Origin of the sequence: Fructobacillus tropaeoli, from assembly GCF_001047135.2 — a bacterium.
Lineage (GTDB): Bacteria > Bacillota > Bacilli > Lactobacillales > Lactobacillaceae > Fructobacillus > Fructobacillus tropaeoli.
In genome coordinates this window covers 13,110-69,745 of the sequence record NZ_DF968081.1, presented here as the reverse complement: position 1 = coordinate 69,745, position 56,636 = coordinate 13,110, and the positions used below count along the sequence as shown (strand labels likewise).

Below are 56,636 nucleotides of genomic sequence, written 5' to 3'. Positions count from 1 at the left end.
CTCTTTTTTTTTGATAAAATGGAGGTATGATTATCGGAATCGGAAACGACATGGAGTCCATTAGCCGAATTGAAGGCGTATTGTCTAGACGACCAAACTTCTTGTCGACAATCTTAACGCCAGCTGAGCAGGCGGCGGTCCAAAAGCGGACGGGCAAGCATTACTTAGAGTTTGTTGCGGGCCGTTTTTCAGCCAAGGAAGCCTATGCCAAGGCATTGGGGACCGGGATTGGCCGCGATGTGTCTTGGCAGGATATTTCAATCCTTAATGCCAAATCAGGTCGACCAATTATGAAGGTTGTTGGACAAAAAAATCGAATTGAAGTTGCCATTACCCATAGTGGCGACTACGTTAGCACAGTTGTTACGATTGAAAGAGTTTTCTGGGTACAACGCCTCACGGCTCATTTTATTGGTAGAAAAGAGAAATAGACATGAATGATGATTCATTTTCTAGGCGAGGAGCGGCACTCTTCGTTTCAGCAGCAGCGCTGGTTCATAATGCCAAAACAATTATGGCCCACGCAAAAGCCAAGCGCCTAATTGCCGTTATTAAGGCCAATGCCTATGGTCATGGTGCCAAATGGGCTGCGACAGTTTTGGCGAGTCAAGCAGACGTTCACGACTTTGCTGTGGCAACGGTCGACGAAGGACTTTCAGTCCGTCAGGTTTTACCGAAAAAAAGTGACCAGATTGTCCTCCTTGGCGTACAAAACGTTGATTTGACACCAGTGATGGCGGAAAACTATCTTGCACCGGCTGTAGGCAACCTGGATTGGTTACTAGCTGCAAGAGACCTTTTACAAGCTAGCGAAAGGCCACTGCCACCTTTGCGAGTCCATCTGGCGATTGATACCGGCATGGGTCGAATGGGCGCCAAGACGAAGGCTGATTTGTCATCGATGTATCAGTTTGTCATGGGTGAGGATGCCTTTGAACTGGCGGGGGTTTTCACTCACTTTGCTACGGCAGATGATCAAAACCAGGCTTACTATGACCAGCAGAAGGCTGATTTCTTAGCACAGGTTACGTCCTTGGATATCGATTCCAAGTACTGGCATGTTGCGAACTCTGGTTCGGCACTCTTCCATTTTGATGAAATTCCAACCGAAACGATTCGCGTTGGTTCGGCCCTTTATGGTTATAACCCGGCCTATCCAGCCAAGAAAACTGACCTGCCATTGCAACCGGTGGCGACCTTTAAAGCAAAAATTTGGGGCGTTCATCAGTTGTTGGCTGGTGAGGCAGTTTCCTACGGCGCAACCTATGTAGCACAAGAAGACCAATGGGTTGGAACAGTGCCGATTGGCTATGCCGACGGTTATCATCGAACGCTTGCGGGTATGACCGTTTTGGTCAACGGTCATAAAGAACGAGTCCTTGGCCGGGTCACAATGGATCAAATTATTGTTTCATTGAGTAAGCCTGTTCCAATCAATACGGATGTGATTCTATTTGGTCAAGATGGCCAGGAAAAAATCAGTATTGAGGAACTGGCCGAATATGGCCAAAGTATTCCTCACGAAGTCTTAACTGGAATTGGGTCACGAATTCCACGCATTATTGAAGACTAACAGTCGTGACAAGTGGTACACTAAGTGACAAAATAGGGCAAATCGCCCATACATAAGAGGATAGACATGACAGCAGATTACGAAAACGTTCGCCGCGGCGATGTTTTTTATGCCGATTTAAAACAGGGAATTGGCTCCGAACAGTCCGGCTTGCGCCCAGTTTTAGTGGTGCAAAATGATATGGGCAACATGAACGCCCCAACCACGATTGTGGTGGCCATTACTTCCAAAATGGCTAAGCCCAAGTTGCCGACACATATTTCACTACCGGCGGCAATTAGTGGGATTAAACGGGATTCCATTATTTTAGCCGAACAAATCAGAACCATCGATAAGCACCGTTTGCGCGACCGCATTGCCCACATTGACCAGCAAGATGGCTTGATGAAGGCGGTGGCAAAGGCCTTGAAAATTAGTATTGGCTTGGCCTAAAATTTTTTAGATGATTGCCTTCCAGCAGGCGTCAACCACCGTTAGCAATGATTATCGCTTGTTAGCCTGATTAACGAGGGCATCAACGTCGCCACCATGGTAAAGGCCTTTTAATATGACCTTAATCTGTTGTTGCTAAAGTAATATTACTGATAAGACATTTTAACGGGCACTGACTGCCCCAAAGGAGAAGGACTATGGCCAAAGCGATTAAAATCTTGTTAATTGAAGATGATGTAAATCTGGCCGATAATATTGTCGGCTTTTTGGAAGACTTTGCCGATGTCACAGCGGTGACGGATGGCCAAGACGGTGAATATGAAGGAAAAGAAGTTCCTTACGATCTCATTATTTCTGATTTGATGTTGCCGGGTGAAAACGGCCTGGAAATCATTAAGAACCTACGGGATGACAAAGTGGATACGCCTGTTCTGATTTTAACGGCGAAGGCATCTTTGGACGATAAAATTGAAGGCTTCAACGTTGGGGCCGATGACTATTTGACCAAGCCTTTCCACCGGGAAGAATTATTGGTTCGAGTAAAGGCGCTCTTGCGTCGAACGGGTGTCTATTCCGAAGATAACACGATTACGGTCGGTGAACTAACGATTAACTTAGAAAATCGTGGTGTCCAGGTTCACGGGCAAAGTGTTAAATTAGTTGGGAAGGAATTCGATATTTTGACCTATTTGGGTCAAAACAAGAATATCATCGTGACCCGTGACCAAATTTTTGATCGCGTTTGGGGAATCGATTCTGATACCACGATTAACGTGGTCAATATTTATTTGAATAATCTGCGCCGAAAACTTGAGGCAGTTGGCCAGGTCGGGCTAATTAAGACGCTCCGTAACATTGGTTTTATTCTCGAGGTACCGGATGCCAAGACTGATTAATCGCAAACAACAAATTGATAATTTCTCAACGTTGGCCCTGGGTCTAATGGTCATTTTTGGCTTTTTGGCCGGGGTTATTTTTTGGGTTTATACCTTCACGATTTACGACAGCTCTGACAAGGTCATTAACCAGTATGTGGAGTACTATCAACGGAATAATTGGTTGGATGAAGGCGCCTCTGCTAAGCAAAAGATGCTGACGGCTGACTCCATGCGCCATATGCCAGAAGATTTTCGTGGAAACTTCTTGTACTATGATGACAAGGGGAAGGAAATTGAAAATCAGACAAATAATAATGGTTCCAAAAATGTCTTAACGAGGCGTTTTGGTCTGAAGTTTGATACCAGTGATTTGAACTTAGCACCTAGAACAGTTCACGTTAATAAGACTTACCTGCGAATTCAAGCCGTTAAATTCAAGCCGAACACGGTCTTAGTACCAGATGGCCAAGGTTTGAAATCAGCTACCTATGGTTACGTCTTTGTTGATGTCACGGATACTGTATTGAATTTGAAAAAATTCCAAGACGTGATGGTTTGGTCATTTGTTTCGGCCTTTATCTTTGCTTTGTTCTTTGCCTTCTTTATTGCACGACAAAGTATGAAGCCAATCTTAAAGGCCTGGGATCAGCAACAAGACTTCGTTAATAACGCTGCCCACGAATTGCGGACACCGATGTCGGTCATTCAAGGGAAGCTGGAAACGATGCTGACCAAGCCGGATAATACAATCCGTCAGCAGTCCGAAGCCATTATCCTGTCGCTATCGGAAGTCAGACGGTTGAATTCCTTGACCAATAACATGTTAACCTTGGCGAAAACCGGGTCAAACATGACCAAGATTGAAAAGGAAAAAACCGATGTCGGGCAGTTTTTGAAGCAAATTTTGTCACCCTACGTTGAAATGGGGGAAATCTCCGACAAAAAGGTGGTTATCCACAATGCTGTGCGTCAGGAAGTCGAAATTGATCAAAAACGGATTCACCAATTATTGGTACTGTTAATGGATAACGCACTCAAGTATTCGGACGACGGTGCTACCGTGACGGTTTCCGCTGCGATTGAGAAAAAACGCTTAGCACTTTCGGTTGCTGATACTGGCCGGGGCATTTCAGCTGATGCGAAAAAGCATATCTTTGACCGCTTTTACCGCGAGGATAAAACTGGAAACCGGGAAACTGGTGGTACTGGTTTGGGTCTTTCCATTGCAGAATGGATAGTTGCTGCCCATAATGGTAAGATAACCGTGAGCGATAATGAACCAAAGGGAACAATTTTTAAGGTGACCCTTCCACTTTAAGTGTGGTATAAAGATTAGAAAATATTGAAAGGAAAGTTGCCGGATGATTCGTAAAAGAGTACACGCTTTTACTACTATGATAGTGGCTGCCTTTGTAATCGGAGCATTGCTGGTTTGGTTTAGTTCCTCACCAGGATCTTGGTATCAAAGTCAGTTGGCACAAGCCACCCATACGAATGCTGCCGGGACGGCAACGGTGGCAAAAACTGCCTATACAAGCAATGATCAGGCAACTAGTGCGTACAACAAAGTTAAAGATGCCGTCGTGACGGTGCAGAATTTACAAAAATCAGCTTCGCTAAGCGATGGTGCATCAGCCTTTGATGACCAAACAAAGGATAAGCAGCAGACCGATTATGAGACAGCAGCCCAGGGATCAGGTGTTGTTGTTAAGATTGGAAAGGATACTGCTGATATCGTGACGAATAACCACGTGATTGAAGGTTCAGCAGCCATCCAGGTCGTTGATGCTAACGGTCAAAAGGCCGAAGCAACGGTTATTAAAACAGATACGGCCAAGGATTTAGCCTTGATTCGAGTGAAGTCAACTGCCTTTAAGCAGGTTGCTAAGCTGGCGGATAGCTCGTCTTTGAAGTCCGGTCAACAGGTGCTGGCCCTTGGATCGCCATTAGGAGCAGCCTACGCCTCAACGATGACGAAGGGGATTATTTCGTCACCAAACCGGATGCTAGCAATTTCACAGACCAATAATCAAAACGTCCAAGTTATCCAAACGGATGCGGCTATTAATCCTGGTAATTCAGGTGGGGCCTTGATTAATTTGGATGGGGAGGTCGTCGGCATTAGTTCAGCCAAGATTTCTGCTGGTGCTGCTGATACCAATATTGAAGGAATGGGCTTTGCCATTCCAGCTAATACGGTGGCCGCTTTTATTAAATAAAAACTGCTCCATACTAGTTAGTACCAAGCAGTTAAAAATGATTAAAAAGAAAACCAAGCCGAAAGGCTTGGTTTTTTGTTAGAATGAAGTTGACTTATTGAAGGGTTCCTTCATACCAGTCAGTTACTTGCTTTGGTGTTAGGCGTTCCCCGTGACCAATTTGGTCGACTTTTTTGCCATCAACAAAGAGGACAAAAGAAGGAATACCTCGTAAACCATAGCTTGTTGCTAGGTCCAAGTTGTCATCGCGGTCGGCGTCAATCCAACCAGCTGTCTTAGAAACTTCATCCTTGATTCCTTGAACGAAAGGTTTGATGACCTTGCAGTCACCACACCAGTCGGCAGATAAGAACATGAGCTGCCGGCTGGGTTGGTCGATAAAGGTTTGAATTTCTTCGTTTGTGTGTTTTTCAGGTTGGTACATGGGATTGACCTCCGTTATTTTTCATCTATTATAGCATGAAAATCAGGATTAAGAAAATTGGCCTAGTTGTAATCGTGTCGTTATTTGAAAGCAAAATAAGGAAAACAAATGCAGTCAGTAACTGATTTTTATCAAGACCATCGAGGACCGGTGATTTCACAGGAATTAACCATCAAAAATGGCTTGAAAAGTGCCTGTGCCCGCGATCAGGCACAATATTTTAGCCTGGCCAACCAAGGCCAAACGGATCACGATTGGCAGACCCTTTTGAAGACAGCAACGAAAGTTCAGCTGACAACGAAAAAACCGGTGATGGTTCACGTTCGGGCTAAAGATGTTCAGCCCGACCAAGTGGAATCAACTTTTCACCATCTGCAAGACCTTGGATTAAACAATTTTCTGCTGGTGACTGGGGATAAGCGGGCAGATAGCAATGGGTTTTCATCAGCTCAAGACTTGCTCGTGGCCACTGGCCAAACCGGGTTAGCGGAGCTATGCTTGGCGACAACCTTAGACGTCAACCAGGTTGCTAACCACGGTGTTGCCTGGGTTGTTAACCAGGCTTTGGCCAAGGAAAGGGCTGGGGCGAAAGTTTTGATTAGCCAAATCTTCTTTGATGTGGATAACTTTTTGGCGGTTCAAGAGGGGTTGAAGATGGCCGGATCGGATTTGATCTTAGTGGCAGGTGTCCTTCATTATCCCAGCCAAAATCAGCTTGACTGGGTTCAACGAGTCTTACGTCTGACTGTCCCTGATGATTGGCGAAAAAATCCTGATTTGGCCAGCGCCCGTTTAGTTGCGGATTTAACTGACGGCCAGGCAGCAGGAATCCACTATTTTGCTAATTTTTAAGTGCTGAGGATGGCTCTTTTGGACGCAGAAGGGTTGAATCTTGGAAAAAAAGATGATGAGTGGCTATTTTTCTTCTTCATTCCAAGGTACAATGGTTTGATTACAACGATTTGGAGACAACCATGTTTAGAAACGTGAAGCGGTTTGTAATTGGCAAACCGTTGAAAACATTAGAAGCGTCCGACCAGGCTTTGTCAAAGTCCAAGGCCTTGGCCCTTCTATCATCTGACGCCCTTTCATCCGTCGCTTATGGGACGGAATCGATTACGGCCGTCTTACTGGCCGGTGGTGCAGTAGCCCTTTGGTTACAATTGCCGATTGCGCTCTTAATTTTGCTACTCTTGGCAGCCATTGTTTTGTCTTACCGGCAAATTATCCATGCCTATTCGAACGGTGGTGGTGCTTATACGGTTGCTAGTAAGAATTGGGGCCCCAAAGTTGGCTTAGTAGCTGGTGGCTCACTGTTAGTTGATTATATGTTAACGGTTGCGGTGTCGGCATCGGCTGCTGCTGATGCGATGACAGCCGCTATCCCGAGTTTGCTGCCTTTTGCTGTTCCGCTTTCGTTGGTGATTATCCTGATTTTAACTGCTTTAAACCTTCGTGGCTTGCGTGAATCGGCTAACTTTTTGATGATTCCGGTCTACTTCTTTATCGTCATTATGGCGGCGACAGTTGGTTATGGTCTCTTTCAGGCCGCAACCGGGGCGATTGCCTACCATGCTGCCGCCAAAATCGGCACTGATTTCTCGGCTTTATCGCTCATCTTCTTTTTGCGTGCCTTCTCATCCGGTTCCTCTTCATTGACTGGGGTGGAAGCTATCTCAAATGCGGTGCCAAACTTTAAGGCACCCAAGGAAAAGCATGCTGCTGCAACCTTAACGATGATGGCCTTAATCTTAGCTAGTTTCTTTTTGGGCATTACCTTTTTGTCTTACTGGTATGGCATTGTGCCAAACAGCCATTCGACGGTTTTGTCGCAAATTGCCGCCATTACCTATGGCGGTCATGGTCTAGGCTTTTATTTGGTTCAATTAGCCACAACGCTGATTTTAGCAGTGGCGGCCAATACCGGTTTTTCGGCCTTCCCCGTCCTGGCTGTGAACTTAGCCAAGGATAAGTACCTGCCACACCTCTTTATGGATCAGGGTGACCGATTGGGTTACTCAAATGGGATTTTGTCACTGTCCTTTGGGGCCATGATTTTGACCGTGATTTTCCATGGCTCAACTGATGCTTTAATTCCTTTGTACGCTGTTGGAGTTTTTGTGCCCTTTACGCTGTCTCAGTCGGGGATGATTATCCATTGGTGGCGGTTGAAGCCAAAGTTTTGGTGGGGGAAGGCGGCTATTAATTTCCTTGGTGCCTTTATGTCGGCTGCCTTGGTCATCGTCTTATTTGCGACCCGATTAACCCATGTTTGGCCGTACTTGATTATCATGCCAGCGGTTTTGACCGTATTCTTTAAAATTAGGAAACACTACGATGCGGTTTCTAAGCAGTTGCGCTTACAGTACCTCGATCAAAAGGAACAAAAGCACCAAGAATATGCGGGTTCAACGGCGATTGTCCTCGTCTCGAACCTAACGCAGGTAACGGCTGAGGCCATCGACTATGCGCAATCCGTTGCGACCAAGGTAGTGGCGATGCACGTTTCCTTTGATATTAATCCTGCCAAGGAAGAAAAAATTGCTAAGCAGTTTGCGGCTAATTTCCCAGACGTCCGTTACGTTGACGTCCACTCTTCTTACCGGTCAATCGTCAAACCAGTGGTTGGCTTTGTGACCAAGGTTTCGCATCAGTCTGAAAAGATTAACCATTCGGTCACGGTCATTATTCCCCAGTTCGTACCGAAGAAACCCTGGCAAAATATTTTGCATAACCAGTCCTCACTACGACTGCGGTCTGCTTTATCGGCCATGGATAATATTTCGATTTCGACCTATTATTACCACCTCTCAGAATAAAAATCAGCCAGTCAATCATTGTTATGATTGGTTCAAAAAAAGCCTCCAAATTTTTGGAGGCTTTTGTGTTGCTGATTTTTAGAAAGTTTCGGCTGGAATTTGGTCCAATTTGGCTTGCCAATCAATATCTGGATATTTGCGAGACAAGGCGGTTGCTAAGACGCGTTTTGCCAGATTACCATTACGGGTAAAGATTGGGCCGTGGAAGTAAGAACCGTAAACGTTGTGATAAATCACGCCCTCGGTCTTGTCCATGCCATTATTGCCTTGGCCGGTGGTGACGGTTCCCAAGGCCTTTTCGCCCTTGCCTAAAAAGGTTCGACCTTGGTGGTTTTCAAAGCCGTGGTATTCTTCGCCAGTCTCGTTATTTTTGATGACGATGTCACCAGTTAGCCGGCTACCCTTGAGGGTTTTGACTTGGTCATCGGTCATATTAGTGGTGTAGTGGTCCATGACCCCGATACCATCAACTTTGGTGCCATCGGCCATTTCCATATAATGACCTAGCAGTTGGAAACCACCGCAGACGGCTAAAAGTGGACCATCGTTTTCGATGTATTCTTTTAGGCCATCGGCCTTGGCTTTCAAATCGTTAGCCACGATGGTTTCTTCGTAGTCCTGGCCTCCGCCAAAGAGGACAAAGTCGTAAGCTTTGGGATCGAAGTCATCATTGAGCGAAACGAGGCGGTCGTCAACGTCGACGCCAATTTGCTTGGCATAGTAACGCAGGGCAATGATGTTGCCATAATCGCCGTACGTGTTCATTAAATCACCGTAGAGGTGGGCTAGTTCAAGCGTGTAGTCAGCCATTAATATTCCTCCTGAATGTAACCATGGTTTTTTAAGACGGCTCGAATTTGGAGCATCGCCGTGTAAGTAGCGGTCAGATAAACCTTTTTGGTTGGTGCCTGGTCGATTGCTTTTAAGATATCCTCCGTCTTTTGGTAGGTACCGTCGAGCTTAAAGCCGGCCATCTTCAGGCGAACAGTGACGTCTTTGTAGCGCTCGCCACCGGTTGACAAGGAGACTAATTTTGAATCATGCAGGCGCTCAAATTCGGCGTCCCAAATCCAAGAAGTATCAATTCCATCGGCATAATTGGCATTGAGCAACGTAATTAAAGTGAAGGGATCTTTTTCCGTTTCCATCATATCGATAACGGAGTTCGTCCCAACGGGATTTTTGATGAGCAAAATCGTGACATCCTTGCCATCGACGTCAAGTGATTCCTGGCGGCCGAAGACCTGCTTGTCCTCTTCAAAGGCTTTCTTGATATCAGCAGGGCTGACATCAAAGGTCCGGCCAACAGCGTAGGCTGCCAATGCATTGTAGATGTTGTAGAGACCGCCAATAGCAATCTTGTACGATGTGCCATCGAGATCAAAGGCAGAAGACTTTGGTGTTAATTCGTTTAATGCCGTCACGGCGTAGTCAAGCTTAGGCCGCTTGAAACCATCGGTTGTTGAAAAATAGCGGCCGAGGTTGGCATAAGTGATGAAGTCATAGTGGAGGACGGAATTGTCCGTTGGGGAAAGGATACCATCCGTGTTTGTTGGCGCCTTTAAGTCTTTAAAATCAGCTTCCTTGACGTTGTCAAAGCCATAGTAAATCCGCTGATTTGAGTAAGAACCGCGAGCAAAGATGGGCGAATCAGCGTTGGTAATTACCGTTGCGTTTGGTGCCTGGTTAATGCCGGCGATAATCTTATCGTAAGTGGAATAAATTTCACCGTAGCGGTCGAGTTGGTCGCGGAAGAGGTTGGTCAAAACGAAGTATTTCGGTTCAATGGCCTTTGCCAAAGACAAAACATTGGCTTCATCAACTTCCAAGACGGCAACTGGCTTTTTTCCATTGGGTGATGGCTGCACCTTTGTCGTTAGAAGCGTACCAACAATTCCCTGGACCATGTTGGAACCAGATGGGTTGGTCACGACCGTGTAGCCACCAGCCCGCAAGACCCGGGTGATTAAGGCGGTTGTCAATGTTTTCCCATTTGTTCCCGTGACAATCACCAGGTCAAATTCTTTTTCAATGGTCTGTAAAACTTCTGGATCAATCTTAACGGCTAGCTTGCCGGGTAAAGAAGTACCGCCACGCTTTAAGATATTGCGGAGCAAAAAATGACTACTTTTGGCCGTAAATTTGGCTAACTGACTTTTTACTGACATAAAAAAGTCCCCCTTTTTCTAAACTCTTATTTTACCATGCGCCATGCGAATTTTCCCTAAAATGGTCTAGGCAGTCGAGTTATGATTAAAAAATTGCTATAATAGATTGATAGAATAGATGGAATAAGTGAGGCGAAAACGTGGCACAACTGTACTTTGAATATGGGGCGATGGGCTCTGGCAAATCAATTGAAATTTTGAAAGTTGCTCATAATTATGAATCTCAAGACAAAGAGGTCTTGTTGCTAACGCCCTTAGTGGATGACCGCGATGGGATTGGCGTGATTGCCTCACGAATTGGGTTAAAGCGACCAGCAACGGTTGTGGCCGAGGATGAAAATCTCTATAAAATGATTAAGGCCCGCAAGAACGATAAATTAGCGGCTGTTTTGGTTGATGAGGCGCAATTTTTAATGGCGAATCAGGTCGATCAATTGGCCTACGTAGTCGATGATTTAAACTTGCCTGTGATGGCCTTTGGCCTGAAGCAGGATGCCTTTAACCACCTGTTTGAAGGGTCACGTCGCTTGTTGGAGATTGCCGATAAGCTTGAAGAGATGAAAACGATTTGCTCGTTTTGTGGTAAAAAGGCAACGACCCAACTGCGAATTGCCAATGGTCAACCGCAGTATTCTGGTAACCAGGTCCAAATCGGGGGGGATGAGTCGTACTTGCCAACCTGCCGCAAACATTGGTACCACCCAATTTTAGAAATGATTCCAAAGAATTAAGGAGACACGATGGATCCGATATTTTCACAATTACAAGCGGTCGTGGACCGTTACGATGAATTGAATCAAATGCTAGCCGATCCCGAGGTCATGAGCGATTCAAAGAATTACATGGCGCTGTCAAAAGAAGCGGGTGGCATTCGCGAAACGGTTGAAACCTTCAAGCGCTACCAACAGGTCGTCAACGACTTGCTTGAGGCCGAAGAACTCTTAGGGGATGCTGAAATGGGTGAATTAGCCAAGGAAGATCTGGCGACACTCAAACCCGAAAAGGCCGAATTAGAGGAAAAGCTAAAAGTTTTGATGTTGCCCACTGACCCCAATGATGATAAAAACATCATTATGGAAATTCGTGGTGCTGCGGGTGGCGACGAGTCGTCCTTGTTTGCGGCTGATTTGCTAGGAATGTACCGCCGTTACGCCGAAAATCAGGGCTGGTCATTGCAGATTGTTGATGAAACGACAACTGAAGTGGGTGGCTATAAGGAAGTCGTGGCGATGATTGTTGGGAACAACGTTTATTCAAAGTTGAAGTTTGAATCGGGTGCTCACCGCGTGCAACGAGTGCCATCAACGGAAACACAAGGTCGAATCCACACCTCAACGGCTACGGTCGGTGTGATGCCAGAGTTCGAAGAAGTCGATGCAGAAGGATTAATTGATCCAAAAGATGTCCGTGAGGATGTTTACCGGTCATCTGGTGCCGGTGGTCAGCACGTTAACAAGACGTCTTCAGCGATTCGCTTGACCCACGAACCAACAGGAATTACGGTGGCCATGCAAGACGAACGGTCCCAGCAACAAAACCGGGCACGGGCCTGGAAGATTTTGAACGCCCGTGTTTACGACCACTTTGCCCAGGAAAACGAGGCGGAGTATGCCGAACAGCGGAAAACGGCTGTTGGTTCTGGGGCGCGGTCCGAACGAATTCGAACTTATAACTACCCACAAAACCGGGTGACAGACCACCGCATTGGCTTGACTTTGAATAAGTTGGATCGGATTATTGCCGGTGACTTAGATGAAATCATTGATGCTTTGGTCTTAGCCGAACAAACAGCTAAGCTGGCGGAGTTAAATCAGCAATAATGACACAAGAAAAAACTGACTGGCAACAGTCACATCGGCTAAATCAGGCAGGCTCCGAAAAAACGGTTCAGATTTCGCTTTTAGAAGCACGCAAGTGGGCGCTCAAGGAACTGACGGCGGCCGGTTTGGATGCAGACGAGGCGAGTGATAACGTTGACTTTCTTTTAACAGGCGCTTTGAAAGTGAACTACGGGATGCTGCGGGCCAACCTAACCCGGCAAATGCACCCCTGGCTAGCCAAGCGCTGGCCAACATGGATTGCCCAGTTGCTCAAGGGCGTTCCCGCCCAGTATGTTCTCGGGCAGGCACCCTTTTATGGTCGCGAGTTCGTGGTCGATGACCGGGTCTTGATTCCCCGTCCAGAAACGGAACTATTGGTTGACTGGGTTTTGAGCGATTTGAAGGCTAAGGGTGAGCAGGCCCCGACTATTTTAGATGTTGGGACAGGGTCTGGCGCAATCATTTTGACGTTGGCTCAGGAATTACCCGACGCTCGTGGAATTGGCCTTGATATTTCGTTGGATGCTTTGGCAGTGGCCAAGAAAAACCGGCACCAATTCGAATTGGCGAACCGCGTTGGCTTGATGCAATCCGACCTCTTTACGGCTGTGGCCGACCAGCGCTTTGACGTTATCGTTTCTAACCCGCCTTATATCCGACCGGATGGACAGGAAGAAATGGATAAATCAGTGGTGGCCTTCGAGCCTGATTTGGCCTTGTACGCCCCAAATGGTGGCAAAGCCCTCTATGAACGAATGGCGCATGGCTTAGAAAAACAGCTGACGCCAGGCGGGGTCGCCTACTTTGAAATTGGCTATGATCAAGGCGAAGCGTTAACGAAGGTCTTCCAAGACCAATTACCAACAGCAACAGTGACATTGAAGCAGGATTTAGCCGGTCTTGACCGGATGATCCGGGTACAGTTAAAAAAATGAAAACGAAAGATTTACAAAACAATAGTACAGATATCGCAGAGGCAGCAGCGCTGATTCAGGCGGGTGAGGTGGTTGCCTTTCCAACTGAAACAGTTTATGGTTTGGGCGCGGATGCTACTAACGACGAAGCCGTCCAAGCTGTCTTTACGGCAAAGGGTCGGCCAGCCGATAATCCGTTGATTATGACGGTTGGGGATGCGAGCCAATTGTCTTCTTACGTTGAGGTTTCTCACCAAGCAAGACAGTTGATGAACACGTTTTGGCCGGGTTCGCTGACCATCATTTTACCGATTAAGGAAAATGCAGTTTCGATGCTGGTGACGGGTGGCCTGCAAACGGCGGCCGTTCGCATGCCGGATAACCAAGCAACGCGGGCAATGATCCGCCTGGCGGGGACGCCAATTGTTGGTCCATCTGCCAACCTTTCTGGCAAGCCCTCGCCAACGACGGCTGCTCACGTTCATCATGATATGGATGGGAAGATTGCTGCCGTTTTGGATGATGGTCCAACCCAAGTGGGCTTGGAATCAACAGTCATCGATTTAACGGCGGCCGAGCCAACCATCTTGCGTACGGGAGCCGTCAGTCAAAAGATGTTGACGGTGGTCTTGGGGAAGAAAGTCATCGATGGAACTAGTCAAAAGTCCTTGGCGGCCGATGAAACCCCAAAGGCTCCGGGGATGAAGTACCGGCATTATGCACCGGATAAGCCCGTGATTGTCTTTGACCCATTGGACTTCAATGACCTCAAGGACAGTCTGCAAGAGGGCGATGCCATCATGGCTTCAGAGGAGCTGCTGGCAGCATTACCAAAAACCGTGCCATCGTGGTCTCTAGGAGCTGATTTGGCCAGTGCGAGTGAAAACCTCTTTGCTGGGTTGCGCTACTTTGATGACCAGGCTGCTGTTGGCAAAATCTATGCCCAGGCGATGCCGGACATCGATTTGGGTAAGGCATATAACAATCGGTTAGGCAAAGCTAGTGGGGGCCAGCGATTTACTCTGTAATAAAAGAGATTTACCTTGCTATTTTGTAAGCGCTTTGATAAACTAAAACTGAATAAAAGACTTTTCCAAAAAGGAGAATATTATGGCAGAAACACAAGAGTTCAACATCATTTCAGAGACAGGGATTCATGCCCGTCCAGCTACTTTATTAGTACAGGCAGCTTCAAAGTTTGTTTCAGAAGTTACTTTGTCATACCAAGGCAAGGAAGTTAATTTGAAGTCAATCATGGGTGTGATGTCACTCGGTGTTGGCCATGGTGCAGACGTGACTATCAAGGCCGATGGTGACGATGCAAAGGATGCCTTGGCAGCAGTGGCAAAGGTCATGAAGGATGAAGGCTTGGTTAAGTAACCAAAGCTGATTTTAGATTATTTTCGACGAAAGGTCGCACTTTGGCGGCTTTTTTTATTTGAATTAAGAATGATTTTTAGTAAAATGAAGAAAAGTATCGATGTTAATTGGCGTCGATGACACGGGAGGGCTTTCATGAATATTTTGGTGATTGATACAAGTAACCAACCACTGCTCGTCGGCTTAGGCCAAGACGGCCAATTACTCGACACGTTCCAAACGGATAAGCCAAAAAATCATTCGATTGATCTTTTACCAGCGATTAAGTCGCTTCTGGCGGCTCAGGAGCTAACGGTACAAGATATCGACCAAATTGCCGTTGCCAAGGGTCCGGGATCTTTCACGGGCCTGCGCATTGGGCTGACGGTTGGTAAGGTCTTAGCGGACACGCTGAAAAAGCCACTCCTGGCCATTTCATCTTTGCAAAGCTTGGCCAAGCAAGTGCAATTGAAGCAGCAATCTGGCACTCTTGCAGCTGAGGATTCAACGGTGCAAAATCCCCATCCGGGTAAGCTAACCAAGGACACGGTTGTGTTGGCTCTCTTTGATGCGCGCAATCAAAATGTTTTTGCTGGTGCTTATTTGGGTGACATGGTTGTCTTGGAGGATGGCCATTATCCACTAGAAGAGGTCTTGGACCTTGTCAGCCAGGTGGCCGAGCCGGTGGTTGTGGTTGGGGATGGTTTACATTTCCAAGATACGATTGAAGAAGCCTTAGCAAATCAGCCCCTCACAATTTTGGACCATGACCAGTCATTACCAACGGGAACCGGACTTTTGGCCCTGGCACAAACAACTGCTCCCGTTGACAATATCGATGACTTAACGCCATCGTACTTAAGAAAAACCCAGGCGGAATTAAACTGGGAACAAAATCATCAAGACGATGGGCAGGACAAACCCTATGTTTTTAAAGTTTAAGAGAAAACAGAAAGTGCGACCAGTCGCCCAGACCTTGGTCGATTTTCCCGGTGAGACTTTTGAAGCAGCTGGGGAAGAATTATTATTACGAGTAGCAACTGTTTCCGATATTCCCGGACTTGTCGCGATTCAAGAGGCAGTCTACAATGGCTATGCCCCTTGGGTTTCGCGCGATTTCTACCATGAATTAACCCAAGAAAAGGATCGACTATACTTGGTCGCTTTGAGAAAGGACCAGGTCATTGCCTTTATTGCTTTGGTCAAGCGTGATTTGGTTTCTGATTTACATATTGCCAATATCGCCGTGTTGCCGGTTTGGCAGGGACAACAGGTTGGTTCGTATTTGATTAACACAGCCAAGGCAGTTGCTCGTGAAATTGGCTTAAAGGAACTTTCCTTGGAAGCAAGGCGGTCGAATACCGGTGCTTTGGCACTCTACGACCGCCATGGTTTTACGGTTGTGGATGTTGTGGAACATTACTATATTGATAACCAGGAAGATGCAATTTCAATGGTGCTCGACCTTGAACATTAAAACAGCAACAAGCGATGATAGCCAAAGAATCCATCAAATTGCTTTGGCGGCTTTTTCAAGGGATCAGGTACCAAAGCGGTTGATTGATGAGCAATTGGCTGCGGGGCGGGTGACCTATTTATTAGCAGAAATCAATGCACAGGCGCCCGCCAAAACTGATTTAGATGATGGGGCTGCTGAGGAAACTAAAATCGTCGGCTTTTTATCTTACCGTGCCATCTTGGATGAGGTGGACCTCTCTTTTTTGGCCGTTGATCCGGCTTTCCAGGGGCAGGGAATCGCTCGCGAATTAATGCAGGCTTTCTGTGAGCAAAATAACGAGCGAAAGGCCTATTTGGAAGTTGCCGAAAACAATGTTGCTGCCCGGCGTCTGTATGAAACATTTGGCTTTGAAATTTATGCCCGTCGTGATGGTTATTACCATGATGGCCAAACAGCCATCCTAATGGAGAAGAATTTATGACAACTTTAATTGCCTTTGAATCAAGTGCTGACGAGACATCAGTGGCCGTTGTCAAGGACGGCCAGACCGTCTTGAGCAATGCGGTGGCGACCCAGATTAATTCACACCAACGTTTTGGTGGCATCGTGCCGGAGGTTGCTTCCCGTCACCACCTGGAATGGATTACGAAGACCTTAGACATCGCCTTAGCGGATGCAAAGATTCAACCAGAAGACCTCGACGGTGTCGCCGTGACCTACGGACCAGGATTAGTTGGCTCCTTGTTAGTTGGTCTAATGGGGGCCAAAACCTTTGCAATGGCCCACGACCTACCGTTGATTCCGGTCAACCACTTGGCCGGTCACATTGCTGCCGCTAATTTTAACCGGCCAATTGTCTTTCCGGCTTTGGCATTGATGGTTTCCGGTGGTCATACGGAATTGGTCTTGATGAAAGAACCCAATGATTTTCACATTCTGGGTGAGACCTTTGACGATGCGGCTGGTGAATCCTATGATAAAGTTGGTCGGTTGCTGCACTTGCCATATCCTGCTGGGAAGGCGATCGATGAAATGGCTCACAAGGGTCAGGTGACCATTGATTTTCCACAAGCGATGGCCAAAGAGGCCGGGTATGACTTTTCCTTTTCCGGTTTAAAATCAGCGGTCATCAACCAAGTTCACAACGCCGAGCAGCGTGGTGAAACAATCAAGGAAGAGGACCTCGCGGCTTCTTTCCAGGCTGCGGTGATTAAGGCGCTGGTCGGTCGCACAAAGCGGGCCTTGACTGATTTTCCAGTGAAGTCGCTGGTTCTAGCTGGCGGAGTGGCTGCTAACAGCGGATTGCGTACAGCGTTGACTGATTTAATGGCTGATTTTCCAGCCGTTGACTTTATCCCAGTACCCAAGCAGTATACTGGCGATAATGCGGCCATGATTGGCGCGGCGGGCTATTGGAACTACGAAGACAAGATTTTTGCCGATCTTGATTTGAACACAAATCCTGGCCTTGATTTTCCATTAGCAGACCTCAACCAGCAGGATAATGAATAAAAATATTTGTGAAAAATGAGCGAATAGATAGGAAAACCCACAATCTATGCTATAATAAATATAATTTAGTTCACAAAGTGAAATGGAGACGCCATGGACGAGCAAGCAAAGATTCCACGAGCAACCGCCAAGCGGTTGCCCATCTACTACCGTTATTTAACGTTTTTAAATGATGCCGGCACCAACCGGATTTCTTCTGCTGAATTGGCTGAAGCAACCAAGTTTGATGCGGCAACAATTCGCCGTGATTTTTCATATTTTGGTGCTTTAGGCAAACGTGGCTATGGTTACGACGTTGAGGCCCTGTTAGAATTTTTTGCCAAGGTTTTGGACCAAAATTCATTGATTAACGTGGCTTTGATTGGGGTTGGTCATTTGGGCCAGGCTCTTTTGAACTTCAACTTCCACCAATCATCAAACATGCGAATTGCCGCTGCTTTTGATATTAATGAAAACCGGGGCAAGATTTTGTCCGGGGTACCGATTTACGACATGAGTGAATTGGAAGAGCAAATCAAGGCCCAACGGATTAACATCGCCATTTTGACGGTGCCACAAGGTGTTGCCCAGGAAATTACAGATACCTTGGTAGCCGCTGGGGTCAAGGGGATTATGAACTTCACGCCGTTGCGGGTTTCCGTACCAAAGGGTGTTCGGGTTCAAAACGTTGATTTGACTAACGAACTGCAAACGTTGGTTTACTTTATTCAGAACTACGCCTCAATTACGACGGGAAAGTAAGGATATGACGGTCTTAGATTTAACACAGCCAAGTCAGGTACAAAGATACCAAGACTTTGTTAGGACAGCGGCTAAAGGCCAAGTGACCCAGGACCCAATCTGGGGCGACTTGAAGGCTAATTGGGGCCACCTATACCTCTATCATGAAAATCAGGATGGCGACATTGATGCCGCAATGGCGGTCTTAACTATTGAAGCCGTACCTGGAAAATTGTTGGCGTATTGCCCAAAGGGACCCGTTGCTGACGTGACCAACGTCGCCTTGATTAAGGAATTCGTTCAAGAAGCGTTGGCTAATTTGCCAGAAAACGTCTTTTTGGTGCGAATGGATCCGGAAGTGCTCTACAACCAAGACTTGGATCAGGCTTACCAAGACGCTGGCTTTGTGACCCGTAACGTCAAAGTCGAAAACATGCATGGCAACATTCAACCACGTAAAAACGTGGTTTTGTTCTATGACGGTCGAGGCGAAGGGGCGCAACCAATCACTGACGAAGCCAGCTTGATGAAGCACTTCAAAAGCGATTATCGCAATCAAATTCGGCGGGCCATCAAGGATGGGGTCACCGTTACCTCTGGTCGTAGTAAGGAAGACATCGAGGCCTTCTTTAATACCTACAAGATGATGGCCAAGGCTCAGGGAATCACCCACCGGCCAATCGAATACTTCTACCGCATGCAAGAACTATGGGCCGATTCTGATTTGTTCCGGGTTTTCTTGGCACATTATGACGGCCAAGTAATTGCGGCTGGAATTGGTTTTGGTTACGGGGAAAAGATTTGGTATATGTATGCCGGATCAAACCGTGAATTTGCCAAGCACTATGGTCCCTACCTCGTGCAGTGGGAAATGCTGAAGTGGGGGCTTTCCTTAGGGAAGGTTGCTTATGATTTCGGCGGCGTTGGCGAATTTGACCACACTGACGGTCTTTATAAGTTTAAGCACGGCTTTGCCTACCATGACCCACAGGTTGCCTATATTGGGGAGCTGGATTGGGTTGTTGACCAGGCAGCCTATCAAAAATACTTAGAACAATTTGCCTAGCCGATGATGGTAGCCCCTAGTTGTGTGAACTAGTCGACTAGCAAACAAGACAAGAAAGGCATCCAATGACCATTAAAATGATTGCATCCGATATGGATGGTACGTTTTTATCCGGTGAAGATAGTTACGATCAAGAACACTTTGCCCGGGTTTTGTCACAATTAAAGGAAAAAGGCGTGCGCTTTGTCGCGGCCTCCGGTCGACAAGTGGCCAATTTAAAGGAGCTTTTTGAGCCAATGGCCGCTTATGGCTTGTTAGACCAAATCGATTTTGTCGGTTCCAACGGGTCGGTGGTAACGACACCAGGACAAGAGTTATATGCGGTCTATCTGACACCAGAACAGATTCGCAAGGTAATTGATTGGAATGCCTTAAATCCTCAATCAGCTGACAATGTGATTGTTTTGGCTGGGGTCAACGGGACCTATATTTCCAACCACGTCAGCCAAGAATTTAAGGAAATGCTGTCGATGTTCTATCCGAATGTCGTTCAGGTCGAAAAACTCTTGAAGATTGATGATAAGATTTTAGGTGTTTCTTTCGTGTGGCCTCATGAAGAGGTGCAAGAACATGTTCAACAGTTAGAAGAAGTTTTTGGCGAAGAAGTCCACGTCACCGGTTCTGGTTTTGGTTCCGTTGATGTTTTGCCAAAGGGTGTTGATAAGGCGGCGGCCTTGGAAGTTCTCCAAGATTATTACAATGTCACGGATAATGAAGTGATGGTCTTTGGTGATAATACCAATGATTTGGAGATGTTGGCGAAGTATGACAACTCTTACCTGATGCCAAATGCTATGCCATTAATGCACGATGCCCATAAGCGTTTGGCGTTGAAGACAAACGTTCAGGATGGCGTGTTAGCAACCATTGAAAGCGAATTGAAGCTTGATAATCAAGTGGAAATGGATTAAAAAAAGACTCAGCTGAGTCTTTTTTTCTTGCCTATAAAATTAGATTTGTTACCGGCTAACTTTTAGGCCGAAACTGATTTTTAATTGGTTTCCTGTTCTGGGATACCAAAATAATTAACGCCGATAGCAAACAAAACACCGATAAAAGTGTCAACAATTCGTAAGAAGACGTAGTCGATGGTGGCATCCATTGGGATGGTCAAAGCAATCAACAAGAGGGCTGCGAGACCACCAACAATTCCTAGACTACAGTCTAAGGCGTTGAGAATAACAATCGTGCAGATAACGAAAATTGGAATAATGACGATTGGCATCCAGCTATTGTGGTGCGTAAATTCACGAATCAAAAAGTAAAGTAGTGAGAAGAAACCACCAACACTATTTGATAGTAAACGAATTTTGGCAAATTGAATGGTATTGTCCCAATCTTCTCGAAGGGCGAAGACGGCCGCCAAGGCGGGAACCGACGCTGGTCGGTCGACAAAGTGATAAACGAGTAAGACCAACATCACAACAATGGCGGTCTTCACGGTCCGCATGCCGACGTGGATCTGTAACTTTTTCATGGAGTGCTCCTATTTTATTGATAGTATTTAGCGTATCATAGATAGTAAGATAAAGGTAATGATTGTCCAATCAGTGAGGTAAAACATGATTAAAAATCCAGTACTTGATCAATTACATGACCACCAATCAATCCGCTCTTTCTCCGATCGGCCAGTGACCGATGAGGAAGTCGAAGCGATTTTCTCTGCAGCCCTTGCCGGACCGAATATGCAAAACTTTCAGCCAGTCACCTTTATTGAAATCACCGACCAAGACCTCAAGAGGCGGGTCACTGAAAAGGTGAAGATGAAGTACATCGAAAATGCCACTCGGTATTTTGTTGTTACCGTCGATTGGCACAAGGTTTTGTTAAATCAGGACGCTGAAACCCGGGCCATTATGGAAGAACGAATCCAGCACTACCAATATTTGGAGGGCGGGATTGTTTCGGCTTCGATTGCCTTAGGTCGTGCTCAGGTGGCGGCTGAATCGCTTGGAATCGGTTCTGTCACAATGGCAGGTGCAATGGGCGCCTTTGAACTCTACGAAAAGGAATTGGACTTGCCAAAGTACGTTAAGCCAATTATGGGCTTTTCACTTGGCTACCCTGATCAAAAACCAGGCATCAAACCTAAGTTGCCATTGGCTGGTTCATTGATGAAAGACCATTACGATGACGACCAAATGAAGGCTGCCATTGAGGAATATGATCAAACGATGGCCGCTTACTTTAAGGGGCGGAATATTGATTCCAATTGGACGAAGCATAACGCCTCTTTGTTAACGAAGGGGGCTGCGAACACTGCCCTATCTCAATACCCTCATGATAAGGGACTTGATTTAAAATAAAATAAAGATGTATAAAAAGTCGTGCGAGCTTTATTGATGGAGGCCTTGGCCGGCTTTTTCTTTTGAATAAAACGAATTTCACCTTGTTGACAAATAGGTCTTAGGTGCTATACTAAAGTCAGATTAGCACTCGATGTGTACGAGTGCTAAAAATATAAACGGAGGTTGTGATTCATGTTAAAGCCCTTAGGAGACCGCGTGGTCGTCAGTGTTGCAGAACAAAGTGAAAAGACAGTTGGTGGCATTGTCTTAGCCGCTAATACGCAAGAAAAGCCAGTAACCGGTAAGGTTGTGGCAACAGGGAGTGGCTTGGTGGCCGATTCAGGCCAGAAGCTGGACATGACAGTCAAAGAAGGAGACCAGGTTTTATTTGACAAGTTTGCTGGTCAGGAATTGACTTATGATGGTCAATCATACTTGGCTCTCCATGAAAAAGATATTATCGCCATCGTTGATTAAACAACAATTACAAGACAATTAGCACAAATAATGATGATTTCAATCAGTTTTGGTTAAAGGAGTAGGGAAAATGGCAAAGGAATTGAAGTTTGCGGAAGACGCTCGCTCAAAGATGAAGGTCGGAGTTGATAAGTTGGCCGACACTGTGAAAACAACGATTGGGCCAAAGGGTCGCAACGTTGTTTTGGAAGAATCTTATGGTTCACCAATTATTACCAATGATGGGGTCACAATTGCCAAGGCGATTGAATTAGAGGACCATTTTGAAAACATGGGTGCCAAGTTGGTTGCTGAAGTTGCTTCAAAAACCAATGACATTGCGGGTGATGGAACCACTACTGCCACCGTTTTGACTCAAGCAATTGTTGGCGAAGGACTCAAGAACGTAACGGCTGGTGCTAACCCAGTTGGTATTCGGACGGGTATCGAAAAGGCAACGGCAGCCGCTGTTGCTAAGTTGCATGAAATGTCTCACACGGTTTCAACGAAGGACGAAATTGCCCAAATTGCCTCAATTTCAGCAGCGAGCGATGAAGTTGGTTCTTTGATTGCTGAAGCAATGGAAAAGGTTGGTAACGATGGTGTGATTACCATCGAAGAGTCAAAGGGAATTGAAACCACTTTGAACGTTGTCGAAGGAATGCAATTCGACCGTGGCTACATGTCACAGTACATGGTTACTGACAACGAAAAGATGGAAGCTAATTTGGACAACCCTTACATCTTGATCACGGACAAGAAGATTGGTAATATCCAAGATATCTTGCCTGTCTTGCAACAAGTTGTGGAACAGGGTCGGGCAATGTTAATTATCGCAGACGACATCACCGGCGAAGCTTTGCCAACTTTGGTTTTGAACAAGATGCGTGGTACCTTTAACGTTGTTGCGGTCAAGGCACCTGGCTTTGGTGACCGTCGTAAGGCCATGTTGGAAGATATCGCCATCTTAACTGGTGGTACGGTTGTCACAGATGACCTTGGTTTGAACTTGAAGGATGTGACTATCGAACAATTGGGTCAAGCCAATAAGGTCAATATCACCAAGGATAATACGACCGTTGTCGAAGGTGCTGGTGACAAGGCAGCCGTGAAGGAACGGGTTGACTTGATTAAGCAACAAATTGCCGACAGTACCTCAGAATTTGACAAGGAGAAGTTGCAAGAACGTTTGGCAAAGTTGGCCGGCGGTGTGGCTGTCATTAACGTTGGGGCCGCTACTGAAACGGAATTGAAGGAACGTAAGTACCGAATCGAGGATGCTTTGAACGCTACTCGAGCTGCCGTTGAGGAAGGCTTTGTCGCTGGTGGTGGAACGGCTTTGGTGAACGCCATGGCTGCCGCTGCTGCCGTTGAAGCAACAGGTGACGTGGCTACGGGTGTTAAGACCGTTGTGGCCGCTCTTGAAGCGCCAGTTCGTCAAATCGCTGAAAACGCGGGCTTGGAAGGTTCTGTGATTGTTAACAAGTTGAAGGAACAACCTGAAGGAACTGGCTACAATGCCAAGACGGATGAATGGGTTGATATGGTCAAGGCTGGAATCGTTGATCCAACCAAGGTTACACGTTCTGCCTTGCAAAACGCTGCCTCTGTTTCTGCCTTGTTGTTGACGACGGAAGCCGTTGTGGCCGAATTGCCAAAGGAAGATGCACCAATGCCAGCAGCCGGTGCTCAAGGCATGCCAGGCATGATGTAAACTGAGGGTATTTCTGCTAGAAATGTTTTGAAATAAGTGCTAAAGAAGGAAGTAGTCCAATTTGGATTACTTCTTTCTTTTTTTCTAAAAAAATCAGCTGGACCAATGGCTGCCTTGTGCTAGAATAAAGTAACGGAGGGAACTTATGACGTTTTATAGTGTTGATTATTTAACCAAGCAAAATAACTTAACCAATACCGTTGTGATCTTGCTGGTGGCCTTGACCTTTGTTCTTTTGGCTGTTGGTTTGGTAGCAACTTTTCGCCATCGCTTTAATACGCGTTATCGCGATTTGACGATTATTGCCTTTTTATTTTTTGTTTTTTTCGCGGGCGTTCAGTTTACTGATTTGCAAAACACAAATACTAGAAATTCACAGCAAAGTCAGATGACGGCCTTTGTTAAAAACTATGTTAAGGCACAGCATGTTAAAACCGACGACGTTTACTTTAATTCGACTTCGCTTGTTGACGGCATGATTGCTAAAGAAGGCAAGAATTATTACCAAATTGGCCTTTCAAAAGATGGCCAGTCCTATACCCGGACTCAGGTTTATTTGGTTAATGCGAATGTGGAGGTACAACGATGAGTTTTTACTTACCGATTATTTTAAAGTTGGGCATCGGCCTGATTGCCTTGATCGTTCAAATTAATATTTTTGGAAAAGGAAATTTGGCTCCATCAAATGCCTTAGACCAAGTCCAAAACTATGTTTTAGGTGGTATCATTGGAGGAACCATTTATACGGCAACGATTACCGTTTTTCAGTTTATTATCGTGCTGGTCATCTGGACGCTTTGGGTCATGATTTTGAAGTTCTTAAAGGAACACAATCACTTGGCCAAAAAGATTATTGATGGCACGCCAAAGGTCGTAATTGACCGTGGCCAGATTGATGTTGATGCTGTCGTAATGGCCGGCCAGTCGGCTTCTGATTTGATGTTTAAGCTCCGAGAGCAAGAAGTCTACGATGTTTCCAAAGTGAAGCGGGCCGTGATTGAACAAAACGGTCAGCTAACCGTGATTGAATATGGCGATCAGAATCCTAAATATCCGATTATTTATGATGGCCAGGCGAACTTTGATGTGTTGGACGCCATTGATCAAGACGAGGACTGGTTGGAAAATCAGGTCATTGCGGAAGGCTATGCCGGGATTAATGATATCTTCGTTGGCGAATACATTCAGGGGAAGATTCGGTTGACTCCTTATAATCAAAGTGATCAGAAGAAGTAATCGCTTGTTGTCATGGCGAGCGTAGAAAGGATTTTTCATTGACTCTTAAAGAAATCTATCATCGCGCTCGCACTAGTCGAGTTTGGACCATTGTGGTGCCAATGCTCGTTGGCATTGCCTATTCGTGGTGGCGTTACCAGCGCCTTTTGTTTTGGCCAAGCCTATTGATGGTGGTGACAGTGGCCGTAGTCAAGCTTGCCTATGACTGGTGGTTTGACCAATACCCAAGCCATTCGATTTGGATTTTGCGGCTGAAGCGGGGCATTGATGTTATCTTGCCATACTTTTTAATTATTTTAATGCTGTTCTTGAATACAAAGTTCAAGCCAACTGCGGGACTGTTAACTGTTTGGTTCGGGGTTGCGTTTCCTTTAATTGCCTTTTCGCTGTCGATTTCAGTCGCCAAGGATGTTCGCAAAATTCGCGCAGAAGAAATCAGTGCCAAGGAGTTCCAGCATGCTCAAAGTCGGGCTAGCTGGGTCCGCCCAATCTTCTTGCTTTTGCCGGTTCTTGCCTATGCAGAAATTTTATTGCTAACGCTGTCAGGTTACCTACCACTGCTGGCGTGGGCAATGATTGTTTTGTTCCCATTAGTTTTTGCTCAGGCGTTGGCTGTTGGTTTGGAATCCGACTTGGATAAGTCGGCTGATTTACCAGCGCGTAACCTCTTTTTGACGGGGCTTGCCCTTGTCCTAGTGTTGGTAATTGCAGGTGCTTGATTTGAATATCAAAAAGAAAACCGATGACTGTAAGATATGAACCCTGAAATTGGGACTTCATATCATTACTGTCATCGGTTTTTTAGTACCTAAACAAATTCATTTAAGTTTTCAACGGATTGGACTTGGAACCGCTTGCGTTCAAGCTTGGTGATAATCTTGCGCAGGATGGGGGAGTCTTCCGTTAGTGGCAGGGTAAAGAGGATGGATTTCGGTTCGTTTTTCTCGTTTTGAATCGAAAGAACGGACTCGATATTAGTATAGCGGGTGATAACTCGGGTGATTTGTTGCAGATTTCCCCGCTCTTCTTGCTTGGTCTTGACTGCCAGTGAAACACCACCCTTTTGGAGGGACCATGACTGTGATAGCAAGTCCATTAAAGAGGAGTGAGTCAGGACGCCGATAAAGTGGTGGGCGTCATCAACCACGGCAATGTGTGGTAGGTCACGAATAGCGAAGAAAAGTTCATAGAAATCAGCCGAAGTTGAGATAAACTTGGTTGAATTGCGCATGATTGAAGTTGCCCGCTTGCTTGTATCACCACCACGAGCAATATACTCATAAACGTGTTGACGGTAAACATTACCACGGAAGAGGTGCCCGGTGGTATCTAAAATTGGAATTGTACGGATGTGATCGGCTTCTTTACTTTCAAACAGTTCGTAGACTTCTTTGATAGTGGTGTCTTCGCTGATGGTGAGTAATTGATTTTTAGGGACGATCAAAGACTTTGGAAACATAGATTGCCTGCCTTTATAAAAGTTCTTTCTTTGCTCTATCCTAACATATTTATGTGTCAAACTTGCGTGTTATAATGATAAGATTAGGATGTTAGTAGAAATGTTTGAAAGGAAACCCTGATGAAATTTATTTTTGGCCTTGGAAATATTGGTGAAAGCTATGATTTGACAAGACACAACATTGGCTTTATGGCCTTAGACCACTTCGCGGCTAGTCAGGGGGTCGAATTTGTACCAACGAAACTTTATGCATCGGCCGCCAAGGTTGTGATTGATGGGGAAACGGTTTGGTTGGTCAAGCCAAGTACTTACATGAACGATTCTGGTCAGGCGGTTCGAGCCTTTCTGGACTTTTACGGTGGGGATGTTGATGACATCCTCGTGTTGGCCGACGATATGGACCAATCCTTTGGCAAGATTCGCTTTCGGGCCAAGGGCTCTGCCGGTGGCCATAATGGATTAAAGTCAATTATGGCCCATACGAAAACGCAAGGCTTTTTGCGCTTAAAGTTTGGCATTGGCCATCCAGACCATGACCATCAGTCGGTCGTTAATTACGTTTTGGGTAAATTTTCAAAAGACGATTTAGCCACCTGGGATGACACTTTTAAAAAGGTCGACCAGGCCCTCGTGGATTGGGTTCATGGGGCAAATGCGGCTGAATTGAGCAATCAATATAATGGGTAAGCATGACGTTAACAAAATATTTAACGAACAATGAAACAATTACGAAATTAACCGAACAACAAAAGCCTGGCGAGCGCCAGCTTTTTTTGGGTGTGAATGGGGCAGCAAAGGCGGCTTCGTTAGCAGCGATTTATGAACGGCGGCCACAGCCGATTTTGGTGCTCACCGATACTCAGGCCCACTTGGAGGATTTGGCGAACGACCTGGCTGATTTAGTAGCCGAGGAGGACCTTTACCGGTTTTCGGCCGAGGAAGCATTGGCGACGGAACTCGCTGTTTCTTCCAATTCTTTTGTGACTGATCGGGTAGAAGCTTTAACGGGCTTGGCCACCGGTCGGCCTGGAATTTATCTGACAAATTTGGCGGCCTTCGTTCGTTATGAACCGCAGGTGGCTGATTTCACGAATGCACAAATGCGCTTGAAGGTTGGGGAAAGTTATGACTTTCAGGATTTGAAGGCGCGGTTGGTAACCTTGGGCTACCGGCTGGTTGTCCGGGTGGAAAATCCGGGAGAGTACGCTCAGCGAGGATCCATCTTTGATGTCTTTCCACCAACGGCTGACAATCCCTACCGTCTCGATTTTTTTGATGACGAGTTGGATATGATTAAGACCTTTGATCCGTCCAGCCAAAAGAGTTCTGATTCGGTGACCGGGGTGACGGTCTTGCCAGCGACTGATTTGGTGATTGACCAAGACCGCTATCAGGCTGGTAAAGAACGTCTGGAGGAGGCCTTTTCGACTTATCGTAAGGGTTTGCCGGGAGTGGAGAAAAAACACGCCACGGAGGGCTTTGATAGCACGCAGACGGCACTTAATGAAGGGCGCCGGGACCAATCGATTCTGCCGTATGCTCAGTATTTTTTCCAAGAGAAGACGACGCTGATTGATTACTTGGGTCAAGAAGGATTATTCGTTGTTGACGACTTTGCTCGCCTGCAGGAAAGTGCCTTATCGCAGAATACCCTTGACCAGGAATGGCTTGATCAGCAGGTCGAGACCTACCAGATTGTGCCACCATTGGCCATTAAGGATGACTTGGAGGCTATTTTAGACCGAGTTCACCAGGCCGAACTTTACCTGGCCAACTTTCAGCGCGGCTTGAATAAGTTAACATTTGCTCACCTGGAAGAAATCACCTCCAGGCCAGCAAACCAATACTATGGTCAGATTCCGGCTCTTTTACCGGATTTGCAGTTTGCAAAAGACCGCGGGATGACGATGGTGCTTTTAATTAGTGACCATGACCGGGCGCAAAACTTTGTGGCAACACTGAAGGACCATGATTTGACGGTGCCAATCAACCGGGAAATTCAGGCCAATCAGGTCCAAATAATTATTGGTAACTTGGGGGCCGGCTTTGAGTGGCCTAAGAGTCATTTAACGGTCTTAACTGAACGCGAGTTGTTTGATAAGGCGCGGAAGCCGGTGGCCCGTCGGTCCCGGAAGATGGCGAACGCCGAACGTTTGAAGTCCTATAATGAGCTTCAGGTTGGCGACTATGTTGTCCATATTAACCATGGAATCGGTCAGTATCAGGGCTTGCAAAGCCTGGAGGCCAACGGTGGTAAGCAGGATTATTTGGTTATTTTGTACCAAAAGAATGCTAAGATCTTCCTGCCGGTCACTCAGTTAAACCTGATTCAAAAGTATATCGGTGGATCCGATGCTGGGAAGAAGCCCAAGATTAACAAACTGGGCGGGACTGAATGGCAAAAGACCAAGAAACAAGTTCAAAATAAGATTGAAGATATTGCCGACGAGCTGTTAGAGCTTTATGCCGAGCGGGAGGCCAAGCAAGGCTATGCCTTTCCACCCGATGATACGGCCCAACTAAAGTTTGATACGGCCTTTCCTTATCCGGAAACGCCTGACCAGGTTCGTAGTATTGAAGAAATTAAGGCAGACATGCAGCGCTTACGGCCAATGGACCGGCTACTGGTTGGGGATGTTGGCTTTGGTAAAACCGAGGTTGCCTTGCGAGCAGTCTTCAAGGCTGCCCATGCTGGTAAGCAGGTCGCCTTTTTGGCCCCAACAACGATTCTGGTTCAACAGCACTATGAGACGATGGTCGAACGCTTTGCTGATTTCCCAGAAATTCGGATTGGTCACTTGTCCCGCTTTCAAACGGCAGCCGAAAACAAGCAGACCATTCAGGCGTTAAAGGACCATGAATTGGATATTGTCGTTGGCACACACCGTCTGTTGAGTGCCGATGTGGCTTTCGCCGACCTTGGCTTACTGGTCATTGATGAGGAACAGCGTTTTGGTGTTAAGCACAAGGAAAAGTTAAAGCAAATCAGGACCAACGTCGATGTCTTGACGCTAACGGCAACGCCAATTCCGCGGACGCTGAATATGGCGATGGTTGGTGCCCGTGATTTGTCTGTGATTGAAACACCACCATTGAACCGTTATCCAATTCAGACCTACGTGGTCGAACTTGATTGGACCTTGGTGCGTGATGTAATTGGTAAGGAATTGGCCCGTAATGGCCAGGTCTTCTACCTGCATAACCGGGTGGCCGACCTGGAACGGATAGCAGATCAGATTCAAGACTTGGTACCCGATGCTCGGGTGGCGGTTATCCACGGCCAGATGTCAGAGGTTCAATTAGAGGGGATTCTCTACTCCTTTTTGAACCAGGAATTTGATGTTCTGGTGACAACCACGATTATTGAAACTGGGGTTGATATTCCCAATGCGAACACGTTAATCGTTGATAATGCCGATCACATGGGCTTGTCACAGCTTTACCAGCTTCGTGGTCGAGTCGGACGGTCAGCCCGGTTAGCCTATGCCTACTTTACTTATCCATTTACCCGCACGCCGAGTGAAGAGGGACAAAAGCGGCTGGAAGCCATTCGGGACTTTACGGAACTGGGTTCAGGCTTTAAGATTGCGATGCGCGACCTGTCAATTCGAGGTGCCGGCGATTTGCTTGGTAAGCAGCAACACGGCTTTATTGATTCGGTCGGTTATGATTTGTATACCCAGATGCTCAAAGAGACTGTTGCTGCAAAGCAGGGTCAGACCAAGCCGGCAACGACAACGCAAACGGATGCCGAACTGATTTTGGGTGTGTTGGCCTTCTTGCCTGATGACTACGTGGCGGATTCGGCGGAAAAGATTGATCTTTACCGTCAAATTCGTCAGGCGAAGTCAGATGAAGACTTCGAGAATGTTGAGTCTGATTTGATTGACCGCTTCGGTGATTTCCCAGATGAGGTTGGTCGCCTATTACTGGTTTCTCGAATCAAGAACTTGGCTGATTTGGCAGAGGTCACGCAGATCAGACGCCAGAGAAATCAGGTCACGGTGCGCTTTGCTGAATCGATGACCAGCAAATTAGCTGGGGAAACCATTTTCCAAGCCTTGCAGGACGTCCCCTACAAGGCGGTGGTCGATGGCAAGCAGGCTCAGCTGGCCGTCACGTTAACTATTGATTTAAAAGAGGAGTCAGCATACTGGCTCAATAACCTGCGAAACTTCCTCTTGGTTGTTTTGCAACTAACAAAAAAGGATGAAATTGATGCGAATTGATAAGTTTTTAAAGCTGTCACGGATTATTAAGCGCCGGGCCGTCGCCAAGGATTTGGCCGACCAAGGACGGATTGAAATCAACGATAAAAGAGCGAAGTCGGCTGCTAACGTTTCAACAAATGATTTGATTACGATTCATTTCGGTAACAAGACTTTGGTGGTCAAGGTTTTGAAATTGGCTGAAATCGTTAAAAAGGACGAAGCACAGGATCTGTATGAGGTTGTTTCCGAGTCTTATGAGCAAGATGACAAGGAAGATTAAGTTTGTCTAAAGCCTGCTAATTCGCCTTGCAAGTCTATTGCGATTATGTCAAAATAATACTGATAAGGAGTGGGGCGATGGTAGAAAACGAGCACCGACAATCGAATATTCGACCGTTAAATGCTCGGATTGCCAAGCAGATTGCTGCCTCCGATGCCCGTCGTGAAGCGAGTCGCAGGCACTATGCCAGGGCCCACCACTTGCGGGAACGACGGATTGTCTTAATCGGTCTTGCTGTGGCCACGGTTTTCATGGTTCAGTTGGTGCTGGGGCAGGTGCGGTTGCACGCTGCTAACCAAACGCTGACTAAGTCCGAACTGTCCCTTCAAGCCGTTCAAAAGGAAAACAAATCCTTGAAAAAGACGTCGAACCAATTGAAGGATCCGGCTTACTTGCAACAAATTTTGCGTGATAAGTACGGTTACTCACGCAAGGACGAAACGATTTATAATTTACCAGACAAATCTTAATGAATTGTCTAAAAGCCACCCTGGATAAGGGTGGCTTTTTCTTGATGACAATGGGTAAAATAAAAGTGATGAAGAAAACGATTGCACAGACAATTAAAGCAAAAGAGTGGCCAGAGAAGGTGGTGCTAGCCGTCTCTGGTGGCCTTGATTCCATGACACTCCTGGATTCATTGAACCGTTATCGACCGGATATCGATCTGGTCGTTGCCCATGTCAATTATCAACTGCGTGGTGCCGCTTCCGATGACGATGAGATCTTTGTGAGAAATCAGTGCCAAGCCCGTCAAATTCCCTGTTACGTTAAAAGGGTGATAGCGCCCGGAAAAAGTGGCGTGGAGGCCTGGGCACGAAAGGTGCGTTACGATTTTTTTGACCAAGTTGCAAAAGAAACCGGTGCTCGGGCTGTTGTTTTGGCCCAGCATCAAGATGACCAGGTCGAAACCCTATTATTACAATTAATTCGGGGTGGTCTAGCCCAGCAAAAGACGGGGATGATGGGGCAGTCGGATTATTACTTGCGGCCCTTTCTTGACTTCTCAAAGGAAGAACTTAAAAACTACGCTAAAGATGATCAGGTTGAGTGGCGGGAAGATGCGACGAATGCGGATCCTAGTTATACAGGTCGGAACCAGTTGCGCCACGAAATCATCCCGGCCTTAGCGACCATTAATGCCAAAGCGAAAGAGCACTTAGCTGATTTTGCCAAGCAGGAAGCTGTTGACCAAGAACTGCTGCAAGATCAGGCGAAGACATTTTTGCCGGTTTTTCAGGCTGATTTTCACCAGGTGCCGAAACCTTGGTGGGAGAAAACAATCTTACTATGGCTGCAAAATCAGGGCATCTATCAAGTCAAAAATGGACAAATGGTCGCCATTTTGTCTTTATTAGCCAATGACCAAAAGCCCAATGGTCAGGTTGATTTGGGGGATGGCTGGATGATGATCAAGGCTTATTCACAGGTTCAACTTATAAAAGAAGAAAAAACTGTAAAAAATGACCGAAAGCCCGAAGAACTTGTGTTAAAATTAGACCAATGGCAATTTTTTGACCGTGGCCAGCTTTTGTGGACCCAAAAAAGACCGCAAAAAGCTGATCAAGCCCTGGTTTTACCCGAACATTTGGTGGGCGTTTTAACGTTATCTTTGGCTAAAAAAGATGATCGTGTTCCTCTGAAAATCGGTACAAAATCAGTGCGTCGTCTCTTAATTGACAAAAAAATTCCGGTCACATTACGGGAAAAGACCTGGTTATTAAAAGATCAAAGTCAGGCAGTTTTGGCTGTTTGGCTAGGTCAACAGACTTGGTACCTGCCCGCCGGACGTGATCGTCCGAATGTAGCTAAGCAATGGTTAGTATGGCGAATTGAGGAAAATTAGTGAATAACGATATTGAAGAAGTATTATTTGACCAAGAGCAAATCCACGAAGCAGCGGTTCGCCTTGGTCAAACCATTACCAAAGACTACGCGGGGAGAAAGCCCCTCGTTTTGTCAGTGCTCAAAGGTGCTTACCTTTGGACGGCGGACTTGGTCCGTGAAATTGACTTGTACGTTGATTTAGAATTTATTAAAATTTCTTCTTACCATGGTGGGGTGACATCATCCAATGAAATTCAGTTGGTAACGGATGTCCAATCGGATGTCGCCGGACGCGATGTCCTGATTTTAGAAGACATTGTTGATACTGGTCAGTCTTTGCGGTTTTTAAAGGACTTACTCAAAGATCGTGGTGCGAACTCCGTGCAAGTCGCTACGTTCTTAGACAAAAAGGGTGGAAGAAAGATTGAAATCGATGCCGATTACGTTGGCTTCGATGTCCGCAACGAATTCGTTGTCGGCTATGGTTTGGACTATGCAGGCTTGTATCGTAACTTGCCTTACGTTGGTATTCTGAAAAAGGATATTTATAGTTAACATCCATTTAATCTCTTACCCGTATAATTTATAGCAACTTTTATCAAGATTGAGGACTCCCGATGAAAAAAAATAACGGTGGCTTCTTTAGAAGCTCCTTTCTATATGTCATCATCTTCTTGGCGGTCATTGCTGGAATTTACTCACTAGTTGGTGGGTCAAATGGCGGAACAAAGACATTATCATCGTCTGATTTCGTTAAGCAATTGTCCGACAAAGAGATTGACTCTTTCACAATCCAGCCCGGTAACGATGTTTACACGGTGACTGGAACTTATAAGAATAGCCAAAAGTCATCATCGACTGGTCAAGGCTTGAATAGCCTCTTGGCAAATCAGACTACGACAACGAAGTTTTCAACTTCTGTCTTGGAAAATGATTCATCCTTGAAGCAAATTACTGATTTGGCCAAAAAGACCAACACGGATATGACGACGAAGCCAGCACCATCTTCAGGCTTCTGGTTGAACTTGATTATTTCAATCGTGCCATTGCTCTTGATTGTGGGTGTCTTCTACTTGATGATGTCTCAGTCAAGCGGTAAGGGTGGCCAAGGCGGCATGATGGGTAACTTCGGTAAGTCAAAGGCAAAGCCTTCTGATCCGAAGGATAACAAAATTCGCTTTGAAAACGTTGCTGGTTCTGACGAAGAAAAGGAAGAACTGGTTGAAGTTGTTGAATTCTTGAAGTCACCAAAGAAGTTCGTCGACATGGGTGCTCGCATTCCAAAGGGTGTTTTGCTTGAGGGCCCTCCCGGAACTGGTAAGACATTGTTAGCGAAGGCTGTTGCCGGTGAAGCTTCTGTACCATTCTTCTCAATGTCTGGTTCAGACTTCGTTGAAATGTTTGTCGGTGTTGGTGCTTCACGTGTTCGTGACTTGTTTGAAGAAGCCAAGAAGGCTGCCCCTGCCATTATCTTTATCGATGAAATCGATGCCGTTGGTCGTCGCCGTGGTTCTGGCGTTGGCGGTGGTAACGATGAACGTGAGCAGACGTTGAACCAAATTCTGATTGAAATGGATGGATTTGAGAACTCTGAAGGTGTTATTATTCTGGCATCAACCAACCGTTCTGATGTCTTGGATCCAGCCTTGCTTCGTTCAGGTCGTTTTGACCGAAAGATTTTGGTTGGCGCTCCTGACGTTAAGGGTCGTGAAGCAATTTTGAAGGTTCACGCTAAGAACAAGCCATTGGCACCAGCCGTGGACTTGAAGGCGATTGCCCACCAAACACCTGGTTACGTTGGGGCTGATTTGGAAAACTTGTTGAACGAAGCTGCCTTGCTGGCTGCTCGTCGCGACAAGAAGTTAATCGACTCCGCTGACTTGGATGAAGCCGAAGATCGGATTTTCCAAGGACCTGCTAAGGCCAACCGGGCAATGTCCGAGTTGGAACGGAAGACAACCGCCTTCCACGAAGCCGGTCACGCCTTGGTCGGTTTGGTTCGTTCAAACGCATCCGTTGTTCGTAAGGTCACGATTGTGCCACGTGGACGCATTGGTGGTTACGCTTTGATGACACCAAAGACCGATCGTTATAACATTCGTTATTCAGAAGCTAAGGAACAATTGGCTGGTTTGATGGGTGGACGTGCTGCCGAATTGGCAACATTCAACGAAGCTTCATCCGGTGCTGCGAACGATTTCCAGCAGGCAACGAATTTGGCCCGCCAAATGGTGACGGCCTATGGAATGTCTGAAAAGTTGGGTATGGTTCAACTTGAAGGGAATGCTTCTGTTGGCTATAGCGAACAGGGTGGCGCACAGTCATATTCAGACGAAACGGCTGCATTGATTGATGAAGAAGTTCGACGTTTGACCAAGGAAGCCTTTGAGGAAGCAACCAAGATTTTGACGGAACACAAAGATAAGTTGGCAGCGATTGCTAATGCCTTGTTGGATGTTGAATCATTGGACGAAAAGCAAATTAAGGACATCTACGAAACTGGTCACTTCACCAAGAAGGGTGAAGAAGACGAAGATGATGCCAAGTCATTTGATGAAACCAAGGCTTCTTTGGATCACAAGGAAGACGAAGTGGAAGATGAAGAGCAAAAGGGTGATGAAAACCCAACAAAGCCTCTTGATCAAAATGATGATCAAGCTGAATCTGCGGACGATACAACTGATTCAGATAAATAAGTTTTTTAAAAAAGTTGGCTTAGGCCGGCTTTTTCTTTTACAATAAAGACAAGAACAAATAAAGGAATTCTTATGTCAGATCAATTAATTAAGGTCATTACAAAAGATGAGGCCTTCCGTGCCTTTGCCATTGACGGGACAAAATTAGTCCAAGAAGCAGCAAGCGCTCACCATGCCTCACGGATTGCAACGGTTGTCCTCGGACGAGCATTGCTAGCAACAGAAATCTTGGCCCAGGCAACTTTGAAAGGCGAAGAACGTCTTGGTGTGAAGATGGACGGGAAGGGCCCTATTGGTAACGTTGTAACGGAAGCAGATGCTCATGGGGCGGTTCGTGGTTACGTAACCAACCCTCAATTGGAACCAATCGTTAACGATGACGATCAATTGAACGTGGCTGGCGCTGTCGGCAACCATGGTTCTTTCCAAGTGACGAAATTGGCACCCTATTCGAAGCCTTACCTCGGTCAATCGATTATTGTTTCTGGTGAAATTGGTGATGATTTTACCTACTATTTGACACAATCAGAACAGATTCCATCCGTGATTGGTGTCGGTGTAACGATGAATCCAGATGACACGGTTGCGTATGCTGGTGGTTTTTTGGTTCAGGCATTGCCAGGGGCAACAGATGCTCAGTTGGATCAATTGGACGAGCATTTAAAGCAGATGACACCACTTTCTGAACTGTTGTCTGAAAAGAAAGGTCCTCTGGCGGTTTTGGATGATCTTTTGGGCAAGGATAACTATACGTCTCTGGCTTCTGTAGCTGTTGGTATCGCCGCTGAGCCACCCAAGGAAGCTTATGGTGAGATGTTAGCAACATTGCCATCCCATGAAGTTCAGGCGATGATTGATGAGGATGGCGGGGCTGAAGTGGTCGGCCGTTTCTCAGGCAAGAAGCACTATTTTGAGTCTGATGAACTAGAAGGAATCTTAAGTAAGATTTTAAAGCGTGAGGCTGAAGCAGAAGAAAAAGATGATGAAAAATCAGCTGCTGATAACGAAAACAAGCAGGACTAACGTTTTTGAAAAAACGGAAAAAAGACCATGAGACGGGCAAACCAGGCGGTTTGCCCTTTTGTCTTGGCCGTTGTTTTGTTATACTGGAACAAGATAAATGAGCGAATATTCGCCGACAGGAAGGTAGATAGACATGGCTGAAGAAAAAGCCTTAAATGATCAAATGGTCGCCCGCCGTCAGAAGATGAAGGCGCTGGTTGATGATTTGAGCATTGATCCATTTGGACATCGTTTTGACCGAGACGCTTTGGCAGCGGACCTCCATGAACAATACGATGAGAAGACACAAGAAGAGTTAGAAGCAAATCCTGTAGAGGTCATCATTGCTGGCCGAATGGTCGCTAAGCGTGGTGCCGGAAAAGTCATCTTTGCTGACGTCCGTGACCGCTCAGGTGAAATTCAAGTTTATGCTCGTCGTGATGACTTGGGTGATAATTACCCAATCATTAAGCGTGCTGATTTGGGTGACTTCTTAGGAATCAAGGGTCAAGTGATGAAGACGGAGGCTGGTGAATTAACCATCTTGGTTAAGCACTTGACTCACTTGTCAAAGGCCTTGCGCCCAATGCCCGACAAGTTCCACGGTATTTCAGATGTGGAAACGCGTTACCGTAAGCGTTACCTTGATTTGATTGCCAACAAGGAATCTTTAACTCGGTTCCAAAACCGTTCAAAGATCGTTTCAGCTATCCGGGCCTTTATGGATGGTCACGACTTCTTAGAAGTGGAAACGCCAATCTTACAAACGCAAGCTGGTGGTGCGGCCGCTAAGCCATTTATTACCCACCACAACGCCTTGAACATCGATATGTACATGCGAATCGCAACTGAATTGTATTTGAAGCGTTTGGTTGTTGGCGGTATGGAACGGGTTTATGAAATCGGTCGAATTTTCCGAAATGAAGGAATGGATCCAAAGCATAACCCCGAATTTACAACTTTGGAATCATATGCCGCTTATTGGGATTTCACAGACGTAATGGACGAAACGGAAGGTATCTTCCGCGCCGCCGCTAAGGTCGTTCATCCTGATTTGCAAGTGAACTACCAAGGCACTGACATTGATTTGTCAAAGCCATTTGCTCGTAAACACATGGTTGACTTGATTAAGGAAAAGACCGGCGTTGACTTCTGGCCAGAAATGACGGTTGAAGAAGCTCGCCAATTGGCCGACGAACACCACGTGAAGTATGAACAGTATTGGCAGGTTGGTCATATCATCAACGAATTCTTTGACAACTTTGTTGAAGATACGTTGGAACAGCCAACTTTCGTCTATGGTCACCCAGTGGAAGTTTCACCATTGGCTAAGAAGAATGCAGATGACCCACGCTTTACGGACCGGTTTGAGCTGTATATCGTTGGTTCTGAATTTGCTAATGCCTTTACTGAATTGAACGATCCAATCGACCAACGAGCTCGTTTTGAAGCCCAAGCGGCCGAACGTGATAACGGTAATGACGAAGCCGAAGGCATCGATGAAGACTTCTTAGAGGCCTTGGAATACGGTATGCCACCTACAGGTGGTTTGGGCATTGGAATTGATCGTTTGGTTATGCTCCTAACGGATGCCGCTTCCATTCGTGATGTTGTGTTGTTCCCAACAATGCGTCCAGAATAATTTTGTATTTTTACAAATAAATAGTTGACACGCTTGGTCCAATTTTGTATACTAATATAGTTGAGCCAAGCGCTTTATTCCGACTTAGCTCAGTTGGTAGAGCACCTGACTGTTAATCAGGTTGTCGCCGGTTCGAGCCCGGCAGTCGGAGTATTAAAAAAGACCAGACAGAAATGTCTGGTCTTTTTTTGGATTGAAATGGGTTCTGATTTTACCGGTTAAAATTCAACATTTGTCTTCTTCAATGCCGGAATAAGCAGCATAATGACGAGGGCAAAAAGGTAAATCAGTGAGAAGAAAATCATCACGGCGGCCAAAGAGTATTTGTCCATCAAGAGGCCAATGATAGGCGGGAAGAAGCCACCTAAGACTTTACCAACGGAAGACACAACAGAGTTGGCTGTTACCCGATATTCGGCTGGATAGAGGCGTGAAACGATGACGCCGTAGCCGCCATACATTCCGTTTGAGAAGAAGCCAACGACCATCATGATTAAGATTAGTGACCAGGCGTTTTTAGCTAAGAGAAGCGTGTAGAGAGAAACGGCAGCCATAATGAAGAAGAAAGTATAAGAAAAACGAGGGCCAAACTTGTCTAAAATATGGCCAAAGAAGTACATACCGAGAGACATACCGACGATTGTGGCGACCATCCAAAGATTTGAAGAAGAAATCGATAGTCCTAATTGCTTTTGCATGATTTTAGGGAGCCAGTTCATCAAGCCGTAGTAGCCACCAGTGTGGACCATCATCATTAAGGTTAAGGCAACTGTTTGCCAAGTCATTGCTGGTGTTTGGAAAAGTGCTAATAGTGGTACCTTGGTTTTAATGGTTTCCTTTTCCTGATTTTGCCGTTGTTCCTGGAGGGCATGGAATTCATCACTGTCCTTTAATTGGATACGGGCGATAAAGGCTAAAATAACGGGAAAAAGGCCGACCAAGAAGAGAGCATTCCAGCCGAAGAGTGGAATAACGATGGCGGAGGCGATGGCAGCCAAAATGGCGCCAACCTGACCACCGATATGGGCGAGGGAGGTCAGTTTACCGATTTTCTTACCGGCAAAGTTTTCGGCAATCAGGGTCACGCCGGCGCCATATTCTGATCCGGTACCAACACCGGCGATAAAGCGGAACAGGCAGACCAACCAAATGTTATGGGCAAAGTAAATGGCTCCGGTTGAAAAGGCCACGACAAAAAGTGTCCAGGTAAAAACTTTTGCACGACCGATTCGGTCAGCCAGCATGCCAAATAAAATACCCCCAATCAACGTTCCCCAAGAGGAGACCGATGCAATCATCCCACCAGCAAAATTGCTAATATGGAAGGATGAAATGATGGAGGTAAGTGCAAAAGATATAAAAAGGGCATCCATATGTTCTAGGCCAAAACCGGCAACGGTTGACCATAGTGTCAGTTTCTGGTTCTTCGTGAAGGGTTCTTGGCGCAAGTTGGTTTGATCTTGCGCGATGGTTGCTTCCGCCATGCAAAAAACATCCTTTCAAAACAAACAAGACATTCAGATTCCTCTGTGCCGTGGCCACGATTGACCAATCGACACAGATAATATAATCCTTGAAATTTCTAAAGACAAGCCTTGTTTTTTAGAAGAGTGAGGTGTATGTCAGGTAATAAGACATCTGATTTTTCATTGTTTGTAAAGCCTTTTTGTCTATGGGATTCATTTGAACGAAACGTCTTATTATTCTAGAATGTTGACTTGGTATTTGACTGGAAAACCTGATTTTAAGGGGCTTTTTGCTTGTATTATTAAAAAAGAGCTGGATTAGTATCCAGCTCTGTAAAAATATTTTTTAATTAGGTTATTTCACAACGGCAAAGCCACCGGTCCAAGCAATTTGCTTGGTAACGGCTAAGGTCATTTGCAAGAAACCAATCGATTCCAATTCACGGGCACGACGCAAAGATCCGGCATCGACAACATCGAGGTCACTGCCCTCAAAGGCTTTTTGCAACAATTCTTTGCTATCTTTGTTATCACCGGCAGTCAAAACTTCAACTGGGTTATCGCCAACTTTACCAGATGCTAGGTTGGCCGCAAAAATGGTATTAAAGGCCTTCAAGACATGACTGTCAGGTAAATCAGCTTGCAATTGGGCAGTGGCTGAAGAGTCAGCAGGGACATCCAGGCTGTCAAAAGTTTTAAAATTAACAGGGTTGGTTGTTTCAACAATCGTTTTTCCGGCAAACTTTTGTTGGTATTCTTTAGCGATGCTTGCCAAAGCGGCGTAAGGGACGGCCAAGATGACCAAATCAGCCACCGCGTCCGCCTTATGTTCGGTTGTTACATAGTCGACTTGATTGCCGGCTTTTTCCAATTGAGCGCCAACGGCTGAGCCAATATTTCCTTTACCAAAAACAGTCACATTCATGTGCAGTCTCCTTTTCTATTCGATTATGCCTACATTGTAAGGCGGGTCTTTGTGAGTGTCAAAGAATTGTCTTGAATGGTAGGCGAAGCTTTGTCTGATTTTTCGAAAAATTAGTAAAATAAAGTGGAAAAATGATTGACAGGCCCCGCTGTAAATGGCATAATGTAATAGTTGTTTTAAACGACAAATCATTCCGACTTAGCTCAGTTGGTAGAGCACCTGACTGTTAATCAGGTTGTCGCCGGTTCGAGCCCGGCAGTCGGAGTTATGCCGATGTAGCTCAGTTGGTAGAGCACGGGTATCGTAAACCTGGGGTCGAAGGTTCAAATCCTTTCGTCGGCATCATGAATAAAAGTTTGAAAGCTAATGGCAGAAAAATCTGTTGTTAGTTTTTTCTTTTTATCTTGCTTATGGGTGCTAATTTCTGTATTCTAGAATCATTATGTAAAGATTGTTGACCTAATTGAAAAAGAGCAGAGAAATTTCTCTTTTTGTTATAGCGGAGGAATTAGATTTATGTGGCACATTAAGACCTTTGATGAACTCAGTAATCGTGAAATTTGGGCGATGTACCGTGCTCGGATTGCCGTTTTTGTCGTTGATCAGCATAGTGAGTACCAAGACGTTGATGAGCAGGATTTAACAGCCTTGCACGTCTTTTATGAGGAAGACGGTGAATTGTTGGCCTATGCCCGTGTTTTCGCAAAAGACCAGGACACGGTCACTTTTGGCCGGGTACTGACTGTGCAAAAAGTTCGCGGTAAGGGATTTGGTAAAGCGCTAGTTCAACAATTGATGGACGTGATGGCTACTCGCTTTGACCAAGAAAAAATTGAAATTGAGGCCCAGGAACATGCGATTGGTCTGTATGAGCAATTTGGCTTTGAAGCCTATGGCGATACCTTCTTGGATGCTGGTGTCCCTCATAAGATGATGGCCGTAAAAAATCAGAAACGGTCGGAAGGTTGAAACAAGGCTGTTGGCTAACATTAGTTTTTTAGAAGAGCCCAATTGGGCTCTTTTTTGCTATCTTGATTTTGTTGACTGATACTAGTTTTTCCTAGTTACTTTAGTAGTAATAGCTATTCTACAAATCCATTTTGGATTATAAGTATACGTGAAATTAAGGAAATAATTTTGATTGACATATCGAAAACTATCGATATAATAAAAATTATGGAAATTAATGAAAACATTTTTAAAGCACTAGCAAATTCAACTAGGCTAGATATTTTGGAGTGGTTAAAAAATCCAGAAGAGTCTTTTTCACAATTACCGGCATTTAATATCCGTTTTATGATGAACCATTTTGGTGGCGTTTGCGGTTCAGCTATTGTTGAGAAGTCCGGGTTAGCACAGTCCACGATTTCAAGCTATCTAAAAATACTCATGCAGGCTGATTTAATTACCGCTGAACGTCATGCAAAGTGGACATATTATAGGCGAAATGAGAACCAAATTCAGACACTGGCAAAGTTAATTGAAAGGACTCTTTAGAGTCTTTTCTTTTACCTAAAGAGAAGTTATATCGTATATTTCCGATATAAAAGGGAGAGTTAGATGAAAAATATTGTGATTACAGGTGGAACTTCGGGCGTTGGATTGGCTATTGCTCGTGATTTAGCAGCATCAGGACATCGTCTAATTATTGTTGGTCGTAACCTGGTTCGAGGTGAATCTGTTGCAAATACGCTTGGAAATAATACTGATTTTGTAGCTGGTGATTTGACTACTGATGAAGGACGGAGGAAAGTGGTTAATTTTATTAAGAAGTCGATGCCCATGATTGATGTCCTATTCCTTAGTGCTGGCATTTACCCAAAATCTTCAACTGAAAATATTCAAGCAAACTTGACTTCCCATTATTATCTGACTAAAAGTTTGGAGGATAGACTTGCTGGTGGACGAATTCTAATTGTAACCGGATCGCCAACTGCTATTCAGTGTTTACCCATTAATAGTGGTCAGCAAACGGTACTACAAAGAAGTGCATGGATACTGACTCATAAGACACTGTTAATGACTTATCTAAGTCATCAATTGCATTCAAAGCGAATTTCGGTAAACTCTTTTTTTCCTGGGGACGTTAATAGTCGATTGATGCCGTATACCATGGGGCTGAGTAATCAGAAGGTGCCAGTTGGAAAAATACTTGCGTTAAGTCCGAGTTTTGACGGAGTGACAGGGCGCTTCTTTGATGAAAATGGACAAGAAATACTGCTAAATCAGTCCAAGTATAACTATAATCAGGCACAAATAAATCTGTCTAAGTATTTTCAGTAGTCAATTCTTGATGAATGAAGATAACAATACTGAATTAAAATTCAAATGTAAAACGCTTTTATCCAACATCTGTCTATTAATTGATGGTTGTTATCATTGTTTGCTAGCCGTAAACTAGTGGCAACAATCAAAGGAGGATTTGTAATGTCAGATGGACGCGTAATGGATACGGCAGCAGATTTTGAAAAGTTTGGTGTCAATCCAAAGAAAGTTGAAAACTGGGAAGATGGTCGTCGAGACAACGATGAACCAGGTCACGGTGAGATTTGGTATATCGACTGCAGTTTTGATGATAAGACGACTCTGGTACTTGGTTTCCGGCCTAAGTCAACAGATCAGGTCAACAAAAAGGGCTTTAATCCTAATATTGCGATGAACTATAACACAAAGGCCGGTGAGCCCTTTAATGACTACCGCCTTTATAAAGCAGAAGATGTTTATACCAGCGATGAAAGCGCTGATTTGAAATGGGGCGAAAACACATTGAAGGGCCACGACTGGCAATCTTACGATGTGCATATTGAACCAGAAGACGATTACGAAGTTGAATTTGAAGGGAAAAAATCAGTTCAGCATCAAACAGCGATGGACCTTCATTTTGAAGCTGAAGTAGCACCATTCCGACCAGGAAACGGCTACATCACCTTTGGTCCCAACGATGAATATTATTACAACTTTATCTGTGTGACGAAGTTGAAGGTGACAGGTCATTTGAAGATTAATGGCGAGGATAAGGAAGTTACTGGACAGGCTTACTATAACCATCAATGGTTTAACATTAGCCCAATGGAAGCATTCCACAGTTGGGTGTGGGGTCGTCAAAACAGTGGTAAGTACTCTGTCTTGCTGTATGACATGGTCGGAGCGGAGCGTTTTGGTCAGCCAAAAATTCCATTGTTCACTGTGGATGATGAAAACGGTAAGCGCGTGATTGAAAACATTGATGATCAACATGCTAAGGTGGAAGTCTTGGACACTTATGTGCAGGAAAAGACCGGTAAGACCTATCCAAAGGAATTGCGCTATACCTTTGAAGATGATGGTGTGACTGCTGAATTCACAATCAAGAACCCTCAAGAAATTAACTTGATTGATATTTATGGCATGGCACCAAAGGCGGCACAAGAACGCTTTGACCAGGCCGGTTTGCAACCAACCTATACTCGCTACTTGGCCGAAACTACGCTAAAGGTGACACAGAACGGGCAGACTGATACAGTTAATGACAAGATGCTTTATGAAATTAATTTTGCAGCAAAGACGTTTTAAATTGTTAAAAATTTGATAGCAAAAAGGCCATTCTGACTTTCTAGTCGGGATGGCCTTTATTGTTTGGTTAGTTTAAAAAGAAAGAAGGCGTTTATTCTTAAAAGGAAAAAGCACTCAAACTTAACTGTTTGAGTGCTTTTTAAATTAGTTGCTTGCAAATTCGTCATAAACGTTGGTGAATCAACGTTTCATTATGCGGCTGGCGGGAGTCGAACCCGCACGTCCTAAAGCGGACACAGGATCCTTAATCCTGCGCGTCTGCCAATTCCGCCACAGCCGCATGCATTAATGCAACTATCAAATTCTACCTAGAATTGCTGCTCTTGTCAAGCGCTTTTCTTCTTTCTTCTTTTTATTCGGTTTTAATAGTAATTTTTGTTAAAATAGACATTGATTGGAGAATACCTATGAAGTTATTTAATTGGTCGAACAAAAAAGACCAGCAAGACAAAGAAATCCAAACGCAGGTTGATTTTCTGCAGGCTGAAAACGATCAGCTCTTGGACCAAGTTGAGTCCTTAAAGCTCGACATTAGTGAAGCCCGAAGCGAAAATGAGCATTTGAAGGAAGCTTTGAATCGGTCAACATTCCGGCAAGGGCTAATTAAGATGTCCATTGGCATGGGCATCTTAATTGTTTCCTATGCGCTTTTGGTGCTGGTGGGGGAACGAAATACCAACTTGCCCTGGCTATTACTGATTGAAGCCGTCTTCTTGTTCTTGATGCTTAATCGAGGAGAAAGTAAATGAGTGCGCAGAACCGGCGGCCATTTGTCGTAGCCAACTGGAAAATCAACATGATGCCGGACCAGGTTGGCCCCTACCTGGATACCGTTTTGCCTGCTTTGGTGGGTGAGACCGAAGTTGAAGTTGGCGTCGCCGCGCAAGACCTGTACTTAAGCCAGATGTTGCAGGCTGCAAAGGGCACTCCGTTAGTAATTGTTGGCGAAAATTCTCACTGGGAAGATGATGGGGCATTTACCGGTGAAACGTCGCCAAAAGCCTTGGCAGCACTTGGCGTTGAATACGTCTTAATTGGACATTTTGAGCGACGAAAGTTTTTTAATGAAACGGATGAAACGGTTAATTTAAAAACGTTAGCGGCGCTACGCAATGGCTTAAAGCCGATTGTCGACTTAGATGAAGACTTGTCGGCCTACGGCCACTTAGTGCCCGAAAAAGTTATTTTAAATCAGTTACAAGCAGCCCTTGATGGTGTTACGGAAGCTGAAATGGCTCAAGTAACGATTGCTTATGAGCCGACTTGGGCAATTGGTTCCGGGTCGGCGGCTTCGGCCGACCAGGCGCAAGAAGCGGCTGCTTTAATTCGACAAAGCTTAGCTAATTTATATAATCGAGACTTGGCTAATAGCATTCGCATTCTGTATGGTGGCTCAGTGACGCCGAAAAATGCACCCGCCTTCTTATGCCAGCAAGACATTGACGGTATCCTAGTTGGTAAGGCTGCGCTAGATCCCAGACAGTTTTTGACCCTGGTTGATCAGGCTAAAAAGTAAAATTAGTTCTCGGACAAATCGGCCAAGCCGTTGGCTAAGCTAGAAAGAACCCATTTTTCCTGTTCATTTTACCTGATAAGGGTGTTATAATTTAGTTGGTTTTATAAATATTAACCACAGACAAAAGGAGAGCATAAAATATGTCTTTGATTTCAGATATCATCGCACGTGAAGTTCTTGATTCACGTGGAAACCCAACAGTCGAAGCTGAAGTTATCACTGAAGTTGGTGGATTTGGCCGCGGAATCGTGCCATCTGGTGCATCAACTGGTGAACACGAAGCTGTCGAATTGCGTGACGGTGACAAGAACCGTTTCGGTGGCAAGGGTACTACTAAGGCCGTTGCTAACGTTAACGATGTAATCGCTAAGGCTTTGGTTGGTAAGTTTGACGTAACTGACCAACGTGCCATCGACCAAGCCATGATTGACTTGGATGGTACTCCTAACAAGGGTAAGTTGGGTGCCAACGCTATCTTGGCCGTTTCAATCGCTGCAGCCCGTGCTGCTGCTGATGAATTGGGTGTTCCTTTGTTCTCATACATTGGTGGCATGAACTCTTATGTCTTGCCTACACCAATGATGAACGTTATCAACGGTGGTGCTCACTCAGATAACAAGGTTGACTTCCAAGAATTCATGATCATGCCTGTTGGTGCTCCTTCAATCAAGGAAGCCATCCGTTATGGTTCAGAAACTTTCCACGAATTGAAGAAGTTGTTGGCCGCTGACGGCAAGGCTACTTCAGTTGGTGATGAAGGTGGATTTGCTCCTGACTTCGCTAACAACGAAGAACCATTGCAATACTTGATCAAGGCTATCGAAGCTGCAGGTTACAAGCCTGGTAAGGACATCGCTATTGCTGTCGATGTTGCCTCATCAGAATTGTGGGATGCTGACAAGTCAAAGTATGTTTTGCGCTGGTCAACAAAGGAAGAATTCTCAACTCCTGATTTCATCAAGTACTTGGAAGACTTGGCTGACCGTTACCCAATCATTTCAATCGAAGATCCTATCGATGAAAACAACTGGGATGACTGGGCTGAAATCACGAAGGAACTTGGCAAGAAGGTTCAATTGGTTGGTGACGACTTCTTCGTTACAAACACTGAATACTTGGCTAAGGGAATCCGTATGGGTGCTGCCAACTCAATCTTAATTAAGGTTAACCAAATCGGTACTTTGTCAGAAACAATGGATGCCATCGAAATGGCTAAGGAAGCTGGTTACACAGCGATTGTTTCACACCGTTCAGGTGAAACTGAAGACACTACGATTGCTGACTTGGTTGTTGCTACTAACGCCGGCCAAATCAAGACAGGTTCAATGTCACGTACTGACCGTATCGCAAAGTACAACCAATTAATCCGTATCGAAGAATTGCTTGCTAATACTGCTAAGTACAAGGGTGTTCACGCATTCTACAACTTGTCAGCTGACGCACGCGAAGCTATCCAAGCTAAGTAATAAATTTTAACGAAAAACGCCTTTCGGGGCGTTTTTTTGTGTTTTCTTTCGTATAATATGGAAAAGATGATTAAGATGAAAGTTGTTTTATCAAAGGAGGGTCTGCATGGTAACACGCTGTCGTTGGGCTGCAAATTATGAAGAGGGAACGCCAATGGTCGCCTACCATGACCATGAATTTGGACACCCTGTTCGAGATGATGAACGACTGCTATTTGAGTTGTTAACACTAGAACTTTTTCAGTCAGGTTTGAGCTGGCGAACGGTTTTGAATAAACGAGCCAATTTTAAGGCTGCCTTTGCCGACTTTGACATTAATCAGGTGGCTCATTTTGACCAACAGGACGTTGAGCAATTGCTCTCTGACGCAGGGATTATTCGTAATCGGATGAAAATTGAAGCAACAATTAATAATGCTCAACAAATCCAAACGCTTCATCATCAGGGCGAGACGTTTTCTGATCTGATTTGGCAGCAAACAAATGGTCAAACATTGGATATTGGTGTTGATCAGGATGAAAAGATAGCTAGCCAGAATACGCTTTCTGAAGCCTTTAGTAAGCAACTAAAAAAGATTGGTTTTAAGTTTGTGGGTCCGGTGACTGTTGAATCGTTCTTGCAGGCTGTTGGTGTCGAAAATGCACATGACTTGGAATGTGACTTTCGTTAAGTTCAAGCCCAGTTGGGCATACATAAAGCGCTTGATTAATGTGTATATTGTGTGTATGATACAGTTGTAGTCAAGTCAGAGGAGGAACTCAGTCGTTGACTATTAAACCAAAAATGATGATTAAGAAGTTAGAAAAGCATGGCTTCAAGGTTATCGGCCATAAAGGCTCACATGTCATGCTTAGTGATGGTCAACATTATACGGAAGTGCCAAAACATTCTAAAGAACTTCCGAAGGGGCTAGAAAGAGCAATTTTAAAACAAGCGGGGCTTCAATAGGCTGATTGATTAAGTCTTTTATGTATATTGAACAAGCACAGAACAGAATTCAGAAGAGGATAAATCACATGGATAAGGAAATTGAATTTGTTATGAGCTATCCGGTTGTTATTCATCAAGAAGATGATATGTTTTGGGCAAGCGTTCCAGATGTTCCGAGTGCTTTTACAACCGGGGCGACGGTTGAGGAAATTCTTGTCAAAATTAAAGAGGCGATTGAGTTGGCATTATCAACGACGCTCGTTGTTCCTGAACCAACAAAGTTTAGCGGAGTTGATGCAGAAGATGGATTTGTTCAAATGGTAACGGTGTCGTTGATTGATTATTTAAGAGCATCATCAAAAACGATTCGAAAGAACGTGACTGTGCCTAGTTATTTAAGTGAGTTAGCCAAAAAAAATGGCGATAACGTTTCTGAAATTTTGACAAAAGCACTTGAGAAAAGATATGGCATTGGTTGATTTAAAAATGGATTTAATATTAAGTGTTCTAAGGAGACAGCAATGTCTCTTTTTTTTGTATCCAATTGGCTGATTGTTTTATTCTAGTTGCCAAATGAACAATAAAAAGCACCTCCATTCAATTAAGAATTTGAGGTGCTTTTTGAGTTCATTCGCTACATTTTCGCTACAAGAACTTTTTAAATGATGATTTATCAATAAATATAGATGCGCGATCCGGGAGTCGAACCCGGATTGCAAGAACCGGAATCTTACGTGCTATCCATTACACTAACCGCGCGAACTAGATTATTATAACCTACTTTGCGGGAATTTCCAAGTATGTTTCACCAATTTTTTGAAAAGTAACCTGGCCGGCAAAGCGGTTGGTTATTTCTTCCTCAAAGGCTTTTACCTGATCTGGGGCAACCGCTACTTGATGGTGGACAGCTGTGTCAAAATCAGTTGAAAAAACTGGGTATTCTTCTTGCTTCAACCAATAAGTCAGCTGATCATTATTTTGATAATCAATATCAATTTGAATTTTTTCTCGCCACAGGCGTTCGACCAAACCGGCCTCGTCTAACCCCTGGGCAACAGTTCCAGCATAGGCACGGATTAAACCACCCGCGCCAAGCTTAATGCCCCCAAAGTAGCGGGTAACAATGGCTAGAATATTGTGGACCTGGCGTTTCTGCAAGACTTCGAGCATGGGAACACCGGCCGTCCCAGAAGGCTCACCATTGTCTGAATAACGCTTAATTTCATCGTTGTCGCCAATGACATAGGCAAAGACGTTGTGATTGGCTTTGTGGTGTTCCTTGGAAATCTGCTCGATGTAGGTCTGCGCCTGTTCCTCAGATTCGATGCGAAAGAAGGAAACGATAAAGTCTGATTTTTTAATTGTTTGTTGCCAAGAATAATCGTTCTCAGCGAGTAAGTAAAAAGGCTCCATAGCCCGTATTATAACATGACCAAATCAGAAAGAAGGTAGAAAAATGAATGCCGAGAAGCTCTATGGCCGTCTGGTAACCTGGCCAAAAGCGGTTGAGCCGCCGATACTTTGTCACACTCTACCAGCCTTTAAGCAGGGAATCTGTCAACGTTGTGGGCAAAAGGAGCGGGCAAAGCTGGCCAATAATGGCTTTTATTGCTTAAAGTGTCTGAACATGGGCAGAATTTCGACCAATGATTGTTTACTGACGATTCCTGAACCGAATCTCTTTCAGGCTGAAAGTCACCTCAGATGGAACGGTCAGCTAACCAAGCAGCAAGAACAGGTGAGCCAAGATTTGATGGCGAGCTATGATAGGCGAGAAAATCGACTAGTATGGGCAGTTACCGGTGCCGGTAAAACGGAAATGCTGTTTCCATTAATTGATTACGCACTGCGGGGAAAGGGGCGCGTTGCCATTTTGACGCCGAGGGTCGATGTGGTCCTCGAGCTAGCACCACGCTTAGAAGCGGCTTTTGATTGTCCAATTCAAGTTCTCTATGGGCAACACGGTAGCCAATACCAGTATAGCCAGTTGGTTTTGGCGACGACCCATCAAGCGCTCCGTTTTTACCGTGCCTTTGATTTATTAATTATTGATGAGGTTGATGCTTTTCCTTTTCGTGGCGATGCTGCTTTGTCTTACGCCGTTTTGCGAGCACAAAAAATTCAATCAAGTGTTGTTTATCTAACGGCGACGCCAACGGCTGATTTGAAACGCTTAGTCAAGCAGAAGAAATTAGCCCAGTCCTATCTGCCGCAACGTTTCCATCAAGGCCTCCTACCACAAATTCAGGTGCAGCGTGTTGGTAACTGGCGCAAGCACCCACCAAAGAAGTTATTAACCGCTGTTCAATTATGGGTCAATCAGCAGAATCCCTTTTTGATTTTCGTGCCACGGGTGAAGGATTTAGTGCGTGTTTTTGATTATCTGCAAAGGTTTCAGACGATTAAGGGGACAACAGTCCATTCCACTGATCCTGACCGTGCCGAAAAAGTCCGTGATTTGCGGTCTGGTGCCTACCGGTATTTAGTTACGACAACGATTCTAGAACGTGGGGTCACATTACCTGCCTTGGAAGTGGTGGTTCTGGGTGCTGATGATTCCGTTTTTTCAACAGCGGCGCTTGTCCAAATTGCAGGACGGGTGGGGCGGTCTAAAAATCGGCCCGATGGCCTTGTTTTAGCACTCATACAGGAGCCGACACTTAAATTACGGGCGGCTCGTCAGCAAATTGCTGATTTGAACAATCGGGCAAAACAGGTGGCCGGTGTGCCAACTGACAGCCAGGAAGGAGATGAAAATTGAATTGCATACTCTGCCAAGAGGACTTTCAATCGCCAGTCACGATTGGTCAGTTGGCTTTCAATAAGAGTCAGGCCAAGCAGTTATTGTGTCCGGAGTGCTTAAATAGTTTTATTCATTTAAAAGGGACGCTTTGTAGCGGGTGCGGTCGTCAATTGGTGGATTCAATTCCGACTGAGAACGCACTGCTGATTTGCTCAGATTGTCAGCTTTGGCAAAATCAGGGTTACCGCCTGCTTGGCCATCAAGCACTCTATGTTTATGACGAGCCATTGAAAGAGTACATGTCCCGTTACAAGTTTATGGGTGATTACCGGCTTGCCACCGTGTTTCAAAAGGAAATGCGTCAAATGCTTCGGCGCTCGGTAAAAGATAAGCAGATTGACCTCGTTATCCCCATTCCGGTGAGCAAGGAACGATTTTTACAAAGGGGTTTCAACCAGGTTAATCCATGGCTTTTGCGTTCTGCCAAAGACGTGTTAGAGATCTTTAATCACAGTAAGGTTGACCAATCTAGCTTGGATCGAGCAGATCGACTCAACACGCCACAACCATTTGTCATTGCTGCCAAGCAAGCTAGATTGGTGGCAGGTAAAAGAGTTTTGGTTGTTGATGACGTTTATACCACCGGGCGAACACTTTACCATGCGGCGGACTGCCTTTATCAGGCGGGTGCTTGTTTTGTGTCGTCAGCGTCATTAGCCCGCTGATTTATTTTTGACGTTGAAGGTCGGGGTAGGAGAACGTGTTTGTAAGGACTCCTATTCTGGATTGCTGCTTTAGCTCCTCTGTTATAAAATAAAACGAATAGAAGGAGAAATTTCATGCCACCACTTTTGACTTTGACCATAACGATTGCCGCCATCTATTTTGTCTTTTACCTGATTCGTCCGATTGATTTTGGCAAGTTACTACCAAAGAATCCTTTGCAGGCAGCCGTGCTCAAAGTAGTTGTTGCGACGAGCCTCGGATTTTTGTTGGCGACAGCCTTGGTATCACTTTTAAATTCGGCCTTACAACTGCCCGGCACTCTCCTAAAAGATTTCTAAGAGATACCGGCCGAAACTGGTCAAGTATGATATAATTTAAAGGATTGTAGGGGACTGTCTTTTCTTTATAGACCCTACCGAACATGAATTTTGGAGAAATAATAACCATGGCAAGAGATATTGGAATTGATTTGGGAACCGCCAACGTTTTGATCTACGTTGAAGGCGAAGGTGTGGTCCTTAATGAACCTTCCGTTGTCGCCGTTGACGACAAGACTGACCGTGTTTTGGCCGTTGGGGCTGAAGCCTATCGGATGGTTGGTCGAACACCTGGAAATATCCGGGCCGTTCGTCCTTTGAAGGATGGAGTCATCTCTGACTTCGATATTACAGAAGCGATGTTGACTTACTTTGTTAACAAGTTGAACGTCAAAGGCTTTATGTCAAAGCCAAACATCATGATTTGTGCCCCAACAAACATTAGTGAAATTGAACGTAAGGCAATCATCCAAGCTGCTGAAAAGGCCGGTGGTGCCAAGGTTTACTTGGATTACGAACCAAAGGTTGCCGCTATTGGTGCTGGTTTAGATATCTTTAAGCCGGTTGGTTCAATGGTCATCGATATGGGTGGTGGAACTTCTGATATCGCCATCTTGTCATTGGGTGACATCGTTGTTTCCGAATCAATCCGGGTTGCCGGTGATCGCATGAACATCGATATTGTGAACTACTTGAAGCGTGAACACGGTTTGGTTGTTGGTGAACGTTCAGCAGAAACCATCAAGATTGAAATCGGATCTGCCTTGAAGTCTGACGAGCCAAAGACAATGACTGTCCGTGGTCGTGACAACTTTGAAGGCATGCCACAAACCATCACCGTGAACTCAAACGAAATTGAAGAAGCCTTGCATGACACGTTGGTTCAAATTGCTGACGCTGCTCACTTGGCTTTGTCAAAGTTGCCACCTGAATTGGCAGCCGACATCATCGATCGTGGTGTGATGTTGACTGGTGGAGGCGCTTTGCTCGACGGGATGGACAAGTTCATTGCCGATCGTTTGACAGTTCCTGTTTTTGTTTCAGAATCACCATTGGACAACGTAGCCAAGGGAACTGGGGCATTGTTGGAACACATGATGTCGAAGAAATAAGGAGTAGTCATGAGCAAGAAAAATCAGAGCTTTGGCGTATCTTTGGTAACAAAGGACGACGAAATCCAGGTTTTGGTTGATGATCAACCGATTGGCAAAATCGAACAAAATCAGGGTGGCTATACTGGTGTTTTAGGCAAGCAAGTTGTCATTGCCAGCGCTCAATCGACCGATGAAGCCTTGCAGGCAATTCTCGCATCATTCAATCTCTACCATTAATTTTTTAAAAGAATCCTTTGCCACGGCAAAGGGTTTTTGTACATAGAACCACCTAAAATTTTGTGCAAAAGGAAGATTCACCATGCAGCGTATCGCATCACATAAAACAGACCGGCCATCTGCTTCAGAGTTGGACTGGGGCATGATTTTAATTTTAATCTTGCTGATGTTAATTGGTCTGTATTCCCTGTACTTTGCTATTTTAAACGGCGGTAAAGACGCCTCGCCCATTAAAGCTGTCATTATGCAGATTGTTTACTGGATTGCTGGTGGCGTGATGATTGCCTTCATCATGCACTTTGATGCCTTCCAGCTCTGGCGATTAGCCCCTTTTCTCTATGCCATGTCCTTTGTCTTGCTGATTGCTGTTCTGATTTTTTATAATCGGGCTTTGTATGCGAATGCGGGTGCCAAATCGTGGATTGTCTTAGGGCCAGTTTCGATTCAGCCAGCGGAATTTGTAAAACCGTTTTACATTGTGATGTTAGCGAAGATTGTTGCTACTCACAACCGTTTGTATCCAACACACCGTGTTGATTCTGATTGGTTGTTGCTTGCCAAGATTGCCGGATGCTTCTTACCATTGGCCTTCTTAATCGCCTTACAAAACGATTTGGGAACGCTTCTTGTCTTTATGGCAATCACGGCTGGTATTGTGGTTGTCTCTGGAATAACCTGGCGAATTCTTGGGCCAATCTTTGCGGGCGTGGGTGTCTTAGGCGGTGGTATGATTTTCTTGGTGGCCTCAACCATTGGTCGAACCATCCTTGGGGCCTTGGGGTTCCAGTCTTACCAATTTGCTCGAATTGATGCCTGGCTGCACCCTGGACAAGATACTTCGAATACCGGTTATCAGACATATCAAAACCTCAAGGCAATCGGGTCTGGCCAACTTTTTGGGTCTGGATTTGGGAACATGAAAGTCTTTGTGCCTGTTCGTGAATCGGATATGATTTTCTCAGTAATGGGTGAGTCCTTTGGCTTCATTGGGGGTGCCTTCTTAATTGCTTTGTATTTCTTTTTGATTTATCGCATGATTAAGGCAACGTTTAAGGCGAAAAACGCCTTTTATGCCTATATTGCGACAGGAGTCATTATGATGGTTTTGTTCCACGTTTTTGAAAACATTGGGATGAACATCGGTCTCTTACCATTGACAGGAATTCCGCTGCCCTTTATTTCACAGGGAGGGTCGTCGCTGGTTTCGAATATGATTGGAGTCGGGCTAATAATGTCGATGTCTTATCAGCAACAAAGCCGAACTTTCAACGATTCGAACGAATTTAATTTGTAAAAGGGTGCTATGGAAGAACTTGCTGCAATTCATGAAAAAACACGGGTCTTATTGTCACAGCTACGCAGTGGAGATGTTTATGAATCACTGCCTGAGTTACTCTATGTCCTAAAGGAAAATGCGGATATGGAGCCAGCTGAGCCCACCCCTCGTCCCAGAGACTCGATGGCTGCCATTGAACAAATGCAGGTTTACCAGGATGTTTGGTCAGCCAACCATGAGGAATCAAATCAATTTGTGGCTGATGACGACTTGCGAGCATTCGTGGACCAGTTGTCTTCACCGAGTGCAAAGATTCGTGATACTGGTGCATTCTTCTTTCTTGGTAATGCCATCCAAAACGGCCATCTCAGCCACCAGCAATTAGACTGGTTGACGGCTGAAATGATTAGCGACGAGCATTTACTCACTCAAATTTTGCAGGAAGAAAATGATGGTGCTTATGGTCGCTCTTTTGCACTGGCTATTCTTTCGATTTTATTGATGGCTGATCAGCAAGCTGCTGAGCCCTTTATTGGCCCAGAGTTGATGATGGCAATCATTGAACAGGTTAGCCTGTATACGCTGCTAGAGCGGGATACTCGCGGTTTCGTTCCTGGTCATGGCTGGATTCATGCTTATACTCATTTAGCAAATGTACTGGGCGCTATTTTTGACCGGACGGACGTTCCACGGTCTGACAAGCTGTTCTTGTTGGCTTGTATTATGACCAATTTTCGTCAATTAAATACACCGCTAACGATGGGGGAGCTGAACCGCCAAGTCGGTACCATCTTGCGCTTAAGTCGGAAGCATAGCCTTTATGCCGATTATTTACTGCTGTCATTAAAGTTGTGGCGGCAAGACCTTGTGAACGAGCCCTTTGCACAAACTCGGTCACGCTGGCAGAAATTATATAATCGAGTTGATTTCTTCCAGCAAATTTTAGCTTTTGGTCAAGACCAGGTGCCTGAAAAGGTCTGGGCATATGTCCAAGAGACTAAGAATTACCTTTCTTAATTGTCTTCGTCTCGCCAAATTGGCGAATGAAAAAAATATTTACCCATGACGTCCGCTTTTTTGGTGGGCAAATAAAGGAATTTTGTTATGAGCAAAAAACATGTTGTGTTGTTGTTTGGTGGAAACTCGTCTGAGCACGATGTTTCCAAGCGGTCTGCCTATAATTACTATCAGGCCCTAAAGGAAACGGGCAAGTATGACCTTTCGGTCGTAGCGATTGCCCAAAATGGTTTTTTCTTGGATGCTAAGCGGTCATTTGAAATTATGAACCAAGCCGATGAGGCACCCTTGGTTGCTGAATACATGGATAGCATTGATCCAACGAAAACGTTGGCACCGATTGCTGCCTTGAAGGATTTGCCACCAATCGATATTTTTTTCCCAGTTGTTCACGGTAACCTGGGTGAAGATGGTACGCTTCAAGGCCTCTTCCGGCTCTTGAAGAAGCCATATGTTGGTGCGGCTTTGCGTGGTCACGCGATTTCCTTTGATAAGGTGATTACCAAGGAAATTTTGACGGCCAATGGTATCCGCAATACCAAGTATCTGGTTACTTATCAAAATGATGACCAGCCATTGACTTGGGCAACCGTTGAAAAAGAATTGGGTTCACCGGTCTTCGTTAAGGCTGCTAACCAGGGATCATCCGTTGGTATTTCACGGGCGGAAAATGAAACAGAGTATCAAGCTGCCTTAGCTGATTCCTTCAAATATGACCGCAAGGTCTTGGTTGAAGCAGCCGTTAATGGTCCTCGTGAATTAGAAGTTGGTGTGATTGGTAACGATGACATCTTGATTTCCGAAATCGGTGCCCACCAAGTTCCGGACCAGGGCGGCGATGGTAAGGGCTGGTATGACTACAAATCAAAGTTTGTGGATAATTCAGCTGTTGCCTTTGAAATTCCTGCCAAATTGCCAGAAGATGTTACGGCTGAAATTAAGGCCATGGCAAAGAAGGCTTACCAGGTCTTGAACTTGGCTGGGGAAGCTCGGATGGACTTCTTAATTGATGAGAATAATGTTCCATATTTGGGTGAACCAAATACGCTGCCAGGATTTACGAACATGTCCTTGTTTAAGCGCTTGTGGGATTATTCCGATATCAACAACGCCAAGTTGGCCGACATGATGGTACAATATGGTTTTGAAGCTTACGAAAAGGAACAACAAATTTCTTATTCATTCGAGTCATTGGGT

61 protein-coding genes and 5 tRNA genes are annotated in these 56,636 nt (G+C 45.3%); 56 read left to right on the top strand and 10 right to left on the bottom strand.

Annotated features, from left to right (window positions below; genetic code table 11):
- The first annotated feature begins 26 nt into the window (after nt 1-26).
- The 6 genes from acpS to AOQ32_RS04320 all read left to right on the top strand — a co-directional run bounded on the left by acpS (nt 27) and on the right by AOQ32_RS04320 (nt 5,102).
- Entirely contained in the window at nt 27-431 is a 405-nt protein-coding gene (gene acpS, locus AOQ32_RS04345; RefSeq protein WP_059393764.1) for a holo-ACP synthase, read from the top strand.
- 2 nt (nt 432-433) lie between these two features.
- Entirely contained in the window at nt 434-1,573 is a 1,140-nt protein-coding gene (gene alr / locus AOQ32_RS04340) for an alanine racemase (RefSeq protein ID WP_059393763.1), read from the top strand.
- Between the two features lie 66 nt (nt 1,574-1,639).
- Nucleotides 1,640-2,005, top strand: coding sequence for a type II toxin-antitoxin system PemK/MazF family toxin (locus AOQ32_RS04335; protein ID WP_047974654.1), 366 nt, complete (start codon nt 1,640-1,642; stop codon nt 2,003-2,005).
- 197 nt (nt 2,006-2,202) lie between these two features.
- On the top strand, nt 2,203-2,901 hold the full coding sequence (locus tag AOQ32_RS04330) for a response regulator transcription factor (protein WP_059393762.1): 699 nt from the start codon (nt 2,203-2,205) through the stop codon (nt 2,899-2,901).
- Nucleotides 2,885-4,201: a sensor histidine kinase gene (locus AOQ32_RS04325; RefSeq protein WP_059393761.1), complete on the top strand. Its 1,317-nt coding sequence runs from the start codon at nt 2,885-2,887 to the stop codon at nt 4,199-4,201. Before AOQ32_RS04330 ends, AOQ32_RS04325 begins: the two co-directional genes overlap by 17 nt.
- Before the next feature lie 43 nt (nt 4,202-4,244).
- Nucleotides 4,245-5,102 carry a S1C family serine protease gene (locus AOQ32_RS04320; RefSeq protein ID WP_059393760.1) on the top strand — a complete coding sequence of 286 codons (858 nt, stop codon included), beginning with the start codon at nt 4,245-4,247 and terminating at the stop codon, nt 5,100-5,102.
- A 94-nt stretch (nt 5,103-5,196) separates the two neighbouring features.
- Here AOQ32_RS04320 and AOQ32_RS04315 read toward each other — a convergent pair whose 3' ends face one another.
- Complete coding sequence (locus tag AOQ32_RS04315; protein ID WP_059393759.1) at nt 5,197-5,526, bottom strand: thioredoxin family protein; 330 nt, start codon at nt 5,524-5,526, stop codon at nt 5,197-5,199.
- A 108-nt stretch (nt 5,527-5,634) separates the two neighbouring features.
- On the opposite strand from AOQ32_RS04315, the gene AOQ32_RS04310 reads away from it, so the two are divergent.
- Both AOQ32_RS04310 and AOQ32_RS04305 read left to right on the top strand, forming a co-directional pair.
- Nucleotides 5,635-6,378: a methylenetetrahydrofolate reductase gene (locus tag AOQ32_RS04310; protein ID WP_059393758.1), complete on the top strand. Its 744-nt coding sequence runs from the start codon at nt 5,635-5,637 to the stop codon at nt 6,376-6,378.
- Between the two features lie 122 nt (nt 6,379-6,500).
- Nucleotides 6,501-8,345, top strand: coding sequence for an APC family permease (locus tag AOQ32_RS04305; RefSeq protein ID WP_059393757.1), 1,845 nt, complete (start codon nt 6,501-6,503; stop codon nt 8,343-8,345).
- A gap of 78 nt (nt 8,346-8,423) precedes the next feature.
- On the opposite strand, the gene AOQ32_RS04300 is transcribed toward AOQ32_RS04305, so the two are convergent.
- Nucleotides 8,424-9,155 (bottom strand): type 1 glutamine amidotransferase, encoded by a 732-nt coding sequence (locus AOQ32_RS04300; protein WP_059393756.1) that lies wholly within the window; start codon nt 9,153-9,155, stop codon nt 8,424-8,426.
- The gene (locus tag AOQ32_RS04295) at nt 9,155-10,513 is read right to left on the bottom strand and encodes a Mur ligase family protein (protein ID WP_059393755.1); all 1,359 of its coding nucleotides are present in this window, start codon (nt 10,511-10,513) and stop codon (nt 9,155-9,157) included. Before AOQ32_RS04295 ends, AOQ32_RS04300 begins: the two co-directional genes overlap by 1 nt.
- A 140-nt stretch (nt 10,514-10,653) precedes the next feature.
- Between AOQ32_RS04295 and AOQ32_RS04290 the strand changes: the two genes are divergently transcribed.
- From AOQ32_RS04290 to AOQ32_RS04235, 12 genes are all read left to right on the top strand, one after another.
- On the top strand, nt 10,654-11,244 hold the full coding sequence (locus tag AOQ32_RS04290) for a thymidine kinase (RefSeq protein ID WP_059393754.1): 591 nt from the start codon (nt 10,654-10,656) through the stop codon (nt 11,242-11,244).
- Between the two features lie 9 nt (nt 11,245-11,253).
- Nucleotides 11,254-12,333 (top strand): peptide chain release factor 1, encoded by a 1,080-nt coding sequence (prfA, locus tag AOQ32_RS04285; protein ID WP_059393753.1) that lies wholly within the window; start codon nt 11,254-11,256, stop codon nt 12,331-12,333.
- Nucleotides 12,333-13,268, top strand: coding sequence for a peptide chain release factor N(5)-glutamine methyltransferase (prmC, locus tag AOQ32_RS04280; protein ID WP_059393752.1), 936 nt, complete (start codon nt 12,333-12,335; stop codon nt 13,266-13,268). The genes prfA and prmC overlap by 1 nt, the downstream gene beginning before the upstream one ends.
- Nucleotides 13,265-14,275 carry an L-threonylcarbamoyladenylate synthase gene (locus AOQ32_RS04275; protein ID WP_059393751.1) on the top strand — a complete coding sequence of 337 codons (1,011 nt, stop codon included), beginning with the start codon at nt 13,265-13,267 and terminating at the stop codon, nt 14,273-14,275. The genes prmC and AOQ32_RS04275 overlap by 4 nt, the downstream gene beginning before the upstream one ends.
- A gap of 82 nt (nt 14,276-14,357) precedes the next feature.
- The gene (locus tag AOQ32_RS04270; RefSeq protein ID WP_047974667.1) at nt 14,358-14,627 is read left to right on the top strand and encodes a phosphocarrier protein HPr; all 270 of its coding nucleotides are present in this window, start codon (nt 14,358-14,360) and stop codon (nt 14,625-14,627) included.
- 135 nt (nt 14,628-14,762) lie between these two features.
- Nucleotides 14,763-15,548: a tRNA (adenosine(37)-N6)-threonylcarbamoyltransferase complex dimerization subunit type 1 TsaB gene (gene tsaB / locus AOQ32_RS04265; protein ID WP_059393750.1), complete on the top strand. Its 786-nt coding sequence runs from the start codon at nt 14,763-14,765 to the stop codon at nt 15,546-15,548.
- The gene (gene rimI / locus AOQ32_RS04260; protein ID WP_059393749.1) at nt 15,532-16,083 is read left to right on the top strand and encodes a ribosomal protein S18-alanine N-acetyltransferase; all 552 of its coding nucleotides are present in this window, start codon (nt 15,532-15,534) and stop codon (nt 16,081-16,083) included. Before tsaB ends, rimI begins: the two co-directional genes overlap by 17 nt.
- Nucleotides 16,073-16,546 carry a GNAT family N-acetyltransferase gene (locus AOQ32_RS04255; protein WP_059393748.1) on the top strand — a complete coding sequence of 158 codons (474 nt, stop codon included), beginning with the start codon at nt 16,073-16,075 and terminating at the stop codon, nt 16,544-16,546. Before rimI ends, AOQ32_RS04255 begins: the two co-directional genes overlap by 11 nt.
- Complete coding sequence (gene tsaD, locus AOQ32_RS04250) at nt 16,543-17,577, top strand: tRNA (adenosine(37)-N6)-threonylcarbamoyltransferase complex transferase subunit TsaD (protein WP_059393747.1); 1,035 nt, start codon at nt 16,543-16,545, stop codon at nt 17,575-17,577. The genes AOQ32_RS04255 and tsaD overlap by 4 nt, the downstream gene beginning before the upstream one ends.
- Before the next feature lie 93 nt (nt 17,578-17,670).
- Entirely contained in the window at nt 17,671-18,318 is a 648-nt protein-coding gene (locus tag AOQ32_RS04245) for a redox-sensing transcriptional repressor Rex (RefSeq protein ID WP_047974671.1), read from the top strand.
- Nucleotides 18,319-18,322: 4 nt separating this feature from the next.
- Nucleotides 18,323-19,363 (top strand): lipid II:glycine glycyltransferase FemX, encoded by a 1,041-nt coding sequence (locus AOQ32_RS04240; RefSeq protein WP_059393746.1) that lies wholly within the window; start codon nt 18,323-18,325, stop codon nt 19,361-19,363.
- Between the two features lie 65 nt (nt 19,364-19,428).
- Nucleotides 19,429-20,274 (top strand): Cof-type HAD-IIB family hydrolase, encoded by an 846-nt coding sequence (locus AOQ32_RS04235; protein ID WP_059393745.1) that lies wholly within the window; start codon nt 19,429-19,431, stop codon nt 20,272-20,274.
- A gap of 80 nt (nt 20,275-20,354) precedes the next feature.
- Here AOQ32_RS04235 and AOQ32_RS04230 read toward each other — a convergent pair whose 3' ends face one another.
- Nucleotides 20,355-20,840, bottom strand: a complete 486-nt coding sequence (locus AOQ32_RS04230) for an FUSC family protein (protein ID WP_059393744.1) — start codon at nt 20,838-20,840, stop codon at nt 20,355-20,357.
- 88 nt (nt 20,841-20,928) lie between these two features.
- Here AOQ32_RS04230 and AOQ32_RS04225 point away from each other — a divergent pair, with 88 nt between their 5' ends.
- The 6 genes from AOQ32_RS04225 to AOQ32_RS04200 all read left to right on the top strand — a co-directional run bounded on the left by AOQ32_RS04225 (nt 20,929) and on the right by AOQ32_RS04200 (nt 25,776).
- Nucleotides 20,929-21,669: a nitroreductase family protein gene (locus AOQ32_RS04225; RefSeq protein WP_059393786.1), complete on the top strand. Its 741-nt coding sequence runs from the start codon at nt 20,929-20,931 to the stop codon at nt 21,667-21,669.
- A gap of 174 nt (nt 21,670-21,843) precedes the next feature.
- Nucleotides 21,844-22,128 (top strand): co-chaperone GroES, encoded by a 285-nt coding sequence (gene groES, locus AOQ32_RS04220; RefSeq protein WP_059393743.1) that lies wholly within the window; start codon nt 21,844-21,846, stop codon nt 22,126-22,128.
- Between the two features lie 70 nt (nt 22,129-22,198).
- Nucleotides 22,199-23,821 carry a chaperonin GroEL gene (gene groL / locus AOQ32_RS04215; protein WP_059393742.1) on the top strand — a complete coding sequence of 541 codons (1,623 nt, stop codon included), beginning with the start codon at nt 22,199-22,201 and terminating at the stop codon, nt 23,819-23,821.
- Nucleotides 23,822-23,966: 145 nt separating this feature from the next.
- On the top strand, nt 23,967-24,410 hold the full coding sequence (locus AOQ32_RS04210; protein WP_059393741.1) for a DUF3290 domain-containing protein: 444 nt from the start codon (nt 23,967-23,969) through the stop codon (nt 24,408-24,410).
- Nucleotides 24,407-25,057, top strand: coding sequence for a DUF421 domain-containing protein (locus tag AOQ32_RS04205; RefSeq protein ID WP_047974678.1), 651 nt, complete (start codon nt 24,407-24,409; stop codon nt 25,055-25,057). Before AOQ32_RS04210 ends, AOQ32_RS04205 begins: the two co-directional genes overlap by 4 nt.
- A gap of 38 nt (nt 25,058-25,095) precedes the next feature.
- Nucleotides 25,096-25,776, top strand: a complete 681-nt coding sequence (locus AOQ32_RS04200) for a hypothetical protein (protein WP_059393740.1) — start codon at nt 25,096-25,098, stop codon at nt 25,774-25,776.
- A gap of 89 nt (nt 25,777-25,865) precedes the next feature.
- Here the strand turns inward: AOQ32_RS04200 and cbpA are convergent, their stop codons facing one another.
- Nucleotides 25,866-26,516: a cyclic di-AMP binding protein CbpA gene (cbpA, locus tag AOQ32_RS04195; protein WP_047974680.1), complete on the bottom strand. Its 651-nt coding sequence runs from the start codon at nt 26,514-26,516 to the stop codon at nt 25,866-25,868.
- A 120-nt stretch (nt 26,517-26,636) separates the two neighbouring features.
- On the opposite strand from cbpA, the gene pth reads away from it, so the two are divergent.
- From pth to AOQ32_RS04145, 10 genes are all read left to right on the top strand, one after another.
- Complete coding sequence (pth, locus tag AOQ32_RS04190) at nt 26,637-27,203, top strand: aminoacyl-tRNA hydrolase (protein ID WP_047974681.1); 567 nt, start codon at nt 26,637-26,639, stop codon at nt 27,201-27,203.
- 2 nt (nt 27,204-27,205) lie between these two features.
- Entirely contained in the window at nt 27,206-30,745 is a 3,540-nt protein-coding gene (mfd, locus tag AOQ32_RS04185; protein ID WP_059393739.1) for a transcription-repair coupling factor, read from the top strand.
- A complete protein-coding gene (locus tag AOQ32_RS04180; protein ID WP_059393738.1) occupies nt 30,735-31,007 on the top strand; it encodes an RNA-binding S4 domain-containing protein in 273 nt (90 codons plus the stop codon). Before mfd ends, AOQ32_RS04180 begins: the two co-directional genes overlap by 11 nt.
- A gap of 77 nt (nt 31,008-31,084) precedes the next feature.
- Nucleotides 31,085-31,477 (top strand): FtsB family cell division protein, encoded by a 393-nt coding sequence (locus AOQ32_RS04175; protein ID WP_059393737.1) that lies wholly within the window; start codon nt 31,085-31,087, stop codon nt 31,475-31,477.
- Nucleotides 31,477-32,853 carry a tRNA lysidine(34) synthetase TilS gene (gene tilS / locus AOQ32_RS04170; protein WP_059393736.1) on the top strand — a complete coding sequence of 459 codons (1,377 nt, stop codon included), beginning with the start codon at nt 31,477-31,479 and terminating at the stop codon, nt 32,851-32,853. The genes AOQ32_RS04175 and tilS overlap by 1 nt, the downstream gene beginning before the upstream one ends.
- Nucleotides 32,853-33,389, top strand: coding sequence for a hypoxanthine phosphoribosyltransferase (hpt, locus tag AOQ32_RS04165; RefSeq protein WP_059393735.1), 537 nt, complete (start codon nt 32,853-32,855; stop codon nt 33,387-33,389). The genes tilS and hpt overlap by 1 nt, the downstream gene beginning before the upstream one ends.
- A gap of 62 nt (nt 33,390-33,451) precedes the next feature.
- A complete protein-coding gene (gene ftsH, locus AOQ32_RS04160; protein WP_059393734.1) occupies nt 33,452-35,530 on the top strand; it encodes an ATP-dependent zinc metalloprotease FtsH in 2,079 nt (692 codons plus the stop codon).
- A gap of 72 nt (nt 35,531-35,602) precedes the next feature.
- Nucleotides 35,603-36,553 carry an Hsp33 family molecular chaperone HslO gene (hslO, locus tag AOQ32_RS04155; RefSeq protein ID WP_059393733.1) on the top strand — a complete coding sequence of 317 codons (951 nt, stop codon included), beginning with the start codon at nt 35,603-35,605 and terminating at the stop codon, nt 36,551-36,553.
- 133 nt (nt 36,554-36,686) lie between these two features.
- Nucleotides 36,687-38,174, top strand: coding sequence for a lysine--tRNA ligase (lysS, locus tag AOQ32_RS04150; RefSeq protein ID WP_059393732.1), 1,488 nt, complete (start codon nt 36,687-36,689; stop codon nt 38,172-38,174).
- A 78-nt stretch (nt 38,175-38,252) separates the two neighbouring features.
- Nucleotides 38,253-38,325: transfer RNA gene (locus tag AOQ32_RS04145), tRNA-Asn, on the top strand.
- A gap of 67 nt (nt 38,326-38,392) precedes the next feature.
- On the opposite strand, the gene AOQ32_RS04140 is transcribed toward AOQ32_RS04145, so the two are convergent.
- Nucleotides 38,393-39,658 (bottom strand): MFS transporter, encoded by a 1,266-nt coding sequence (locus AOQ32_RS04140; protein WP_059393731.1) that lies wholly within the window; start codon nt 39,656-39,658, stop codon nt 38,393-38,395.
- Nucleotides 39,659-39,995: 337 nt separating this feature from the next.
- Nucleotides 39,996-40,565 carry an NADPH-dependent F420 reductase gene (locus tag AOQ32_RS04135; protein ID WP_059393730.1) on the bottom strand — a complete coding sequence of 190 codons (570 nt, stop codon included), beginning with the start codon at nt 40,563-40,565 and terminating at the stop codon, nt 39,996-39,998.
- Nucleotides 40,566-40,757: 192 nt separating this feature from the next.
- On the opposite strand from AOQ32_RS04135, the gene AOQ32_RS04130 reads away from it, so the two are divergent.
- From AOQ32_RS04130 to AOQ32_RS04105, 6 genes are all read left to right on the top strand, one after another.
- Nucleotides 40,758-40,830, top strand: a tRNA-Asn gene (locus AOQ32_RS04130).
- A gap of 4 nt (nt 40,831-40,834) precedes the next feature.
- A tRNA-Thr gene (locus AOQ32_RS04125) sits at nt 40,835-40,907 on the top strand.
- A 174-nt stretch (nt 40,908-41,081) separates the two neighbouring features.
- On the top strand, nt 41,082-41,534 hold the full coding sequence (locus AOQ32_RS04120; RefSeq protein ID WP_059393729.1) for a GNAT family N-acetyltransferase: 453 nt from the start codon (nt 41,082-41,084) through the stop codon (nt 41,532-41,534).
- A 207-nt stretch (nt 41,535-41,741) separates the two neighbouring features.
- Nucleotides 41,742-42,062 carry an ArsR/SmtB family transcription factor gene (locus AOQ32_RS04115; protein WP_059393785.1) on the top strand — a complete coding sequence of 107 codons (321 nt, stop codon included), beginning with the start codon at nt 41,742-41,744 and terminating at the stop codon, nt 42,060-42,062.
- Nucleotides 42,063-42,125: 63 nt separating this feature from the next.
- Nucleotides 42,126-42,848 (top strand): SDR family oxidoreductase, encoded by a 723-nt coding sequence (locus AOQ32_RS04110; protein ID WP_059393728.1) that lies wholly within the window; start codon nt 42,126-42,128, stop codon nt 42,846-42,848.
- A gap of 144 nt (nt 42,849-42,992) precedes the next feature.
- Nucleotides 42,993-44,117, top strand: coding sequence for a lipocalin-like domain-containing protein (locus AOQ32_RS04105; protein ID WP_059393727.1), 1,125 nt, complete (start codon nt 42,993-42,995; stop codon nt 44,115-44,117).
- A gap of 194 nt (nt 44,118-44,311) precedes the next feature.
- On the opposite strand, the gene AOQ32_RS04100 is transcribed toward AOQ32_RS04105, so the two are convergent.
- Nucleotides 44,312-44,397, bottom strand: a tRNA-Leu gene (locus AOQ32_RS04100).
- 127 nt (nt 44,398-44,524) lie between these two features.
- On the opposite strand from AOQ32_RS04100, the gene AOQ32_RS04095 reads away from it, so the two are divergent.
- From AOQ32_RS04095 to AOQ32_RS04070, 6 genes are all read left to right on the top strand, one after another.
- On the top strand, nt 44,525-44,866 hold the full coding sequence (locus AOQ32_RS04095) for a bZIP transcription factor (RefSeq protein WP_059393726.1): 342 nt from the start codon (nt 44,525-44,527) through the stop codon (nt 44,864-44,866).
- Nucleotides 44,863-45,633, top strand: a complete 771-nt coding sequence (gene tpiA, locus AOQ32_RS04090; RefSeq protein WP_059393725.1) for a triose-phosphate isomerase — start codon at nt 44,863-44,865, stop codon at nt 45,631-45,633. The genes AOQ32_RS04095 and tpiA overlap by 4 nt, the downstream gene beginning before the upstream one ends.
- Before the next feature lie 140 nt (nt 45,634-45,773).
- The gene (eno, locus tag AOQ32_RS04085; RefSeq protein ID WP_047974695.1) at nt 45,774-47,099 is read left to right on the top strand and encodes a phosphopyruvate hydratase; all 1,326 of its coding nucleotides are present in this window, start codon (nt 45,774-45,776) and stop codon (nt 47,097-47,099) included.
- Nucleotides 47,100-47,205: 106 nt separating this feature from the next.
- Nucleotides 47,206-47,769: a DNA-3-methyladenine glycosylase I gene (locus AOQ32_RS04080; RefSeq protein ID WP_059393724.1), complete on the top strand. Its 564-nt coding sequence runs from the start codon at nt 47,206-47,208 to the stop codon at nt 47,767-47,769.
- 95 nt (nt 47,770-47,864) lie between these two features.
- Complete coding sequence (locus tag AOQ32_RS04075; RefSeq protein WP_059393723.1) at nt 47,865-48,047, top strand: type II toxin-antitoxin system HicA family toxin; 183 nt, start codon at nt 47,865-47,867, stop codon at nt 48,045-48,047.
- A gap of 68 nt (nt 48,048-48,115) precedes the next feature.
- Nucleotides 48,116-48,508, top strand: a complete 393-nt coding sequence (locus tag AOQ32_RS04070; RefSeq protein WP_059393722.1) for a type II toxin-antitoxin system HicB family antitoxin — start codon at nt 48,116-48,118, stop codon at nt 48,506-48,508.
- Between the two features lie 208 nt (nt 48,509-48,716).
- Here AOQ32_RS04070 and AOQ32_RS04065 read toward each other — a convergent pair.
- Both AOQ32_RS04065 and AOQ32_RS04060 read right to left on the bottom strand, forming a co-directional pair.
- A tRNA-Arg gene (locus AOQ32_RS04065) sits at nt 48,717-48,788 on the bottom strand.
- A gap of 18 nt (nt 48,789-48,806) precedes the next feature.
- Nucleotides 48,807-49,442, bottom strand: a complete 636-nt coding sequence (locus AOQ32_RS04060; protein WP_059393721.1) for a YigZ family protein — start codon at nt 49,440-49,442, stop codon at nt 48,807-48,809.
- 43 nt (nt 49,443-49,485) lie between these two features.
- Here AOQ32_RS04060 and AOQ32_RS04055 point away from each other — a divergent pair, with 43 nt between their 5' ends.
- The 8 genes from AOQ32_RS04055 to AOQ32_RS04020 all read left to right on the top strand — a co-directional run.
- Nucleotides 49,486-50,790, top strand: coding sequence for an ATP-dependent helicase ComFA (locus AOQ32_RS04055; protein ID WP_059393720.1), 1,305 nt, complete (start codon nt 49,486-49,488; stop codon nt 50,788-50,790).
- A 155-nt stretch (nt 50,791-50,945) separates the two neighbouring features.
- Entirely contained in the window at nt 50,946-51,497 is a 552-nt protein-coding gene (locus AOQ32_RS04050; RefSeq protein WP_242976721.1) for a ComF family protein, read from the top strand.
- A 114-nt stretch (nt 51,498-51,611) separates the two neighbouring features.
- Nucleotides 51,612-51,836 (top strand): DUF1146 family protein, encoded by a 225-nt coding sequence (locus AOQ32_RS04045; protein ID WP_059393718.1) that lies wholly within the window; start codon nt 51,612-51,614, stop codon nt 51,834-51,836.
- A 107-nt stretch (nt 51,837-51,943) separates the two neighbouring features.
- Complete coding sequence (mreB, locus tag AOQ32_RS04040) at nt 51,944-52,927, top strand: rod shape-determining protein (protein WP_059393717.1); 984 nt, start codon at nt 51,944-51,946, stop codon at nt 52,925-52,927.
- A gap of 9 nt (nt 52,928-52,936) precedes the next feature.
- Entirely contained in the window at nt 52,937-53,146 is a 210-nt protein-coding gene (locus AOQ32_RS04035; protein WP_059393716.1) for a DUF2969 family protein, read from the top strand.
- A gap of 82 nt (nt 53,147-53,228) precedes the next feature.
- Nucleotides 53,229-54,440, top strand: coding sequence for an FtsW/RodA/SpoVE family cell cycle protein (locus AOQ32_RS04030; protein WP_059393715.1), 1,212 nt, complete (start codon nt 53,229-53,231; stop codon nt 54,438-54,440).
- 9 nt (nt 54,441-54,449) lie between these two features.
- On the top strand, nt 54,450-55,439 hold the full coding sequence (locus AOQ32_RS04025; protein ID WP_059393714.1) for a DUF2785 domain-containing protein: 990 nt from the start codon (nt 54,450-54,452) through the stop codon (nt 55,437-55,439).
- 87 nt (nt 55,440-55,526) lie between these two features.
- The coding region (locus AOQ32_RS04020; RefSeq protein ID WP_059393713.1) for a D-alanine--D-alanine ligase family protein at nt 55,527-56,636 on the top strand (1,110 nt) is incomplete at its 3' end.

Coding starts and splice junctions, on each gene's coding strand:
- acpS (WP_059393764.1), top strand. CDS start 27: ATGATTATCGGAATCGGAAACGACATGGAGTCCATTAGCCGAATTGAA.
- alr (WP_059393763.1), top strand. CDS start 434: ATGAATGATGATTCATTTTCTAGGCGAGGAGCGGCACTCTTCGTTTCA.
- AOQ32_RS04335 (WP_047974654.1), top strand. CDS start 1,640: ATGACAGCAGATTACGAAAACGTTCGCCGCGGCGATGTTTTTTATGCC.
- AOQ32_RS04330 (WP_059393762.1), top strand. CDS start 2,203: ATGGCCAAAGCGATTAAAATCTTGTTAATTGAAGATGATGTAAATCTG.
- AOQ32_RS04325 (WP_059393761.1), top strand. CDS start 2,885: ATGCCAAGACTGATTAATCGCAAACAACAAATTGATAATTTCTCAACG.
- AOQ32_RS04320 (WP_059393760.1), top strand. CDS start 4,245: ATGATTCGTAAAAGAGTACACGCTTTTACTACTATGATAGTGGCTGCC.
- AOQ32_RS04315 (WP_059393759.1), bottom strand. CDS start 5,526: ATGTACCAACCTGAAAAACACACAAACGAAGAAATTCAAACCTTTATC.
- AOQ32_RS04310 (WP_059393758.1), top strand. CDS start 5,635: ATGCAGTCAGTAACTGATTTTTATCAAGACCATCGAGGACCGGTGATT.
- AOQ32_RS04305 (WP_059393757.1), top strand. CDS start 6,501: ATGTTTAGAAACGTGAAGCGGTTTGTAATTGGCAAACCGTTGAAAACA.
- AOQ32_RS04300 (WP_059393756.1), bottom strand. CDS start 9,155: ATGGCTGACTACACGCTTGAACTAGCCCACCTCTACGGTGATTTAATG.
- AOQ32_RS04295 (WP_059393755.1), bottom strand. CDS start 10,513: ATGTCAGTAAAAAGTCAGTTAGCCAAATTTACGGCCAAAAGTAGTCAT.
- prfA (WP_059393753.1), top strand. CDS start 11,254: ATGGATCCGATATTTTCACAATTACAAGCGGTCGTGGACCGTTACGAT.
- prmC (WP_059393752.1), top strand. CDS start 12,333: ATGACACAAGAAAAAACTGACTGGCAACAGTCACATCGGCTAAATCAG.
- AOQ32_RS04275 (WP_059393751.1), top strand. CDS start 13,265: ATGAAAACGAAAGATTTACAAAACAATAGTACAGATATCGCAGAGGCA.
- AOQ32_RS04270 (WP_047974667.1), top strand. CDS start 14,358: ATGGCAGAAACACAAGAGTTCAACATCATTTCAGAGACAGGGATTCAT.
- tsaB (WP_059393750.1), top strand. CDS start 14,763: ATGAATATTTTGGTGATTGATACAAGTAACCAACCACTGCTCGTCGGC.
- rimI (WP_059393749.1), top strand. CDS start 15,532: ATGTTTTTAAAGTTTAAGAGAAAACAGAAAGTGCGACCAGTCGCCCAG.
- tsaD (WP_059393747.1), top strand. CDS start 16,543: ATGACAACTTTAATTGCCTTTGAATCAAGTGCTGACGAGACATCAGTG.
- AOQ32_RS04245 (WP_047974671.1), top strand. CDS start 17,671: ATGGACGAGCAAGCAAAGATTCCACGAGCAACCGCCAAGCGGTTGCCC.
- AOQ32_RS04240 (WP_059393746.1), top strand. CDS start 18,323: ATGACGGTCTTAGATTTAACACAGCCAAGTCAGGTACAAAGATACCAA.
- AOQ32_RS04235 (WP_059393745.1), top strand. CDS start 19,429: ATGACCATTAAAATGATTGCATCCGATATGGATGGTACGTTTTTATCC.
- AOQ32_RS04230 (WP_059393744.1), bottom strand. CDS start 20,840: ATGAAAAAGTTACAGATCCACGTCGGCATGCGGACCGTGAAGACCGCC.
- groES (WP_059393743.1), top strand. CDS start 21,844: ATGTTAAAGCCCTTAGGAGACCGCGTGGTCGTCAGTGTTGCAGAACAA.
- groL (WP_059393742.1), top strand. CDS start 22,199: ATGGCAAAGGAATTGAAGTTTGCGGAAGACGCTCGCTCAAAGATGAAG.
- AOQ32_RS04210 (WP_059393741.1), top strand. CDS start 23,967: ATGACGTTTTATAGTGTTGATTATTTAACCAAGCAAAATAACTTAACC.
- AOQ32_RS04205 (WP_047974678.1), top strand. CDS start 24,407: ATGAGTTTTTACTTACCGATTATTTTAAAGTTGGGCATCGGCCTGATT.
- cbpA (WP_047974680.1), bottom strand. CDS start 26,516: ATGTTTCCAAAGTCTTTGATCGTCCCTAAAAATCAATTACTCACCATC.
- pth (WP_047974681.1), top strand. CDS start 26,637: ATGAAATTTATTTTTGGCCTTGGAAATATTGGTGAAAGCTATGATTTG.
- mfd (WP_059393739.1), top strand. CDS start 27,206: ATGACGTTAACAAAATATTTAACGAACAATGAAACAATTACGAAATTA.
- AOQ32_RS04180 (WP_059393738.1), top strand. CDS start 30,735: ATGCGAATTGATAAGTTTTTAAAGCTGTCACGGATTATTAAGCGCCGG.
- AOQ32_RS04175 (WP_059393737.1), top strand. CDS start 31,085: ATGGTAGAAAACGAGCACCGACAATCGAATATTCGACCGTTAAATGCT.
- tilS (WP_059393736.1), top strand. CDS start 31,477: ATGAATTGTCTAAAAGCCACCCTGGATAAGGGTGGCTTTTTCTTGATG.
- ftsH (WP_059393734.1), top strand. CDS start 33,452: ATGAAAAAAAATAACGGTGGCTTCTTTAGAAGCTCCTTTCTATATGTC.
- hslO (WP_059393733.1), top strand. CDS start 35,603: ATGTCAGATCAATTAATTAAGGTCATTACAAAAGATGAGGCCTTCCGT.
- lysS (WP_059393732.1), top strand. CDS start 36,687: ATGGCTGAAGAAAAAGCCTTAAATGATCAAATGGTCGCCCGCCGTCAG.
- AOQ32_RS04140 (WP_059393731.1), bottom strand. CDS start 39,658: ATGGCGGAAGCAACCATCGCGCAAGATCAAACCAACTTGCGCCAAGAA.
- AOQ32_RS04135 (WP_059393730.1), bottom strand. CDS start 40,565: ATGAATGTGACTGTTTTTGGTAAAGGAAATATTGGCTCAGCCGTTGGC.
- AOQ32_RS04120 (WP_059393729.1), top strand. CDS start 41,082: ATGTGGCACATTAAGACCTTTGATGAACTCAGTAATCGTGAAATTTGG.
- AOQ32_RS04115 (WP_059393785.1), top strand. CDS start 41,742: ATGGAAATTAATGAAAACATTTTTAAAGCACTAGCAAATTCAACTAGG.
- AOQ32_RS04110 (WP_059393728.1), top strand. CDS start 42,126: ATGAAAAATATTGTGATTACAGGTGGAACTTCGGGCGTTGGATTGGCT.
- AOQ32_RS04105 (WP_059393727.1), top strand. CDS start 42,993: ATGTCAGATGGACGCGTAATGGATACGGCAGCAGATTTTGAAAAGTTT.
- AOQ32_RS04095 (WP_059393726.1), top strand. CDS start 44,525: ATGAAGTTATTTAATTGGTCGAACAAAAAAGACCAGCAAGACAAAGAA.
- tpiA (WP_059393725.1), top strand. CDS start 44,863: ATGAGTGCGCAGAACCGGCGGCCATTTGTCGTAGCCAACTGGAAAATC.
- eno (WP_047974695.1), top strand. CDS start 45,774: ATGTCTTTGATTTCAGATATCATCGCACGTGAAGTTCTTGATTCACGT.
- AOQ32_RS04080 (WP_059393724.1), top strand. CDS start 47,206: ATGGTAACACGCTGTCGTTGGGCTGCAAATTATGAAGAGGGAACGCCA.
- AOQ32_RS04070 (WP_059393722.1), top strand. CDS start 48,116: ATGGATAAGGAAATTGAATTTGTTATGAGCTATCCGGTTGTTATTCAT.
- AOQ32_RS04060 (WP_059393721.1), bottom strand. CDS start 49,442: ATGGAGCCTTTTTACTTACTCGCTGAGAACGATTATTCTTGGCAACAA.
- AOQ32_RS04055 (WP_059393720.1), top strand. CDS start 49,486: ATGAATGCCGAGAAGCTCTATGGCCGTCTGGTAACCTGGCCAAAAGCG.
- AOQ32_RS04045 (WP_059393718.1), top strand. CDS start 51,612: ATGCCACCACTTTTGACTTTGACCATAACGATTGCCGCCATCTATTTT.
- mreB (WP_059393717.1), top strand. CDS start 51,944: ATGGCAAGAGATATTGGAATTGATTTGGGAACCGCCAACGTTTTGATC.
- AOQ32_RS04035 (WP_059393716.1), top strand. CDS start 52,937: ATGAGCAAGAAAAATCAGAGCTTTGGCGTATCTTTGGTAACAAAGGAC.
- AOQ32_RS04030 (WP_059393715.1), top strand. CDS start 53,229: ATGCAGCGTATCGCATCACATAAAACAGACCGGCCATCTGCTTCAGAG.
- AOQ32_RS04025 (WP_059393714.1), top strand. CDS start 54,450: ATGGAAGAACTTGCTGCAATTCATGAAAAAACACGGGTCTTATTGTCA.